Origin of the sequence: Pseudomonas entomophila (assembly GCF_029193575.1) — a bacterium.
In the GTDB taxonomy this organism is placed as follows: Bacteria; Pseudomonadota; Gammaproteobacteria; order Pseudomonadales; family Pseudomonadaceae; genus Aquipseudomonas; species Aquipseudomonas entomophila_G.
In genome coordinates, this window is record NZ_JARGCS010000030.1 from 1 (window position 1) to 57,671 (window position 57,671).

At 66.9% G+C, this 57,671-nt stretch carries 39 protein-coding genes, 3 pseudogenes and 2 riboswitches (1 of these 44 running past the window's edge); of the genes and pseudogenes, 18 read left to right on the plus strand and 24 right to left on the minus strand.

The genetic code is table 11. The features are described from left to right. The 3 genes from P0Y43_RS13345 to P0Y43_RS13355 form a co-directional block, all read left to right on the plus strand. A partial coding sequence (locus tag P0Y43_RS13345; protein WP_275637718.1) for a non-ribosomal peptide synthetase occupies nucleotides 1–7,775 on the plus strand: 7,775 nt, incomplete at its 5' end. Continuing rightward, entirely contained in the window at nucleotides 7,772–10,951 is a 3,180-nt protein-coding gene (locus P0Y43_RS13350) for a non-ribosomal peptide synthetase (protein WP_275637719.1), read from the plus strand. The genes P0Y43_RS13345 and P0Y43_RS13350, both read left to right, overlap by 4 nt. A gap of 345 nt (nucleotides 10,952–11,296) precedes the next feature. Further along, a complete protein-coding gene (locus tag P0Y43_RS13355) occupies nucleotides 11,297–13,837 on the plus strand; it encodes a TonB-dependent siderophore receptor (RefSeq protein WP_430540249.1) in 2,541 nt (846 codons plus the stop codon). Nucleotides 13,838–13,946: 109 nt separating this feature from the next. Here the strand turns inward: P0Y43_RS13355 and P0Y43_RS13360 are convergent, their stop codons facing one another. After that, a complete protein-coding gene (locus P0Y43_RS13360) occupies nucleotides 13,947–14,885 on the minus strand; it encodes a LysR family transcriptional regulator (protein ID WP_275637720.1) in 939 nt (312 codons plus the stop codon). Nucleotides 14,886–15,026: 141 nt separating this feature from the next. Between P0Y43_RS13360 and P0Y43_RS13365 the strand changes: the two genes are divergently transcribed. Then, on the plus strand, nucleotides 15,027–16,259 hold the full coding sequence (locus tag P0Y43_RS13365; RefSeq protein WP_275637721.1) for an acyl-CoA dehydrogenase: 1,233 nt from the start codon (nucleotides 15,027–15,029) through the stop codon (nucleotides 16,257–16,259). Between the two features lie 47 nt (nucleotides 16,260–16,306). Here the strand turns inward: P0Y43_RS13365 and P0Y43_RS13370 are convergent, their stop codons facing one another. The 4 genes from P0Y43_RS13370 to P0Y43_RS13385 form a co-directional block, all read right to left on the minus strand. Next, a complete protein-coding gene (locus P0Y43_RS13370; RefSeq protein ID WP_275637722.1) occupies nucleotides 16,307–16,579 on the minus strand; it encodes a DUF3077 domain-containing protein in 273 nt (90 codons plus the stop codon). 14 nt (nucleotides 16,580–16,593) lie between these two features. Continuing rightward, entirely contained in the window at nucleotides 16,594–16,842 is a 249-nt protein-coding gene (locus tag P0Y43_RS13375) for a hypothetical protein (protein ID WP_275637723.1), read from the minus strand. Between the two features lie 374 nt (nucleotides 16,843–17,216). Further along, nucleotides 17,217–18,569 carry an SPFH domain-containing protein gene (locus P0Y43_RS13380; protein ID WP_275637724.1) on the minus strand — a complete coding sequence of 451 codons (1,353 nt, stop codon included), beginning with the start codon at nucleotides 18,567–18,569 and terminating at the stop codon, nucleotides 17,217–17,219. A 164-nt stretch (nucleotides 18,570–18,733) separates the two neighbouring features. Beyond that, complete coding sequence (locus tag P0Y43_RS13385) at nucleotides 18,734–20,146, minus strand: purine-cytosine permease family protein (protein ID WP_275637725.1); 1,413 nt, start codon at nucleotides 20,144–20,146, stop codon at nucleotides 18,734–18,736. Between the two features lie 395 nt (nucleotides 20,147–20,541). Here P0Y43_RS13385 and P0Y43_RS13390 point away from each other — a divergent pair, with 395 nt between their 5' ends. Then, nucleotides 20,542–21,210, plus strand: a complete 669-nt coding sequence (locus P0Y43_RS13390) for a TetR/AcrR family transcriptional regulator (protein WP_275637726.1) — start codon at nucleotides 20,542–20,544, stop codon at nucleotides 21,208–21,210. 6 nt (nucleotides 21,211–21,216) lie between these two features. Here the strand turns inward: P0Y43_RS13390 and P0Y43_RS13395 are convergent, their stop codons facing one another. The 4 genes from P0Y43_RS13395 to dkgB form a co-directional block, all read right to left on the minus strand. Beyond that, nucleotides 21,217–22,224 carry a GlxA family transcriptional regulator gene (locus tag P0Y43_RS13395; RefSeq protein WP_275637727.1) on the minus strand — a complete coding sequence of 336 codons (1,008 nt, stop codon included), beginning with the start codon at nucleotides 22,222–22,224 and terminating at the stop codon, nucleotides 21,217–21,219. 177 nt (nucleotides 22,225–22,401) lie between these two features. Continuing rightward, complete coding sequence (locus P0Y43_RS13400) at nucleotides 22,402–22,866, minus strand: DUF1348 family protein (RefSeq protein WP_275637728.1); 465 nt, start codon at nucleotides 22,864–22,866, stop codon at nucleotides 22,402–22,404. Nucleotides 22,867–23,025: 159 nt separating this feature from the next. Next, nucleotides 23,026–23,265 (minus strand): hypothetical protein, encoded by a 240-nt coding sequence (locus P0Y43_RS13405; RefSeq protein WP_275637729.1) that lies wholly within the window; start codon nucleotides 23,263–23,265, stop codon nucleotides 23,026–23,028. Nucleotides 23,266–23,402: 137 nt separating this feature from the next. Beyond that, complete coding sequence (dkgB, locus tag P0Y43_RS13410; RefSeq protein WP_275637730.1) at nucleotides 23,403–24,206, minus strand: 2,5-didehydrogluconate reductase DkgB; 804 nt, start codon at nucleotides 24,204–24,206, stop codon at nucleotides 23,403–23,405. 212 nt (nucleotides 24,207–24,418) lie between these two features. Here dkgB and P0Y43_RS13415 point away from each other — a divergent pair, with 212 nt between their 5' ends. Next, the gene (locus P0Y43_RS13415) at nucleotides 24,419–27,403 is read left to right on the plus strand and encodes an autotransporter outer membrane beta-barrel domain-containing protein (RefSeq protein ID WP_275637731.1); all 2,985 of its coding nucleotides are present in this window, start codon (nucleotides 24,419–24,421) and stop codon (nucleotides 27,401–27,403) included. 58 nt (nucleotides 27,404–27,461) lie between these two features. Here the strand turns inward: P0Y43_RS13415 and P0Y43_RS13420 are convergent, their stop codons facing one another. After that, the gene (locus tag P0Y43_RS13420; protein WP_275637732.1) at nucleotides 27,462–28,145 is read right to left on the minus strand and encodes a FadR/GntR family transcriptional regulator; all 684 of its coding nucleotides are present in this window, start codon (nucleotides 28,143–28,145) and stop codon (nucleotides 27,462–27,464) included. A gap of 266 nt (nucleotides 28,146–28,411) precedes the next feature. On the opposite strand from P0Y43_RS13420, the gene P0Y43_RS13425 reads away from it, so the two are divergent. The 4 genes from P0Y43_RS13425 to P0Y43_RS13440 are packed head-to-tail and all read left to right on the plus strand — an operon-like array spanning nucleotide 28,412 to nucleotide 31,253. Next, the gene (locus P0Y43_RS13425; RefSeq protein ID WP_275637733.1) at nucleotides 28,412–29,197 is read left to right on the plus strand and encodes a transporter substrate-binding domain-containing protein; all 786 of its coding nucleotides are present in this window, start codon (nucleotides 28,412–28,414) and stop codon (nucleotides 29,195–29,197) included. Between the two features lie 22 nt (nucleotides 29,198–29,219). Further along, entirely contained in the window at nucleotides 29,220–29,885 is a 666-nt protein-coding gene (locus P0Y43_RS13430; RefSeq protein ID WP_275637734.1) for an amino acid ABC transporter permease, read from the plus strand. After that, a complete protein-coding gene (locus P0Y43_RS13435; protein ID WP_275637735.1) occupies nucleotides 29,882–30,532 on the plus strand; it encodes an amino acid ABC transporter permease in 651 nt (216 codons plus the stop codon). The genes P0Y43_RS13430 and P0Y43_RS13435 overlap by 4 nt, the downstream gene beginning before the upstream one ends. Continuing rightward, a complete protein-coding gene (locus P0Y43_RS13440) occupies nucleotides 30,519–31,253 on the plus strand; it encodes an amino acid ABC transporter ATP-binding protein (RefSeq protein WP_275637736.1) in 735 nt (244 codons plus the stop codon). The genes P0Y43_RS13435 and P0Y43_RS13440 overlap by 14 nt, the downstream gene beginning before the upstream one ends. Before the next feature lie 115 nt (nucleotides 31,254–31,368). On the opposite strand, the gene P0Y43_RS13445 is transcribed toward P0Y43_RS13440, so the two are convergent. The 4 genes from P0Y43_RS13445 to P0Y43_RS13460 all read right to left on the minus strand — a co-directional run bounded on the left by P0Y43_RS13445 (nucleotide 31,369) and on the right by P0Y43_RS13460 (nucleotide 36,773). Further along, complete coding sequence (locus P0Y43_RS13445; protein ID WP_275637737.1) at nucleotides 31,369–33,072, minus strand: amidase; 1,704 nt, start codon at nucleotides 33,070–33,072, stop codon at nucleotides 31,369–31,371. A 196-nt stretch (nucleotides 33,073–33,268) separates the two neighbouring features. Next, complete coding sequence (yghU, locus tag P0Y43_RS13450) at nucleotides 33,269–34,108, minus strand: glutathione-dependent disulfide-bond oxidoreductase (protein ID WP_275637738.1); 840 nt, start codon at nucleotides 34,106–34,108, stop codon at nucleotides 33,269–33,271. A gap of 202 nt (nucleotides 34,109–34,310) precedes the next feature. Beyond that, complete coding sequence (locus tag P0Y43_RS13455) at nucleotides 34,311–35,513, minus strand: NAD(P)/FAD-dependent oxidoreductase (protein WP_275637739.1); 1,203 nt, start codon at nucleotides 35,511–35,513, stop codon at nucleotides 34,311–34,313. Between the two features lie 216 nt (nucleotides 35,514–35,729). Continuing rightward, complete coding sequence (locus P0Y43_RS13460; RefSeq protein ID WP_275637740.1) at nucleotides 35,730–36,773, minus strand: GlxA family transcriptional regulator; 1,044 nt, start codon at nucleotides 36,771–36,773, stop codon at nucleotides 35,730–35,732. Nucleotides 36,774–36,940: 167 nt separating this feature from the next. On the opposite strand from P0Y43_RS13460, the gene P0Y43_RS13465 reads away from it, so the two are divergent. The 3 genes from P0Y43_RS13465 to P0Y43_RS13475 all read left to right on the plus strand — a co-directional run bounded on the left by P0Y43_RS13465 (nucleotide 36,941) and on the right by P0Y43_RS13475 (nucleotide 41,554). Further along, nucleotides 36,941–38,386: a sensor histidine kinase gene (locus P0Y43_RS13465; protein WP_275637741.1), complete on the plus strand. Its 1,446-nt coding sequence runs from the start codon at nucleotides 36,941–36,943 to the stop codon at nucleotides 38,384–38,386. A gap of 281 nt (nucleotides 38,387–38,667) precedes the next feature. Then, the gene (locus P0Y43_RS13470) at nucleotides 38,668–40,140 is read left to right on the plus strand and encodes a sensor histidine kinase (protein WP_275637742.1); all 1,473 of its coding nucleotides are present in this window, start codon (nucleotides 38,668–38,670) and stop codon (nucleotides 40,138–40,140) included. Next, complete coding sequence (locus P0Y43_RS13475; RefSeq protein ID WP_275637743.1) at nucleotides 40,130–41,554, plus strand: sigma-54-dependent transcriptional regulator; 1,425 nt, start codon at nucleotides 40,130–40,132, stop codon at nucleotides 41,552–41,554. The genes P0Y43_RS13470 and P0Y43_RS13475 overlap by 11 nt, the downstream gene beginning before the upstream one ends. 100 nt (nucleotides 41,555–41,654) lie before the next feature. On the opposite strand, the gene P0Y43_RS13480 is transcribed toward P0Y43_RS13475, so the two are convergent. From P0Y43_RS13480 to P0Y43_RS13490, 3 genes are all read right to left on the minus strand, one after another. Next, nucleotides 41,655–41,942 (minus strand): hypothetical protein, encoded by a 288-nt coding sequence (locus P0Y43_RS13480; RefSeq protein ID WP_275637744.1) that lies wholly within the window; start codon nucleotides 41,940–41,942, stop codon nucleotides 41,655–41,657. An 85-nt stretch (nucleotides 41,943–42,027) separates the two neighbouring features. Continuing rightward, nucleotides 42,028–43,380 (minus strand): GntP family permease, encoded by a 1,353-nt coding sequence (locus tag P0Y43_RS13485; protein WP_275637745.1) that lies wholly within the window; start codon nucleotides 43,378–43,380, stop codon nucleotides 42,028–42,030. Nucleotides 43,381–43,491: 111 nt separating this feature from the next. Further along, on the minus strand, nucleotides 43,492–44,031 hold the full coding sequence (locus tag P0Y43_RS13490; protein ID WP_275637746.1) for a gluconokinase: 540 nt from the start codon (nucleotides 44,029–44,031) through the stop codon (nucleotides 43,492–43,494). Between the two features lie 195 nt (nucleotides 44,032–44,226). On the opposite strand from P0Y43_RS13490, the gene P0Y43_RS13495 reads away from it, so the two are divergent. The 3 genes and pseudogenes from P0Y43_RS13495 to P0Y43_RS27075 form a co-directional block, all read left to right on the plus strand. Next, entirely contained in the window at nucleotides 44,227–45,246 is a 1,020-nt protein-coding gene (locus tag P0Y43_RS13495) for a LacI family DNA-binding transcriptional regulator (RefSeq protein WP_275637747.1), read from the plus strand. Between the two features lie 244 nt (nucleotides 45,247–45,490). Next, nucleotides 45,491–46,174, plus strand: a pseudogene (locus P0Y43_RS27070) (PAS domain-containing protein); the annotation flags it as partial. Nucleotides 46,175–46,279: 105 nt separating this feature from the next. Then, nucleotides 46,280–46,711 (plus strand): annotated as a pseudogene (locus P0Y43_RS27075) (methyl-accepting chemotaxis protein); the annotation flags it as partial. Here P0Y43_RS27075 and P0Y43_RS13505 read toward each other — a convergent pair. The 7 genes and pseudogenes from P0Y43_RS13505 to P0Y43_RS13535 all read right to left on the minus strand — a co-directional run bounded on the left by P0Y43_RS13505 (nucleotide 46,686) and on the right by P0Y43_RS13535 (nucleotide 53,182). Then, nucleotides 46,686–49,941 (minus strand): annotated as a pseudogene (locus tag P0Y43_RS13505) (transporter substrate-binding domain-containing protein). The pseudogenes P0Y43_RS27075 and P0Y43_RS13505 overlap by 26 nt on opposite strands. Before the next feature lie 12 nt (nucleotides 49,942–49,953). After that, the gene (locus P0Y43_RS13510; protein ID WP_275637749.1) at nucleotides 49,954–50,568 is read right to left on the minus strand and encodes a response regulator transcription factor; all 615 of its coding nucleotides are present in this window, start codon (nucleotides 50,566–50,568) and stop codon (nucleotides 49,954–49,956) included. A 205-nt stretch (nucleotides 50,569–50,773) separates the two neighbouring features. Beyond that, nucleotides 50,774–51,019 (minus strand): DUF1272 domain-containing protein, encoded by a 246-nt coding sequence (locus P0Y43_RS13515; protein ID WP_275637750.1) that lies wholly within the window; start codon nucleotides 51,017–51,019, stop codon nucleotides 50,774–50,776. A gap of 74 nt (nucleotides 51,020–51,093) precedes the next feature. Further along, nucleotides 51,094–51,843, minus strand: coding sequence for a precorrin-4 C(11)-methyltransferase (cobM, locus tag P0Y43_RS13520; RefSeq protein WP_275637751.1), 750 nt, complete (start codon nucleotides 51,841–51,843; stop codon nucleotides 51,094–51,096). 37 nt (nucleotides 51,844–51,880) lie between these two features. Next, nucleotides 51,881–52,291, minus strand: a complete 411-nt coding sequence (locus tag P0Y43_RS13525) for a cobalamin biosynthesis protein (protein WP_275637752.1) — start codon at nucleotides 52,289–52,291, stop codon at nucleotides 51,881–51,883. Next, a complete protein-coding gene (locus P0Y43_RS13530) occupies nucleotides 52,291–52,986 on the minus strand; it encodes a CbtA family protein (protein ID WP_275637753.1) in 696 nt (231 codons plus the stop codon). Before P0Y43_RS13530 ends, P0Y43_RS13525 begins: the two co-directional genes overlap by 1 nt. A gap of 10 nt (nucleotides 52,987–52,996) precedes the next feature. Then, the gene (locus tag P0Y43_RS13535) at nucleotides 52,997–53,182 is read right to left on the minus strand and encodes a CbtB domain-containing protein (RefSeq protein ID WP_275637754.1); all 186 of its coding nucleotides are present in this window, start codon (nucleotides 53,180–53,182) and stop codon (nucleotides 52,997–52,999) included. Nucleotides 53,183–53,276: 94 nt separating this feature from the next. Beyond that, nucleotides 53,277–53,500, minus strand: a riboswitch (cobalamin riboswitch). Nucleotides 53,501–53,604: 104 nt separating this feature from the next. Then, nucleotides 53,605–53,801, plus strand: a riboswitch (cobalamin riboswitch). Nucleotides 53,802–53,903: 102 nt separating this feature from the next. On the opposite strand from P0Y43_RS13535, the gene cobW reads away from it, so the two are divergent. Then, nucleotides 53,904–54,977, plus strand: a complete 1,074-nt coding sequence (gene cobW, locus P0Y43_RS13540; protein ID WP_275637755.1) for a cobalamin biosynthesis protein CobW — start codon at nucleotides 53,904–53,906, stop codon at nucleotides 54,975–54,977. 3 nt (nucleotides 54,978–54,980) lie between these two features. After that, nucleotides 54,981–57,671: the 5' portion of a cobaltochelatase subunit CobN gene (gene cobN / locus P0Y43_RS13545; protein WP_275637756.1), read on the plus strand. The gene runs 1,071 nt beyond the window's last position; 2,691 of the gene's 3,762 nt are visible here — the first part of the coding sequence; it begins with the start codon at nucleotides 54,981–54,983; its stop codon lies off the right edge, out of view.

Genomic DNA, 57,671 nt, shown 5'->3' on the forward strand with positions numbered 1-57,671 from the left:
TCACCCACTGGACCTGCCGCGACGAAGGCCGCGATGCCGTGCCGATCGGCCAACCGATCGCCAACCTGCAAACCTACGTGCTCGACGCTGAGCTTCAGCCCGTTCCGGCGGGCGTGGTCGGTGAGCTGTACCTGGGCGGCGAAGGCCTCGCCCGGGGCTACCACCGCCGCCCGGCGCTGACCGCCGAGCGCTTCATCACCAGCCCGTTCGGCAGCGGCCAGCGCCTGTACCGCACCGGCGACCTGGCCAGCCAGCGCGCCGATGGCGTGATCGAGTACCGGGGCCGTATCGACCACCAGGTGAAGATTCGCGGCCTGCGGATCGAGCTGGGCGAGATCGAAGCCCGTTTGATGGAGCAGGACGCGGTGCGCGAAGCCGTGGTGCTGGCCATCGATGGCGCCCTGGTGGGTTACGTGGTGCCGAGCGAGTGGCAGCCTGAATCGCAAGAAACCCTGCGCGAAGCCCTCCGCGAACCGCTGCGCCAAGCCCTGCCGGACTATATGGTGCCGGCCCAGTTGCTGTTCATCGAGCGCATGCCGCTGAGCCCCAACGGCAAGCTGGAGCGCAAGGCGCTGCCCAAGCCCGACGCCAGCCACGCGCAGAAAGCCTACGTCGCCCCGCGCAGCGCGCTGGAACAGCGCATCGCCGCGATCTGGCAAGACGTGCTCAAGCTCGACCGCGTGGGCCTGAACGACAACTTCTTCGAGCTGGGCGGCGACTCGATCATCTCGATCCAGGTGGTCAGCCGCGCCCGCCAGACCGGCATCCGCTTCACCCCGAAGGACCTGTTCCAGCACCAGACCGTGCAAAGCCTGGCCACCGTGGCGGTGCTCGGCGTGGCCCCCGTGGTCATCGACCAGGGCCCGGTCACAGGCGAAACCTCGCTGCTGCCGTTCCAGCACTGGTTCTTCGAAACCCTGCGAACCAACCACCACCACTGGAACCAGTCGGTGCTGCTGGCCCCCCGCGAAACCCTGCACGCCGAGCCCCTGGAGCGCGCCCTGCGCACCCTGGTCGAGCATCACGACGCCTTGCGCCTGCGTTTTAAGAACGGTGCCGCCCAGTTCGCCGAACTCGACGCCACGCCCTTGCTCTGGCAGGAAACCGTCGCCGACGACAGCCAGTTGCAAGCCGCCGCCGACCGCGCCCAGCGCAGCCTCGACCTGAGCCAGGGCCCGCTGCTGCGCGCGCTGCTGGCCACCCAGGCCGACGGCAGCCAGCGCCTGCTGCTGGTGATCCACCACCTGGCCGTGGATGGCGTGTCCTGGCGCATCCTGCTCGAAGACCTGCAAGCGGCCTACCGCCAGCAGCGCCTGCCGGCCAAGACCCACTCGGTCAAAGCCTGGGCCGAGCAACTGCAAGCCGATGCCCAAGGCCCGGCCCTGCGAGGCCAACTGGCCTACTGGCAGGCCCAGGCCGTCGAGGCAGGGCTGCCTTGCGCAGCGCCCGCGCAACCACTGCTCACCCGTGACGCGCGCAGCGTGCAGACCCGCCTGGACGCCCAGCTCACCCGCCGCCTGCTGCAAGAGGCGCCCGCCGCCTACCGCACCCAGGTCAACGACCTGTTGCTGACCGCCCTGGCGCGGGTGGTCACGCGCTGGAGCGGCCAGCCCTCGGTGGCCGTGCTGATGGAAGGCCATGGCCGCGAGCCGCTGTCGCGCGAACTCGACCTGACCCGCAGCGTCGGCTGGTTCACCAGCTTCTACCCGGTCAAGCTGACCCCCGCCCAGGGCCTGGGCGAGTCGATCAAGCACATCAAGGAGCAGCTGCGCGCCGTGCCGGACAAAGGCATGGGCTATGGCGCGCTGCGCTACCTGGGCACCGATCAGGCCCGCGCGGCGCTGGCCGCGCAAACCCCGGCGCGCATCACCTTCAACTACCTGGGCCAGCTCGATGGCAGCTTCGACCAGCCCGAGGCGCTGTTCGTGCCGACCGGCCAGCCGCGCGGCCAGGAGCAGGCTGACGACGCGCCGCTGAGCAACTGGCTGACCCTCAACGGCCAGGTCTACGGCGGCGAATTGCGGGTGGACTGGCAGTTCAGCACCGCGCTGTTCGACAGCGCCACGGTGCAGGCCCTGGCCGACGCCTACGCCCAGGCCCTGGGCGAGCTGGTCGAGCACTGCGCCGCCAGCGGCGCGCTGACCCCGTCCGACGTACCGCTGGCCGGCCTCGACCAAGCCGCGCTCGACAGCCTGGGCCTCGACCCGCGCACCGTGCAGGACCTCTACCCGCTGTCGCCGATGCAGCAGGGCATGCTGTTCCACAGCCTCTACCAGCCCGGCGATGGCGCCTACATCAACCAGCTCTCGGTGGCGGTCGAAGGCCTCGACCCCGAGCGCCTGCGCGCCGCCTGGCAGGCCACGGTCGATGCCCACGATGTGCTGCGCAGCGCCTTCCTCGAAGGCGGTCGTCCGTTGCAAGTGGTGTACCGCGAGCGCGCGCTGCCGTTCACCCTGGAAGACTGGCGCGGCCGCGCCGACCAGGCCGAGGCCGTCGCCGCCAAGGCCCGTGACCTGCGCAGCGCCGGCTTCGCCCTCGACCGCGCGCCGCTGCTCGACCTGTGCCTGTTGCGCCTGGACCCACAGCGCTACCAGATGATCTACACCTGCCACCACCTGCTGGTGGACGGCTGGAGCAACGCCCAACTGCTGGGCGAGGTGCTGCAACGCTACAGCGGTGGCGAGGTGGCCCCGCAAGCGGGCCGCTACCGCGACTACATCGCCTGGCTGGCCGGGCAGGACGCGCAAGCCACCGAGCAGTTCTGGCAGGCCCAGTTGCAACGCCTGGACGCGCCGACCCGCCTGGCCGCCGCCTTGCCAGCGGTGGTCGCCGAGCAGGGGGGGCATGGCGAGCACCTGCGCCAGCTCGATGCCGGGCAGACCCAACGTCTGAAAGCCTTCGCCAGCCAGCACAAGGTCACCCTCAACACCGTGCTGCAAGCCGCCTGGGCGCTGCTGCTGCAACGCTACACCGGCCAGCCGGGCGTGGCCTTCGGCGCCACCGTGGCGGGGCGCTCGGCGCCGCTGCCGGGGATCGAGGCGCAGGTGGGGCTGTTCATCAATACCCTGCCGGTGATCGTCAGCCCGCGCGCCGAGCAGGCGCCGGGGCCGTTCCTCGAGCAGTTGCAAGCCCAGAACGTGGCGCTGCGCGAGCACGAGCACACACCGTTGTTCGATATCCAACGTTGGGCCGGGCAGGGCGGTGATGGCCTGTTCGACACCTTGCTGGTGTTCGAGAACTACCCGGTGGCCGAAGCCCTGCAGCAGGGCGCTCCCGCGGGCCTGCGCTTCGGCGCGGTGCACACCCGCGAGCAGACCAGCGTGCCGCTGACCCTGCTGGTGGGCGTGGAAGACAACCTGAGCCTGTTGTTCCAGTTCGACCGCCAGCAGTTCAGCGCGCAGCAGGTCGAACGTATCGGCGCGCACCTGCTGGCGCTGCTGCACGGCCTGCTTGCGGCCCCCGCTGCGCTGGGCGAGCTGGCGATTCTCGGCGGCGAAGAGCGCCAGCGCATGCTGGGCGACTGGAACGCCAGCGCCGTACCCTCGGTGCCGGCGCGCTGCATTCACGAACTGATCGCCGCCCAGGTGCAGGCCGACCCCGGGCACCTGGCACTGATCGATGGCACCCGTCACTTGAGCTACCGCGAACTGGACCAGCGCGCCAACCGCCTGGCCCACCAACTGGTGAGCTTGGGCATCGGCGCCGAAGTGCGCGTGGGCATCGCCCTGCAACGCTCCAGCGAGCTGCTGGTGGCCCTGCTGGCGGTGCTCAAGGCCGGCGGCGCCTATGTGCCGCTGGACCCCGACTACCCCGCCGAGCGCCTGGCCTACATGCTCGAAGACAGCCGCGCCCAGGTGTTGATCACCGAGTCGTCGGTGCTCGAAGGCCTGACGCCGGATGCCACCACTCATGTGGTGCTGGTGCAGCCGGGTGATGCCTGGCTGGCCGGCTACCCGGACAGCGCGCCCGCGGTGGCCGTGACCCCGGACAATCTGGCGTATGTGATCTACACCTCTGGCTCCACTGGCAAACCCAAGGGCGTGGCCATTACCCACCGCAACGTGCAGGCGCTGGTGGACTGGTCGCAGCAGGCCTTCAGCCGCGACGATCTGCAAGGCGTGCTGGCCTCGACCTCGGTGTGCTTCGACCTGTCGGTGTGGGAGCTGTTCGTCACCCTGGCCAGCGGCGGCTTCATCGTGCTGGCGCGCAACGCCCTGGCACTGCCGGACCTGCCGGCGCGCGACCAGGTGCGCCTGGTCAACAGCGTGCCCTCGGCGCTGGCCGCGTTGCTGCGTGCCGGCCAGGTGCCGCCTGGCGTGCGCATCATCAACCTGGCCGGCGAGCCGCTCAAGCAGGGCCTGGTGGATGCGCTGTTCCAGTTGCCGGGCGTGGAGCGGGTCAACGACCTGTACGGCCCGTCGGAAGACACCACCTATTCCACCTGGACCCGCCGCGAGGCCGGTGGCAGCGCCAGCATCGGCCGACCCCTGCCGGGCACCGGCAGCTACCTGCTCGATGCCGACCTGCAACCCGCGCCGCTGGGTGTGGGCGCCGAGCTTTACTTGTCCGGCGCGGGCCTGACGCGTGGCTACCTGGGGCGCGCGGCGCTGACCGCCGAGCGCTTCGTGCCCAACCCGTTCGGCACGGCGGGCGAACGGCTGTACCGTACCAGCGACCTGACCCGCTACCGCGAGGACGGCGTGATCGAGTACCTGGGGCGCGTCGACCACCAAGTGAAGATCCGTGGCTTCCGCGTCGAGCTGGGCGAGATCGAGGCGCGCCTGCTGGCCCTGCCACAGGTGCGCGAGGCGGCGGTGCTGGCGGTCGAATTGCAAGGCGGCCCGCAACTGGTGGCCTACGTCGCAGCCCAGGCGCACCCCCAAGGCGCTGGCGAGCAGGCGACCCTGCGTGTGGCGCTCAAGGCTCGCCTGGCCGAGCAACTGCCGGGCTACATGGTGCCGGCGTTCGTGCTGTTCCTCGCCGGCCTGCCGCTGACCCCCAATGGCAAGCTCGACCGCAAGGCCCTGCCGCTGCCGGAGGCGCAGCCTGCGGGGGCGTCGTTGCGCGCACCGCGAACCGCCTTCGAGCGCCAGGTCGCCGACGTTTGGCAACAGGTCCTGGAAGTCGAGCAGGTCGGCCTGGATGACCAGTTCTTCGAGCTGGGCGGCCATTCGCTGCTGGCCACCCAGGTGGTCGCGCGTCTGCAAGGCCTGCTGGCGGTGCCGGTGAGCCTGCGCGACCTGTTCGAGCACCCGCGCCTGGCCGCGTTCGTCGAGCACCTGCAAGGGCGTGGCGCCCCGGCGCAGGCCCAGGGCCCCGCACTGGTGGCGGCGGGCGAGGGCGCGACGGCCGCGCTGTCGCTGGCCCAGCGCCGCCTGTGGGTGGTCGAGCAACTCTCCGGCGGCAGCGGCGCCTACGGCATGCCGCTGGCCCTGCGCCTGAAAGGCGAACTGCAAGTGCCGCTGCTGCGCGAGGCGCTGGCTGAAGTGATCCGCCGCCACGAGGTGCTGCGCACGGCCTATGTGGCTGACGACGAAGGCGACCCGCTGGCCGTGGTCGCGGCCTCGGTGAGCATGGACCTGCCATTGCTCGACCTGAGCGGCCTGGGCCGCGCCGAGCAGGAGGCCCAGGTGGCCGAGGCAGTGCTGAGCAACGCCAGCACGCCGATCAGCCTGCTCCACGCGCCGCTGCTGCGGGGCCGTGTGTTGCGCCTGGCCGAGCGCGAGCACGTGGTGCTGTACGCCATGCACCACATCATCTCCGACGGTTGGTCGATGTCGCTGCTGGTCAACGAGCTGGTCGAACTCTACGGCCAATTGCAGGCCGGTCAGCCCGCGCGTTTGGAACCGTTGCCGCTGCAGTACAGCGACTACGCCCGCTGGCAGCTGGCGCTGGAGCACAGCGGCGTGCTGGCCGGGCAGGCCGACTACTGGCGCCAGGCCCTGGCGGGCAACACGGGCCTGCTGGCGCTGCCGACCGACCAGCCACGCCCGGCCAGCGCCTCCAACGCCGGCGCCGACCTGCAGCTGCAGCTCGACGGCGAGCTGGTGCACGGCCTCAAGGCCCTCGCCGGGCAGGCCGGCACCACGCTCTACAGCGTGCTGCTGGCGGCCTTCCAGGTGCTGCTGCACCGGGTCAGCCACAGCGACGACCTGCTGGTCGGCGCCGACGTCGCCGGGCGCCAGCGCCCGGAGCTGGAGCGTCTGATCGGCTTCTTCGTCAACATCCTGCCGCTGCGCTCGCGCTACCACGCGCAGCAGACCTTCGGCGACTACCTGGCCGCCACCCGCGACACCGCGCTCGGCGCCTTCGAACACCAGGACCTGCCCTTCGACATGATCGTCGAGGCCAGCGGCGTGGCCCGCCAGCGTGGGGTCAACCCGCTGGTGCAGGTGCTGTTCGTGATGAACAACCTGCCGGTGCGCGACGCCAGCCTCGACGCGCTGAAGGTCGAGGTGCTGCCGGCCACGACCGGTTACTCGAAATTCGACATGGCCCTGTTCCTCGACCAGGACGGCGAAGGCCTGCGCGGCACCTGGCAGTACGCCAGCGAGCTGTTCGGCGCCGAACGCATCCGCGCCCTGGCCACGGACTGGACACGCATTCTGGAGCAGATCCTGCGCGAGCCGGATATCAGACTAGGAGACCTCAAGATGACCACGGACACCGCCGTCGCGGCTGCGCCGGCCGCTGCCGCCAGCCCCAAGGCCGACAAACTCGGCAAGTTCCTGAAAAAGCCCAAGGCCCCGGAGCACAAAGCCGCCGTCGCCGTGCGCGAATCGCTGCTGGCCGCGCCCCAGGTCTTCCCGCTGCTGGTCGAGCCGAACGACCCGGGGCTGGACCTGGTGAGCTGGGTCAAGGCCAACCGCCCCTGGCTCGAGGAAAAGCTCTCGCGCCATGCCGGGTTGCTGTTCCGTGGCTTCGCCATGCACGACATCCACGCCTTCGAGGCGTTTGCCGAGGCGGTGCAGCCGGGGCTGTACGGCAAGTACGGCGACCTGCCGAAGAAGGAGGGCGGCAAGAACACCTACCGTTCGACGCCGTACCCCGAGAACAAGATGATCCTGTTCCATAACGAGAGCTCGCACCAGGACACCTGGCCGCGCAAGCAGTTGTTCTTCTGCGAGCAGCCGTCGCCGGTGGGCGGTGCCACGCCGGTGGTGGACTGCCGGCAGATGTACCAGCGCCTGCCCCAGGCGCTGCGGGAGAAATTCGAGGAAAAGGGCCTGCTCTACGTGCGCACCTTCGCCACCAACCTGGACGTGTCGTGGCAGCACTTCTTCAAGACCGACGAGCGTGCCGAGGTCGAGGCGCGCTGCCGCGCGGCGGGCATCCAGTGGACCTGGTTCGACAACGACGAGCTGCAGATCCGCACGCCATGCCCGGCGATCATCCGTCACCCGGTGACCGGCGAGAAAACCTTCTTCAACCAGGTGCAATTGCACCACATCCACTGCCTCGACCCGGACGTGCGCGAGGACCTGCTGGCGCTGTTCGGCATCGAGCGCATGCCGCGCCACGTGTACTACGGCGATGGCTCGCCGATCGACGACCAGACCATGGCGCTGATCGGTGAGCTGTACGAGGCTTGCGCCGTGCGCTTCGACTGGCGCAAGGGCGATGTGATCCTGCTCGACAACATGCTCGCCGCCCACGCCCGCGACCCGTTCGAGGGGCCGCGCAAGATCGTCGTGGCCATGGGCGAAATGGTCGAGCGCCGCACCCTGGAGGCGCCACAGCGCCCCGCAACCCTCACCCAAGAGGCTGACGCATGAGCGACATCAACCTGGAACAACTCGGCGCCGGCCTGGCCTTGCTCGCCGAACAGCAACACTGGAGCGAGGCCGTGGGCCCGCTGGCGCAGCAGGCCCATGTCGTGAACGTGTGCATCGGCGGTGACCTGGATCTGGCCGCGCTGCACGCCGCGCTGGACGACCTGGCGCTGCGCCAGCAGGTACTGACCAGCGCCATCGGCGCGGTCGCCGGCTACCACGGCCTGCGCCAGTTCCCCGCTGCGCGCCCGGCGCAGGTGGCGGTGACGGTCGAGGAGCCGGCCCAGCCGGAAAGCGCCGCCGCCGCACAGCGCGCCCAGTGGTTGCAGCGCCCGGTGACCCAAGGCCCGCAATTCCAGGCCTTGTTGCAGCGCCTGGAGGGCGGGCAATGGCACCTGACCCTGGCATTGCCACGTGTGCTGGTCGATGCCGGCAGCCTGCCGTTGCTGCTCGATCAACTGGTGCAGGCCTACACCCAGGGGCCGGCTGGCGCCGACGAAGAACTCGGGCAGTTCGAGCAATACCTGGAATGGCGCGCCGAAGTGGTGCTGGACGAAGACGCCGGGCACGCCGCGCAATACTGGCAGGCGCACCTGGGCAACAGCGCGCCGGCGCTGCCGGGCCTGCCCTACCGGCGCAAAGGTGGCCAAGCCGGGGAGGGGGGCGTGGCGCAGGTCGTGGCGTCGCTGCCGGGCGAACTGCGCGAAGCTCTGCAAGCCCTGGCCGCACACCATGGCGTGACCGCCGACACCGTGCTGCAAGCGGCCTGGTGGCTGCTGCTGGCACGCCTGAGCGGGCGCACGGCGTTCATTGCCGGGTGGCGCCACGATGGCCGCGCCGACTATGAATTCTTCGACCAGACCCTGGGCCTGTTCGAGAAGACCCTGCCGCTGCACCTCGCCTTAGACCCGGCGCTGCCGTTCGAGCAGTGCCTGGCGCCCCTGGCCGGGGTGCTCGAACAGCATCGCACCTGGCAGGAATACTGGAGCGCCGAAGGCCGTGGCACGCAGCCCGTCCATGGCTTCGCCGTGCGCCGCCTGGCGGGCGCCGCACAGGCCAAGGGCGCGCAGTGGTCGCCCAGCGTCGCGGCTGGCCTGGCGCCGGGCTTCGAGCTGGCCCTTGAAGTGGGCCTGGATGGCGAAGGTGCGGTGCAGCAACTGAGCCTGGCGTACCTTACCCAGCACTACAGCGCACAGGCCATCGCCGGGCTGTTGGCGCAGTACCAGGTGCTGCTGGGCGGCATCGTCGCCGCGCCGTCGACCGCCGCCTTCGACCTGCCGCTGCTGGGCGAGGCCGAGCGTGCGCGGTTGTTGGCGTTCAACCCGCCAGCCGAGGCCATCGACCCGCGCCTGACCCTGGCCCAGCGCATCACCGAGTGGGCCTCGGTCACCCCGGATGCCCCGGCACTGGTGAGCGCTGCTCAAACCCTGAGCTACGCCGAACTGGAGCGTCGCGTGCAGCACCTGGCGGCGGCCATGGCCGCGCGCGGTGTGGGCGCCGGGCAGCGGGTGGCGCTGGCGTTGCCGCGTTCGGCGCAGTGGCTGGTGGCGGCGCTGGCGGCCTGGCGTCTGGGCGCGGCCTGGCTGCCGCTCGACCCGCAGTGGCCAGCGGCGCGCCTGACGCTGCTGCTGGAGCAGGCCGGTGCGAGTTTGCTGGTGGGCGAGGCTGCGCTGCCGGTCGAGGCCGCGCAGTTGGATCTGGGCGACGTGCGCTTCGACGGTGAGGCGCAGGCGTTGGCTGAGCGCCCTGCGGTCAGCGCGACCGACCTGGCCTATGTGCTGTTCACCTCCGGCTCGACCGGCACGCCCAAGGCGGTAGCGGTCGAGCACGGCGCGCTGTTCAACTACGTGGCCGCTGCCAGCGCGGCGCTGGGCCTGGACGCCTGCCGACGGTTCGCCTTCGGCACCAGCGTGGTTGCCGACCTTGGCCATACCACGCTGTTCGGCGCGCTGTACCACGGCGCCGCGCTGCACCTGGCCGATGAGGCCACGGTGCAGGACGGCCAGGCCTTCGCCGGGTTCATCGAGGGGCAGGGCATCGACTGCCTGAAGATCGTCCCGTCGCACCTGGCGGCCTTGCTGGAAACCCCGACCCCGGTGCTGCCGGCGACCTTGGTCCTGGGGGGCGAGGCGGTAGCCCCCGCCTTGGTCGAACGCATTCTGCGCATCCGCCCGGACGTGCGCCTGTTCAACCACTATGGGCCGAGCGAAACCACGGTCGGCGTGCTGGTGCACCCGATCAGCCAGGCGGACCTCGACAGCAACGCGGTGCCGCTGACCCAGGTGCTGGCCAACAACCAGGTGCTGGTGCTCGATGCCCAGCGCAAGCTGGTGGCGGCGGGTGAGCTGGGCGAGCTGTACATCGCGGGCGCGCAACTGGCCCGCGGCTACCTGAATGCCCCGCAGCAACAGGCCGAGGCGTTCGTCGAGCACCCACTGCAGCCGGGCGCGCGGCTGTACCGCACGGGCGACCTCGCCCGCTATCGCCCCGAAGGCGGCATCGTCCTGCAAGGGCGTGCCGACCAGCAGGTGAAGCTGCGCGGTTTCCGTGTCGAGCTGGCAGAGATCGAGGCCGAGCTGGCGGCGCTGGCCGGTGTCAGCGAAGCGGCGGTGGTGCTGGACGCTCAGCACGAACCGCTGGCCTTCGTCACCGCCGTGGGCGAGCCGGGGGAGGGCTGGGCCAGCGTGCTCAAGGCCCAACTGGCGCAGCGCCTGCCGGCGGTGATGGTGCCGCGTCAGGTGCATGGGCTGGCGCGCATGCCGCGCCTGGGCAATGGCAAGATCGACCGCCAGGCCCTGGCCACGCTCGATGTGGGGGCTGCGCAGCAGGCCTACGTGGCGCCGCGCGATGCCCTGGAGCAGGTGCTGGCCGAGCGCATGGCGCAGTTGCTGGGCAGCGAGCGCTTGAGCGTGGAGCAGGACTTCTTCGCTGCGGGCGGGCATTCGTTGCTGGTGATCAAGCTGGTGGCGGGCATTCGCAAGCTGTTGCAGTGCGAGGTGCACCCTGGGGTGGTGTTCGACAACCCCAGCCCCGCGGCGCTGGCCCGGGCGTTGCGCTTGCAGGAAGGCGCGCCGGGGCAGTTGGAGAAGCTCGCCCAGGCGCGCCTGCGCCTGGACGCCATGAGCCCGGAAGACAAGGCCCGCCTGCTGGAGAAGGCGCGGCAGTTGCAGGGTAGCTGACACCGCGCCCGCAGGGCTGGCCCTATCGCGGGGCAAGCCCGCGCCTACAAGGGACAACGCATCCCCTGTAGGCGCGGGCTCGCCCCGCGATAGGGCCTTTGCAGACCCACTCCTTTCCCAAACGCCCCGCTGTCAATCCCGCCAATCGCAACTCGTGATCAAGCGCAAAAGATAAATATTCCTAATTTCGCTCAAGTGGCCTTCGTCTAGTCAGCGAGCAGGTGCGACTCGCGTCGCCAGCCCGCCCGCTGGGAGGGGGTTTTGCCAGGGACATCAGGCATTTCGATCAGCCGGCCCAAGAGTCGGTGGCAGTCCAACACAAGAGCGTACGGAGTGATTCACAACATGAAATCTGAACAGGCAAGGCTTGCGCGCCGTCCTTCCTTCTGGGAAGCGTCACGCTGGCGCACCTCGGCATCGGTCATGGTTCTGGGCCTGGCCCTGGGCATGGCCAATATCGCCCAGGCCGAAATCAAGCAGGTCGACATCCCCTCGGCACCGCTGAGCGAAGCACTGACCCAGCTCGGCCACCAGACCGGCCTGCAACTGCTGTTCGAGCCTGGCCTGGTCAGCGGCAAGCGTTCCACCGCCGTGTCCGGCAAGATGGAACCCAGCGCGGCACTGGACGTGATGCTGCGCGGCGCCAACCTGTCGTACCGCATCGAGAACGACACGGTCATCATCAGCAGTACCGCCGGCAGCGGCGCGGCGCTGGAGCTGGGCGCGACCACCATCGTCGGCCAGGGCATGGGCCAGTCCACCGAGAACACCGGCTCCTACACCACCGGTTTCGTCTCGGTCGGCTCCAAGACCCCGACCAGCCTCAAGGAAACCCCGCAGACCGTGTCGATCATCAGCCAGCAGATGATCGAGGACCAGCGCATCACCACCTTGCCCGAAGCGATGAAGCGCACCCCGGGCATCACCGTGCGCAACAACAACTACCACTCCCAGCAGTTCTACTCGCGCGGTTTCGGCATCGACAACGTGCAGATCGACGGCGCCTCGCCGATGGACATCGGCACCGGCGTCGGCACCTTCTACAGTGACCGCCAGTACGACATGGCCGCCTACGACCACGTCGAAGTGCTGCGCGGCGCCAGTGGCCTGCTGGGCGGCACCGGCGACCCCGGCGGCATCGTCAACCTGGTGCGCAAGCGCCCGCTGGACCACTACCAGCTGAATCTCAACACCTCGGCCGGCTCCTGGGACAACTACCGCACCGAAGTCGACCTGACCGGCCCGCTGGCCTTCGATGGCAAGCTGCGCGGGCGCATGGTCGCGGCCTACACCGACCGCCAGTACTTCATGGACAACCGCAGCACCGAGAAGCCGTTTCTCTACGGCGTGCTGGAAGCCGACCTGACCGACGACACCATGGTCACCCTGGGCGGCAGCTACGACAAACTCAAGGAGAACGGCACCGGCGACGGCCTGCCGCGCTACAGCACCGGTGGCGACCTGGGCCTGCCACGGCACACCTGGTACACCACCAACCACGCCTGGTCCGATAGCTACAGCCGCGAGTGGTTCGCCAAGCTCGACCACTATTTCAACGAGGACTGGAAGCTCAACACCTCGTACACCTACTCCTACAACCACTCCACCACCGAGGGCGTGATCCCCTACGGCTCGGTGGACGAGACCACCAACACCGGCCCGTACTGGTGGGGCAGCTACGTCTCCAGCTGGAGCAAGCAGTCGGTGTTCGACGTCAACCTGTCGGGCAACTTCGACGCCTTCGACCGTCGCCACGAGTTCCTGCTCGGCGCCGACTACCAGAAGGTCACCAGCCGCTGGCGCGCCGCCCAGGGCAAGACCGCACTGGGTAGCCTGATCAACCTGTGGGACCCGCAGTCCTCGCCGCTGGCCAGCGAGGCGTCGAACCACAACTTCTACCGCGACTACTACCCGAACACCCGCGAGCAGTACGGCGTGTACTCGACCCTGCGCCTGCAACTGACCGACCCGCTGAAGCTGGTGGTCGGTGCCCGTGCCCAGCGCTACAAGTTCGAGCAGGCCTACGCCACCCGCCCACGTTCTGGCGTTGGCGCCTGGGTGCCGCAGGACAACGTGTCCGATCGCGAGCCGACCACCCTGGTCCCTTACGGCGGCCTGATCTACGCGCTCAACGACGAATGGTCGACCTACGTCAGCTACTCGGAAGTGTTCAAGCCCCAGGCGCAGAAGCTCAAGGGCCCGCAGGGTTCGTCCAGCTCGCTGGACCCGATGACAGGCAAGACCTACGAGACCGGCATCAAGGGCGAGTTGTTCGGTGGCGCGCTGAACGTCAGCGCCGCGCTGTTCTACACCAAGCGTGAAGACCAGGCGGCGAAGGACCCGGCCTACCCGAACCCGCTGTTCAGCTACAGCGCCTCGTGCTGCTACCTGAACCAGGACAAGATCATCAGCAAGGGTATCGACCTGGAAGCCACCGGCGAGATCGCGCCGGGCTGGGACATCATGGCGGGGTACACCTACAACCAGGTGCACAACGACACCGAAGAGACCCTGTACAGCACCGTCACGCCCAAGCACCTGTTCAAACTGTGGACCATGTACACCCTGCCGGGCGTGCTGTCCGACGTGCGTGTGGGCGGCGGCGTGACCGCGCAGAGCGCCACCTACGTGGCGGGCCAGGCGTACCGCTTCGACCCGGTCAGCGGCGACATCATCGACAGCCAGGACTACAAGTTCAGCCAGGCGGGCTACGCGGTGTATGACGCGATGGTCGAGTACAAGATCGACGACAACTGGACCGTGGCGCTGAACGGCAACAACCTGTTCGACCGCAAGTACTATGCGTCGGTGGGCACCTCCGAGTACGGCAACTACTACGGCGAGCCGCGCAACTTCATGCTGACGCTGCGTGGGCACTTCGAGTGATCGAGGGGGCTGACTAGCTAGACGCACAACACCCCGGCTTGCCGGGGTGTTGTGTTTTGGGCGGGGTGTCAGTGCCGGCCCTATCGCGGGGCGCAGGCACATACCCCTTTCAGCCCGGCACCGCCTCTGCGGCGATCTCCCGCTGGTCCTGCGCCACCACCTGCTGGCACAACTCGATGATCTGCTCGCGCATCCAGCGGTTGGCCGGGTCCTGGTCGGTGCTTTCATGCCAGTACAGGTGGGTTTCCAGCGCCGGCACCTCCACCGGCAGCGGTTGGTAGCGCAACTGGTGGCGGCGGGCGAAGCGCTCGGGCACGGTCATCACCATGTCGGTTTGCTGCAGCACCTGCGAGGCCATCAGGTAGTGCTGCGAGCGCAGGGCGATCTTGCGTTGCACGCCCATCTTGCCCAGGGCCAGGTCGACGTAGCCCAGGCCGTTGCGGCGGCTGGAGATATGGATGTGGGTCATGCCCAGGTAGGCGTCCAGGGTCAATTTCGCCTCGCCCAGCGGGTGGCCCTGGCGCAGGGCGCAGACGTAGCGGTCCTGCATCAACTTCACGTGGCGTACCTGCGGGTCGGTGTTCAACGGCGCATCGACGGCGAAGTCCAGGCGCCCGGCGGCCAGCTCCTTGGTGGTCTCGCGGCGCTTGCACAGGAAGCTCTCGATCACCACCCCCGGCGCCAGGCGGCGCAGGCGCTGGAACAACAGCGGCAGGATCACCGCCTCGGTGAGGTCGGTCATGCTGATGCGGAAGGTCTTGTTGGCCTGTTGCGGGTTGAAGATGCGGCTTTCCTGCACCGAGGTGCGCAGCAGCGCCAGGGCGTTGCGCACCGGGCCGATGATGTTCTGCGCCATCGGCGTGGGCACCATGCCCTGGGCGGTGCGCACGAACAGCGGGTCGTTGAAGGTCTCGCGCAGGCGCGACAGGGCGTTGGACACCGCCGGCTGGGTGATGCCGACGATCTGCCCGGCGCGGGTCAGGTTGGCTTCGGTGTAGATGGCGTCGAAGACGATGAACAGGTTGAGGTCGACCTTGCTGAGGTTCATGGCGCCGCTCTTCTTGTGAATGTTATTGGCCGATCATATATCGGTTATGAATGTTAATACACGCCGAAAATAGACTAGGTGGATTGGCGCTGGCTGCTCTAGGCTCTGCTGCATGTTCTTCATCCCGTGAAGGTAGCCCCGATGGATTTCGCCTATACGCCCAAGGTCCAGGCACTGCGCGAGCGCGTCACCGCGTTCATGGACGCCTACGTTTACCCGGCGGAAGCCGTGTTCGAGCGCCAGGTCGCCGAGGGCGACCGCTGGCAGCCCACCGCGATCATGGAAGAGCTCAAGGCCAAGGCCCGCGCCGAGGGCCTGTGGAACCTGTTCCTGCCGGAGTCCGAATACGGCGCCGGGCTGACCAACCTAGAATACGCGCCGCTGGCCGAAATCATGGGCCGCTCGCTGCTCGGCCCCGAGCCGTTCAACTGCTCGGCGCCGGACACCGGCAACATGGAAGTGCTGGTGCGCTATGGCAGCGAGGCGCAGAAGCAGCAGTGGCTGGAGCCCTTGCTGCGCGGTGAGATCCGCTCGGCGTTCGCCATGACCGAGCCGGACGTGGCCTCGTCGGACGCCACCAACATGGCCGCCACCGCCGTGCGCGACGGTGACCAGTGGGTGATCAACGGCCGCAAGTGGTGGACCTCCGGCGCCTGCGACCCACGCTGCAGGGTGATGATCTTCATGGGCCTGTCCAACCCGGACGGCCCGCGTCACCAGCAGCATTCGATGATTCTGGTGCCGACCGACGCGCCCGGCGTGAAGATCGTCCGCCCGCTGCCGGTGTTCGGCTACGACGACGCGCCCCACGGCCACGCCGAGGTGCTGTTCGAGAACGTGCGGGTGCCTTACGAGAACGTGTTGCTCGGCGAAGGCCGCGGCTTCGAGATCGCCCAGGGGCGTCTGGGCCCAGGCCGTATCCATCACTGCATGCGCTCGATCGGCATGGCCGAGCGTGCGCTCGAACTGATGTGCAAGCGCGCGGTCAGTCGCACCGCCTTCGGCCGGCCGCTGGCGCGGCTGGGTGGCAACGTCGACAAGGTCGCTGACTCGCGCATGGAAATCGACATGGCGCGCCTGCTGACCTTGAAGGCGGCGTACATGATGGACACCGTCGGCAACAAGGTGGCGCGCAGCGAGATCGCGCAGATCAAGGTGGTGGCGCCGAACGTGGCGTTGCAGGTGATCGACCGGGCGATCCAGATGCATGGCGGGGCAGGGGTGAGCGGGGACTTCCCGTTGGCCTATATGTACGCCATGCAGCGTACCCTGCGCCTGGCCGACGGGCCGGACGAGGTGCACCGGGCGGCGATCGGCAAGTACGAGATTGGCAAGTACGTGCCCAAGGAGATGCTGCGTAGCAGTCATTCCTGAGCCGGGCCGGGCTTGCCGCAAGACGCTTCTTGCGGCAAGCCTGCGGGTCAGTGCAGCTTGTTCCGGGCGATCTCGATGTCATCCATGATCGCCTTGGCGAACGCGCTCAGGTAGTCCGCGGCGCCCAGCAATCGGTGGTCATCCTCCATATCCCCCTCGCGTACCAGGTGCTTGATGTACCCCAGCAGCACTGACACCTGCTCGTAGGCATCGTCGAACGGCACGCCGGGCATGACCCGGAACAGGTGCAGCGGCGTTTCACCGGCCTCGCAGAAGGTCTCGACGCCTACCGTTACACCGGGTTTCATCTTATCGTTCATGCTTCACTCCCTGGCTACAGTCGCGCCAGCGCGTGCTCGATCAGCGTGTGGGCGGTATCGGCCGAATGGCCGGCATTGGTCAGCCGGTTCAGGCCCGGCAGGCCAGCGTTGGCGCGGCAGTATTCATCGAGGGTTTCGGCGATGCCCAGCAGTAGCTCGTTGGCGACGGCGAGGGCGTCGGGTGGGCTGAGGTCGGGGTGGAGGGAGGAATAGAGGGTGTTGATCAGTTGGAGGCGGGGTGGGTCGGGGACGATTTTTTTCATGGCAGCTCTCATGGGATAAAAGCGCACCCGTCCGTTTCCACACGTAAAGGGTGGCAGTTGTACACGGGGTGGAAAACCAGGCCCATGAAAACCCGGCAGGCCTTGCGGCCTCCCGCGCACAACTGCCGTAACGACAGCATCATGGGATTGAACAGGTTTCCACACCCGGTCGCGGAACCATTCAGCGACCCGGAGAGCCTAGAGGGCGGGGTTTCCCTGGACAATCAGACGGTGTTCGACAGGTTGCGTAGGGTATTTCGTCGGGAATAACGCAAGGAGTAGGACGCGGCCTAGGCCGGAGTAGGACATTTCCTGGATGTAGGTTTTTAGGGCCCTATCGCGGGGCAAGGCTCGCGATAGGGCCCTCCGGCCACTCAGGGTGTCTTGAGATCCACCAGCAGATCCTTCGCCGCCTTGGTCGCCAATACACTCATCAGCTTGCTCATTTCATCCTGGCGCCCGATGCCGGCCTCCGAGCCCCCCATCATCACGTTGGGCACTGGAGCCCGTGCCGCAGCGTCGGCCCAGGCGCGGTTGATCTGCACCAGCGCATCGAGCTTGGTTTGCAGGGCGCCGTCTGCCTTGAGCGATGCCTCGCGAGCATACGCCTCGGCATCGGCGGTGATCTTGGTGGATTCAGCATTGACCCTGGCTTTGTCACGCAGCAGTTCGGCGGTCTGCTTGTCGATTTCAGCGCGCCGATGCTCGCGCTCGGCGTTGATCAAGGTGAGCTGTTTCTCCGTTTCGGCTTCGGTGGTGCGCTCTATCTGCTGGCGCAGACTTTCCTGGCGCTTGGCTTCGACGTCCTTGGCACCTCGCGCGGAAACCAGCTCTTTCTCTTCCTCCTCCTTCAACCGGTTCTGGCGCGCCACGGCCAGTTCCGCCAACGCCTTTTGCACCAGTACCATCCGTTGCTGGTACTGCGGGTTGGGGTCGATGTGCGTCACCCGAGCATCGACGACCTCGACCCCAAACAGGCGGAATTGCTGCTGTTTACGCAGTTCCTGGCCGTCCTTGTCGAGCTTCTTCTCGATGATGAAACGGGTCGAGGTATTGTCGCCGAAGCTGCCCTGATCGGTGCCGGACTGCAAGATCGCGGTCTGTGCCGGGAAGTTCTCCCGCTGTACGCGGATTTCCTTGCGCGTGGTCAGGTACAGGCCATTGCGCAGTTGGTTTTCGAACTCGGCGCCGAAGTGGCTGCGGTTCCCCGCGTAGTAATCATCGGCACTCATCAACGAGGCCGTGGCCTGCAGGGTTTCCTTGACCGCAGGCAGCAGCGCGCGCTGGAGGAAGTTATCGGGCGTACGGTATTCCTGGGCGATTTTCAGGAACGCATCGCCCGTGGGCAAGCGGAACTGAGTGCTGAACTCGGCCTTGGCGTCGACGTTGCCGAGGAACACGATTGGCAGGTTGTCCAGAACCACGGAGGGGTGGCCGTTGCGCCGATCGTCCTGGCTGTCCACCTGCAAGGAGGACTGTACGCCAATGGTGCGGCGCCAAACCGTGCTGCGGCCGAACCATTTGGTTGAGTAACCGACTTCCTCGACTACTTTCTCCTCGCCGAATATCGTGCGCACATGGGTCATCTGACCCGCTTCGTTATAGAAGAACACCTCGTTGAACAGCGTTGCGGCGATGGCGATCACGGCGACGGGGATACCAATGGCGGCGATGATCTTGCCGTTTATACGAGGTAGGTTGAAGTTGGCCAGTGGAAGCTTTTGCATGGGACACTCCTTGTACGTGGAGCGGCATGCTGACTATGCGAGTGCGTCGTCAAAAGCGGGCGTTTCTATTAAGGCTGTACGAATGTTCTCAAAATAAAGCAGCCTCCAGACGGCAGAAGACCCGCAATAAGCGGGTCTTCCTTTTGCCTCTCAGCCAAGCGACTTCAAACCCCAGCCGCCAACTTACCCCCCATCTGCCGACGACGGTACGCGCTATCCCGGCTGGCCAGCCACCAGTACAGCGGCGTGGTCACCGCCAGCCCCACCAGCCACGACAGGTCCGCGCCATTGATGTGCTCGGACACCGGCCCCACGTACAGCGGCGTGTTCATGAACGGAATCTGCACCACGATGCCCACCGCGTAGGCGATCAGCGCCTGCGGGTTGTAGCGCCCGTAGAGGCCGCCATCGACCTTGAAGATCGACTCGATGTCGTAGTCGCCCTTGTGGATCACGTAGAAGTCGATCAGGTTGATCGCCGTCCACGGCACCAGCACCACCAGCAGCACCAGCACCATGTCGACGAAATGGCCGATGAAGTCCGCCGAGGCGAACACCGCCACCACGCAGCAGGCGGCCAGCACCACCAGCGACAGCACGGCGCGGGTCTTGGCAGTGGGGATCCAGCGGTAGGCGAAGGTCTGGATCAAGGTGATGATCGACAGCACCGCGCCATACAGGTTGAGGGCGTTGTGGCTGATCACGCTGAGCAGGAACAGCACCAGCATCAGCGGGCCGAGGGCGCCGGTGGCGAGCTTGACCGCGTCCATGGTGTCCATGCCGGCGGGAATCGCCAGCACCGCCACGGCGCCGAAGATGAACGACAGGCTCGAACCCAGCGCCGAACCGAGGTAGGTGGTCCAGAAGGTCGAGGAAACCTTCACGTCCGCCGGCAGGTAGCGCGAGTAGTCCGACACGTAGGGAGCGAAGGCGATCTGCCACAGCGCCGCCAGTGACACGGTAGCCAGCCAGCCGGCCAGGTTGAAGCCGCCGCGGGTGAGGAAGTCGTCGCTTTGCACGTGGGTGAAGATGTAGCCGAAGCCCACCACGATGCCAATGCCCAGCACCCAGGTGCCGATGCGGTTGAGCACGTGGATGAAGCGGTAGCCGATGATGCCGATGATCCCCGAGCCCAATGCCCCGATGACGATGCCCACCGGCACCGGCACGCTCTCGACCACGCCGTGCAGCGACTTGCCGGCCAGGACGATGTTGGAGGCGAAGAAGCCGACGTACATCACCCCGGCGATCACCACCACCAGCAAGGCGCCAAGCGAGCCGAACTGGGCGCGGCTCTGGATCATCTGCGGGATGCCCATCTGCGGGCCCTGGGCCGAGTGCAGCGCCATCAGCACGCCGCCGACCAGGTGGCCGACGAGGATGGCGACGATGCCCCAGATCAGGTTCAGGTGGAACAACTGCACGCCCAGGGCGCCGGTGACGATGGGCAGCGGCGCGATATTGCCGCCGAACCACAGGGTGAACAAATCCCTTACCTTTCCATGGCGATCTTGCGGGGGCACGTATCCGATCGTGTGTTTTTCTATGAGAGGTGCCGATGTGGCTGCGCTGGTCATGACGGACTCCAAGGCAAGGATGGGCACTTCACAGGTGCCCGGGGCGCGTCGGCAGAGAACGACGCTTTCTTGTTGGAAGCGATCATGGGGCGTGGGCGGGGATCGATAAAATATTAAATATGTGCCCATAAACGTTAAAAAAACTAAGGCTGGAAAACGCCCGAGGGTCAGCCCTAGCAGGGGCTGTGCCAGGTGCGGCGAGGCCTTGTGGCGCCTGGGCATGGGCAGCGCGGCGGCATCGATGGCGAGCCAGCTTGGTGCGGGGTGCGCGATAAAGGGGCGGTGAAAAAGCGGGCCATGGCCGGCGCCACGCGCCCCTGGCAAAACCTTGCTTCCCTGCATCGTCCCGCTCACGGATAATCCCGGCCATTCCCCATTACAGCCTGTGAGTCGGTATGAGTGATCCGCAAGTCAGCCTCGGCCAGCCAGAAAGCGGGGCGCGCAAGCCGCGCAAGAACAACCCCGAGAAAACGCGCGAGAACATCCTCCAGGCTGCCATCACCGAGTTCGTCCAGCAGGGCCTGGCCGGGGCGCGGGTCGATGCCATCGCCGAGCGCACCGCCACCTCCAAGCGCATGATCTACTACTACTTCGGTAGCAAGGAGCAGCTCTACGTCGAGTGCCTGGTCAAGCTCTACGGCGACATCCGCAAGACCGAGCACAGCCTCGACCTGGGCGCCTTGCCGGCCGAGCAGGCGATCCGCCGCCTGGTGGAGTTCACCTTCGACCACCACGACCGCAACGTCGATTTCGTGCGCATCGTCTGCACCGAGAACATCCACTACGGCGAGTACGTCAAGCAGTCGCCGGTGATCCGCGAAATGAGCAGCCTGGTGCTCGACGCCCTGCGCCAGACCCTCGAGCGTGGCGTGCGCGAAGGGGTGTTCCGCCCTGGCATCGAGGTCATCGACCTGCACATGCTGATGAGCTCGTTCTGTTTCTACCGGGTTTCCAACCGCCACACGTTCGGCGACATCTTCCAGATAGACCTGGCGGATGAAACGATCAAGCAACGCCACAAGCAGATGATCTGCGACGCGGTGATGGGCTACATCCGCGCCTGAACCGCGTCACTCGCCCAGCCGTTGCTCGCGTGACGGCGGGTAGCCGAAATACGCCGCGTAGCACTTGCTGAAGTGCGACACCGAGACGAACCCGCAGGCCACCGCCACTTCCATCACCGACAGGTCGGAGTACTGCAGCAGGCGACGGCTCTTGGTGATGCGCAGCTCCATGTAGTAGCGCCGTGGCGAGGTGCCCAGCTGGGCCTGGAACAGGCGGTCGATCTGGCGCCGCGAGCGCCCGCTGTAGGCGGCCAGTTGGTCGAGGCTCAGGGTTTCTTCCAGGTTGCTCTCCATCAGCTCGACGATGGTGCGCAACTGCAGGCTCATGGATTTCTTCGCCCCCGGCCCGACCTGGCGGTAGCGCGCGCCAGAGAACGAGAGGATTTCCTCCACGCCCTCGGCCAGCACGTCGCTGTGCAGGCGGCGTACCAGGCCGAGCATCAGTTCCATGGCGCCGTTGGGGCTGGCGGCGGTGAGGCGGTCGCGGTCGAGGGTGAAGCTGGCCGGGGTGATGCGTGTTTGCGGGCTGCGCTCGGCGAGGCTGGCGCGCTGCTCGGGGTGGATGCTGCAGCCGTAGTCGCCGAGCACCCCGGCGCGGCCGAGGAACCAGGCGCCGTTCCACAGCCCGCCCAGGGCCAGGCCGTGGGCGGCGCAGTCGGCCAGCAGGCGGTCGAGCTCGGGGTATTTGAGCGGGGTGCGCAGGCCGCCGCAAATCACCAGCAGGTCGGCCTCGTGCAGCGTGGCGGGGTTCAGCGCGCTGGCCACCAGTTCCAGGCCCAGGTCGCTGAGCACCCGGTCGCCGGACAGCGACAGCGGGGTGAAGGCAAAGCTCTCGGCGCGCAGCAGGTTGGCGGTCACCAGCACGTCCATGGCCACGGTGAAGCTGGCCATGGAGAAATGTTCGAGCAGGACGAAGTCGACGCGGTAGGGCACCTGCGTGTCGCTGGCACCGGGTTTGAGCCGCAGCATGTTGCTGGTGCTGGTCTTCTTGCTGAACTGGCGTGGCGTGGGCACTGCGGACTCCGTTTCCTGCGCTGGGCGCTCGGGAGTGTGCTGGGAGTCGGCGGGAAACACAATCTGTCGCGGCCCTTTCGCGGGTAGACCCACTCCTACAAATACACCGCAGTATTTGGGTTCAGCAGTGTACTTGTGGGGTGGGCTTGCACCGCGAGAGGGCCGGCACTGATTCATTCAAAACCCGAAATCACTCAAGCCCGGGTGGTCATCCGGCCGGCGCCCCAATGGCCAGCGGAACTTGCGCTCCTCTTCCTTGATCGGCATCTCGTTGATGCTCGCATGGCGGTGCTTCATCAACCCGTCCTCGGCGAACTCCCAGTTCTCGTTGCCGTAAGCGCGGTACCACTGGCCACTGTCATCGTGGTACTCGTAGGCATAGCGCACCGCGATACGGTTGTCGGTGAACGCCCACAGTTCCTTGATCAGCCGGTATTCCAGCTCACGGTTCCACTTGCGGGTCAGGAAGGCCTGGGCTTCGTCGCGGTTGGTGGCGAAGTCCACGCGGTTGCGCCAGCGGGTGTCGAGGGTATAGGCCAACGCGACCTTCGCCGCATCACGGCTGTTCCAGCCATCCTCGGCGAGGCGGACTTTCTCGATGGCGGTTTCGCGGGTGAAAGGGGGCAGGGGGGGACGCGACATGCTGGGTTCTCCTCGGTAAGGCCCGGAAAGCGGACTGGGATCGTCGTGGGCACCGGGCCCGGCGCGACCCGTGAGGTGAACACTACTCCCAAGCCCAGGGCGCTGAGAATGGGTGTGGGCGGCATTTCATAATTGCGGGAAGTGGAATGATGCGGCGCATTACAGGCTATGGCTCGACTTCGTCGACATAAGCCTCACCGCACGTTCGCCGGGGTGGTCGAAAATATAGGCATGGCGGCTCGCGGCGATGGCCTTGGGCAGCAGGCCGAGGGCGCGCGCGTTGCGGCTGCGCGCCAGGTCGGGTCGAACGGGGTGGCCCCCCTCGCGCACACGGATCGCCACCCGGTCGATGGAGGCATCATCGCGTCGGGTGCACGAAAAAACATCAACGGAGGGCATTGGCGCGATCCTGTGAAGGGCTCGCGGCAGAGTCTGGCAGAGGACAGGGTTCAGCGTTTCCCCGTCAGTTGTAGTCTGCTTCCAATATCCGGCAATCAGGGCCCCGCCCTCGCCAGGGCGGGGCCCTCAACGGGCGCTCAGTCCCACTCAGGCGCCAGGCCGTCCGGGCTGACTTCGCGGCCATTGCGCTCCAGGGTGGCGATCAGCGCCATGTCCTCGTCGTCCAGGCGCAGGTCGCGGGCGAGCAGGTTGCTGGCCAGGTTCTCGCGCTTGGTGGAGGATGGGATCACCGCGTAGCCCAGCTGCATGGCCCACGCCAGGGCGACCTGGGCCACGGTGGCCTTGTGCTTGGCGGCGACCTTGGCCAGCACCGGGTCCTTCAGCACCTTGCCGTAGGCCAGGGTCATGTAGGAGGTGACGGTGATGCCCTGTTCCTTGAGGAAGGCGGTCAGCTTGCGGTTCTGCAGGTATGGGCTGAGCTCGATCTGGTTGGTGGAGATCTCGCCCTGGCCGACCACGTCGATGGCCTGGCGGGTCAGTTCGATGTTGAAGTTGGAGATACCGATCTGGCGGGTCAGGCCGAGCTGCTTGGCTTCGGCCAGCGCGGTCATGTATTCGCGCAGCTCGACACCGTTGCCGGGGGCCGGCCAGTGGATCAGGGTCAGGTCGACATGCTCGGTGCCCAGCTTGGCCAGGCTGTCGCGCAGGCTCGGGACGAGCTTGTCGGCGGCGTAGTTGTCGGTCCAGATCTTGGTGGTGATGAACAGCTCGCTGCGCGGCACGCCACTTTCGGCGATGGCCTGGCCGACGTCGGCTTCGTTCTTGTAGATCTGTGCGGTGTCGATGACGCGGTAGCCCAGCGCCAGCGCGGACTTCACCGAATCGATGACGGCCTGGCCGGTGAGGCGGAAGGTGCCAAGGCCGAATTGGGGAATGCTCATGGGGTACTCCTGGTGCGGGAAAAAATGTGAGATGGAGAATTCGAGTGGTTGGCAGTGTGAAGGTTGCAACTGAATTGATTAAGGCGTGGGGCAAGCAAGGTCTTTTGACTTGATGTCATGAATAGCCATGCATTCTGCCGAGGTCGATCAATCAAACCGTAATATCCAATAGCCATATTGGGCGACTTTGAATAATCACAATGGTCGCCCTCATGCACTTCACGCCGCACCGCCTGGCCCTGTGTGTCGCCTTGGCCAGCGCCTCCCTCGCCACCGCCGCCCAAGCCACCGACTACCTGATCGGGACCCCAACCACTAGCACCTTGGAGCTGAAAAAAGGTGACACCCTGCAGGTCAGCAGCGGCGGCAGCATCGTCTCCGGCACCGACGATGGCGTGATCCTGCCCAAGCAGACCACCGGCACCACGGTGAGCGTGGATAACGCCGGGATCATCCGCTCCACCGTGGCCCGCGGCATCGACACCAAGGACGGTGGCACCGACCAGAGCTTCTTCGTCATCACCAACCGCGCCGGGGCACTGATCCAGGGCACCAACGATGGCCTGCGTTTCCAGACCAACCCCACGGCCGGCGGCTCGCTGAAGATCGTCAACGCCGGCACTATCGAATCCACCGTCGACGGCCAGGCCATCGACCTGGAAACCCTCAACAACCCGGCCTTCACCACCACCGTGGTGAACGAGGCCACGGGGGTGATCCACGCGGTGGGCAACGATGCGCTGAAGACCGGCTCCAATGCCACCGTCACCAACTACGGGCTGATCTACACCGACACCGCCCCGCAGGACGGCAACGGCCTGGACCAGAAGTACGACGGCATCAAGATCGGCACCTCCACCGGCGTGACCGTGCACAACTACGGCACCATCAGCGCCGACCGCCATGGCGTCGACCTGAAGACCGATGCGACCCTCTACAACTACGCAGGCGCCAGCCTCACCGGGCGCAACGGCTCGGGCTTCGGCTCCGATGGCAGCGGCACGGTGTACAACTGGGGCACCATCACGGGCGCCATCGCCGACGGCAAGCTCAACGGCGACGGCGACGGTGTGGACATCGACCTGATCGGTCACGTGTACAACGCCGGCACCATCCAGGGTCTGGGCGCCAAGGGCGTGGACAGCGGCGGGCGGCCGAACAACAGCGAAGGTATCGCCATGGGCGGCGGCACCATCACCAACACCGCCAGCGGCCTGATCCGCAGCGTCGACAATGGCATCCTGGTGGACGATGGCGCCGAGGGTTCCGGGGTGGCCGCCACCACGATCGACAACGCCGGCACCATTCGCGGCGAGCGCGGGTTCGGCATCAAGTTGATCGGTGAGTTCGCCGACACCGTGGTCAACAGTGGCACCATCAGCGGCGGCAACGGCCTGGCGCTGAGCATGGGGGGCGGCGACGACCGCCTGGTGGTGAACACCGGCGGTGTGTTCAACGGCCTGGTCGATGGCGGAGCGGGGGTGGACACCGTGTTCCTCGACGGCAGCGGGCATTTCGGCAACAGCGCCAACTTCGAGAAACTGCTGGTTTCCGGCGGCACCTGGACGCTGACCAGCAACAACGACTTCAGCCAGGGTGGCGAGATTCTCGGCGGTGCCACCCTGGTCAACCAGGGCAGCGTGCTGGGTGCCCTGCGGGTGGACCCGGGCGCGACTTACGCCGGCGGAGGTTCGGTCGGTGGCCTGGACGTTCGCGGCACGTTGCTGACCAACACCGGCCTGGGCGTGGCCACGGTCAAGGGCGACCTCGACTTCGCCAGTGGCTCGACCCTGGTGTATGGCGTCAATGCCGATGGCAGCAGTGCGCCGATCAACGTCAGCGGCACCGCCAACCTGGGTGGCGCGACGCTGCGCATCCAGCCGACGCCGGGTGAATACCCCTGGCAGCGCCAGTACACGGTGCTGACTGCCGAGGCGATCAACGGCACGTTCGGCCAAGTCACCAGCGACTATGCATTCCTCACGCCGACGCTGAGCTACGCCAGTACCTCGGTCGGCCTGACCTACACCCGCAACGACGTGGCGTTCGAGCAGTACGCCCAAAGCGCCAACGGCGGCGCCGTGGCCCGCAGCCTCGACAGCCTGGGTAGCGACAGCGCGCTCTACCAGGCGCTGCTCAACACCACCAACGCGTCGGCTGGTGGCGCCATCGAGCAACTGTCGGGCAGCAACACTGCCAACCTCGCGGCCGCGACCCTGGCCGGCAGCGCCCAGGTCGGTGGCACGATGCTCAGCGCCATGCAGTCGATGGGCAGCAATGCCGGCCTGCTGGTCGGCCTCGACCCGCAGGACACCCCGGTGCTCGCCGCCACCGGCCTGCCCCAGGGCGTGCGCGACCTCAACGACCCGAATGCCCTGGGGCGCGTCTGGGGCCAGGCCCTGGGCAGCTACGGCAAGGTCGAGGGCAGCCACGGCGCCAGCAGCCTGGAGCAGCGCACCGGCGGCGCGGTGCTCGGTGCCGACTGGGCAGTGGCGGGCGACTGGCGCCTGGGCCTGCTGGGCGGCTACTCACGCACCCGTCTGGACGCCAGCGGCCTCGACGGCCGTGTGCGCAGTTGGCACGCTGGCGTGTATGCGCAACGTCAGCGCGGCCCGCTGGCCCTGCGCCTGGGCGCGGCGTACAGCAGCCACGACGGCGACAGCAAGCGCAGCGTGCGCTTCGACGGCTTCGATGAACGCCTGAAGGGCGACTACGACGCCGACAGCCAGCAGGCCTTCGCCGAGCTGGGCTATGCGTTGGGCAGCGGGCGTCTGAGCGCCGAGCCTTTTGCCAACCTTGGCTACCAGCGTTACCACCGCGACGGCTACCGCGAGCAAGGCGGTGACGCTGCGTTGGCGGTCGAGGCCGAGACCCAGGACAACTTCACCAGTACCTTCGGTGTACGTGTGGCGCATCTGGGTCAACTGGCCAATGGCATGAGCCTCACCCCACGCGCGAGCCTGGGTTGGCGTCACACCTACGGCAGCCTTGACACCCGCACGCGCCAGGCGTTCTTGGCGGGCGGCGATGCCTTCAGCGTCGAGGGCAGCGCCCTGGACCGCGACAGCCTGTTGCTCGAGGTCGGCCTGGACCTGGGGCTGAGTGCCCGACAGACGGTGGGGGTGGGGTATAGCGGGGAGATGGGCAGCAATGCGCGCAACCATGCGTTGATCGGGCAGTGGCAGCTTAAGTTCTGATGTCTGAACCGGCCCTATCGCGCCTACACCCGCGATAGGGCCGGCACTGACGAAACACTCACACCGCGAACACCACCCCGGTGCGCGAGGCCGCATTGCGGATGTGCTCCTGCATCGCCCGCTGTGCCGCCGCTTGCGAGCGCCGCTCCAACGCGCGCAGGATCTTGCGGTGTTCCTGCCAGGTCTCCATGGCCCGCTCCGGGCGAATGAACGGCAGCTTCTGGCTTTCCAGGAAGATGTCCTGGCTGGCGGTGATCACCTGCAGCATCGCGTGGTTGCCACAGGCCTGCAGCAGCGCCTGGTGAAATTCGAAATCCAGCCGTGCCGCCGCTTCGAAGCGTCCCGCCTGCAACTCCCGGCGCATGGCCTCGACATTCGCCGTCAGGCGGTCGAGGTCGTCGGCGGTCAGCGCCAGGGCCGCCTGCCCGGCAGCGAAGCCTTCCAAGGCATAGCGCAGTTGAAAGGTGTCGGCGGCCGAGACCTGCTCGGCATACGGCCAGGAGAACCCCACGGGTGCCGGAGCCTGGACGAACACGCCCTTGCCCGGTTGCACGCTGACCAGCCCCAAGGCGCTCAATGACGACAGCGCCTCGCGCAGGGAGGCACGGCTCACCCCCAGGCGCTCGGCCAGGTCACGCTGCGAGGGCAGGGCGTCGCCCGGCTGGTAGCCACCTTCGTCGATCAGCTTGCGAATGCCTTGCAGGGCCATTTCCGGCACGGCGCGGGGGAGAGTGTCGAGCATCTGTTCAGACCAGTCGGAGGGCTATGACGCTGACGTTTTACGGGCATTGCGCGGCGCTGGCAAGCGTTGCCCCGTGCTGGCGCAGGGCTGGCGGCGCGTGCACGAAAGCGGGGCGGTGTGGGGCGCCGTGCAGGTGCACGCGGGGCAACTGTTCAGACCAGTAAGACCGTGAGTTCAAGGCCTTCGCGCAGCATTTGACGCAGGCTGGCATGGCCCGTGCAAAGGCCCGTGGTAACCCATCCATTGGATTCCTGCGAGGCCTTTCCATGAAGCTGTTCCGCTCCCTGTTCCTGGCGACCCTGTTCTGCGGTACTTCCCTGGCCTTGCCTCTGGCCCAGGCCGATGCCTTGGCCGATATCAGTGCCCGTGGCGTACTCAAGGTCGCCGTGCCCCAGGACTTCCCGCCGTTCGGCTCGGTCGGCCCCGACCTCAAGCCGCGCGGTCTGGACATCGACACCGCGCAACTACTGGCCGACAAGCTCGGCGTCAAGCTGGCGCTGACCCCGGTCAACAGCACCAACCGCATTCCGTTCCTCACCACCGGCAAGGTCGACCTGGTGATCTCGAGCCTGGGCAAGAACCCTGAGCGCGCCGCGGTGATCGATTTCTCCCGCCCCTACGCGCCGTTCTACCTGGCGGTGTTCGGCCCGGCCGAAGCGAAGATCGATGGCATCGAGGCGGTGGCCGGCAAGACCATCAGCGTCACCCGTGGCTCGATCGAAGACATGGAGCTGAGCGCCGTGGCGCCCAAGGACGCGGTGATCAAGCGCTTCGAAGACAACAACTCGACCATCGTCGCCTACCTCTCCGGCCAGGTCGAGCTGATCGCCAGCGGCAGCGTGGTGATGGCCGCCATCGCCGAGAAGAACCCCGCCAAGGTGCCGGTGGTCAAGGTCAAGCTCAAGGACTCGCCGGTCTACGTGGGCCTGGCCAAGAACGAGCCGGCGTTGCTGGAAAAGGTCAACGCCACCCTGGAAGCCGCCAAGGCTGACGGCAGCCTCAACCGCAACGCCGAGAAATGGCTGAAGCAGCCACTGCCGGCCGACCTGTGAGCGGCTGTCGGAACCCGTAGCCATGGCTTATCAATTCGATTTCGCGCCCGTGCTGGCCCAGGGTGACCTGTTGCTCAAGGGCGCTGCGTTCACCCTGCAGCTGACCGTGATCGGCACCGTGCTGGGCCTGGCCATCGGCGTGCTCGGCGCCGGTGTGCGGGCCTGGCGCCTGCGGCCGTTCGACGCGCTGTTCGGCCTGTACGTGGAGCTGATCCGCAACACGCCGTTCATCGTCCAGCTGTTCTTCATCTTCTTCGGCCTGCCGGCGCTGGGCATTCGCCTGAGCGAGTGGCAGGCGGCGGTGTTGGCGATGGTGGTCAACCTCGGCGCTTATTCCACCGAGATCATCCGCGCCGGTATCCAGGCGATTCCACGTGGGCAGCTCGAGGCTGCCGCAGCCCTGGCCATGAGCCGCTTCGAGGCATTCCGCCACGTGGTGTTGCAACCGGCCCTGGCCAAGGTGTGGCCGGCGCTGTCGAGCCAGATCGTGATCGTCATGCTGGGCTCGGCGGTGTGTTCGCAGATCGCCACTGAAGAGCTGTCGTTCGCCGCCAACTTCATCCAGTCGCGCAACTTCCGCGCCTTCGAGACCTACCTGCTGACCACCGGCCTGTACCTGGTGATGGCCATCCTGCTGCGCCAGCTGCTGGCCTGGTTGGGCCAGCGCCTGTTGATGGGGAGACGTTGATGGACTTCACCTTCTGGGACATCGTGCGCAACCTGCTCATGGGCCTGCAATGGACCGTGGCGTTGTCGCTGGTGGCCTTCGTCTGCGGTGGCCTGGCCGGGCTGTTGGTACTGCTCGGGCGCATTTCCGAACGCCGCTTCCCGCGTGCCTTGGCGCGTGGCTACATCGAGCTGTTCCAGGGCACGCCGCTGCTGATGCAGTTGTTCATGGTGTTCTTCGGCATCGCCTTGTTCGGCCTCGACGTCTCGGCGTGGATGGCCGCGGCCATCGCCCTGACCCTGTTCACCAGTGCCTTTCTCGCCGAGATCTGGCGCGGTTGCGTGGAGTCGATTCCGCGCGGCCAGTGGGAGGCTTCCGGGAGCCTGGCGCTGAGCCGGCTGGAGCAGTTGCGCCATGTGATCCTGCCGCAGGCCCTGCGCATCGCCGTCGCGCCGACCGTGGGCTTTTCGGTGCAGGTGGTCAAGGGCACCGCGGTGACCTCGATCATCGGCTTCACCGAACTGACCAAGACCGGCGGCATGCTGGCCAACGCCACCTTCGAGCCGTTCATGGTCTATGGGCTGGTCGCCCTGGGCTATTTCATCCTTTGCTATCCGCTCTCGCTGAGCGCCCGTTACCTGGAAAGGAGGCTGCATGCCCCTGCTTAGAGTGTCCGCGTTGCACAAGTACTACGGCGATAACCACGTGCTCAAGGGCATCGACCTGAGCATCGAGGAGGGCGAAGTGGTCGCCATCATCGGCCGCAGCGGCTCGGGCAAGAGCACCTTTTTGCGCACCCTCAATGGCCTGGAGTCGATCAACGACGGGGTGATCGAGGTTGATGGCGAATACCTCGACGCCAGCCGCGCCGATTTGCGTGCACTGCGCCAGAAGGTCGGCATGGTGTTCCAGCAGTTCAACCTGTTCCCGCACCTGAGCGTGGGCGAGAACGTGATGCTCGCCCCGCAGGTGGTGAAGAAGGCCGGCAAGGCCGAGGCGCGCGAGCTGGCCGAGCGCATGTTGGCGCGGGTGGGGCTGGCAGAGAAGTTCGATGCCTACCCGGACCGGCTGTCCGGCGGGCAGCAGCAGCGCGTGGCCATCGCCCGGGCGCTGGCGATGTCGCCCAAGGTGCTGCTGTGCGACGAGATCACCTCGGCGCTGGACCCAGAGCTGGTCAACGAGGTGCTGGGGGTGGTGCGCCAGTTGGCGAGCGAGGGCATGACGCTGATCATGGTCACCCACGAGATGCGCTTTGCCCGCGAGGTGGGCGACAAGCTGGTGTTCATGCACCAGGGCAAGGTGCATGAGGTGGGGCACCCGGGTGCGTTGTTCGCAGCGCCGCAAACCGCGGAGTTGGCGAATTTCATTGGCATGGCGGCGCAGGGCTGAGCCTGCCCGGTGCCGGGTTTGTGATCGCGGGGGCAAGCCCCACAGGTACAGCAGCGTTATTTAAGACGCTGGAGTACCTGTGGGGCTTGCCCCCGTGATAAGGCCCGTGGGCCAATCAACCCAGGGCCGGCGTACGCGGCGGGATCATGCGCCGCGAACCGGTCGCCTCGAACGCGGCCGCGAAGCCCAGCAGCGCATTGTCGTCATACGCCCGGCCAGCGAAGGTCAGCCCCACGGGCATGCCGATGTCGGCCATCACGCCCATCGGCACGGTGACGGTCGGCACGCCCAGGTGGCGAATCGCCAGGTTACCGTTGGCCACCCAGATACCGTTGCTCCAGGCGATGTCCGCCGACGCGGGGTTGACGTCCGCGTCCGCCGGGCCGACGTCGGCCACGGTGGGGAACAGCACCGCGTCCAGGCCCTGGGCGTCCATCCAGTCTTCCAGGTCGAGCTTGCGGGTCTTTTCCAGGCCGCGCAGGCCATCCGGCACGGTGGCGATCTGGTCCCAGCTCTTCAGGCCGCGCTTGGCCATGTTGACGTATTCGTCCATGCCCGCAGCCAGGTCGTCCTCACGGTTGGGCAGGGTGCCTGGGTCGTGGGGGAAGATCTGCGGACCATCGACGTCGGCCAGGCGGTTGAGCTTGGGGTCGTCGTTGGCGCGCAGGAAGTCGTCGAAGGCCCAGCCGGACAGCTCCCACAGCTCGTCATGCAGGAATTCCTTGCTGACGATGCCGCGGTTGAACACGGTCGGCGCGCCTGGGCGATCGCCCTCGCAGTTGGAGACCAGCGGGAAGTCCACTTCGAGCACCTCGGCGCCGGCGGCTTCCAGGGCCTGGCGCGCCTGCTGCCACAGGTCGATGACGCTGGCGCGGGTGTGGATGCGCTGGCCGGTCGGGCCGCCGATGCCGGGTTTTTCCGACGTGCCGGCCTCAGCGTCGGCATTGATGTACATGCGTGGCACGCCGAAGCGCTTGCCTTTGAGCGCGCCGACATCGAGCGCCAGGTCCAGGTACGAGGCCGGGCGCACGCTGGACGCCGCGGGGATCGGCACCCAGGGTTGCAGGCGCCACAGGTCGCCGCGCGTGTCGGCGTCGTCGGCGACCACAACGTCGAGGATTTCCAGCAGGTCGGCCATGGTGCGCGCGTAGGGCACCACCACGTCCATGGTCGGGGTCAGCGGCCAGTTGCCGCGCACCGAGATCACCCCGCGCGACGGGGTGTAGGCGCACAGGCCGTTGTTGGAGGCCGGGCCGCGGCCACTGGACCAGGTTTCCTCGGCCAGGCCGAAGGCGCTGTAGCTGGCGGCAGTGGCGGTGCCGGCGCCGTTGGACGAGCCGGAGGCGAACGGCGCGGTCAGGTAGGCGGCGTTGTACGGGCTTTCGGCGCGGCCGTAGACGCCACGCTGCATGCCACCGTTGGCCATGGGTGGCATGTTGGTCTTGCCCAGGCAGATGGCGCCGCCGGCGCGCAGGCGCTCGACGGTAAAGGCGTCACGCTGGGCTACCAGGTTCTTGAAGGCCGGGCTGCCGGAGGCGGCGGTCAGGCCCTTGACCAGGTAGCTGTCCTTGGCGGTGTAGGGGATGCCGTCCAGCGGGCCGAGCGTTTCGCCACGGGCGCGACGGGCGTCGGAGGCCTCGGCCTCCTTGAGTGCCTCAGGGTTGCGCACCACCACGGCGTTGAGCGCGGTGGGGGTGTCGGCGCCATCGTAGGCGTCGATCCGGGCCAGGTAGGCCTTGACCAGTTCGACCGCAGTCGTGCGGCCAGACGCGAGCGCGTCGCGCAGCTCGGCAATGGAAACCTCGGTTACCTCGATCATGCTGTCACCAACTCGTGCAGGTGGAAAATCATGGCGCGAGTGTAGCAAGAAGGCCTTGTGGGACGCAGGCTTGCAGCAGGGAAATGGTTGGTTGCAGCGGGGCACGGATGGGGTGTTCGCGAGGGGCCTGTCGCGGGGCCGGCCCGCCCCTGCAGGAGGTTGCGCGATTCCTGCAGGCGCGGGCCCCGCGCTGGCGTCAGTCCAGGTCGGCTGCCGAATGACGCTCCGCCACCTGGCTTGCCTCATCGCCCCAGGTGCGGTTGACCCGGGTGCCACGTTGCACCGCCGGCCGCTGGGCGATTTCCTCGGCCCAGCGCTGCACATGCGTGTACTCATGCGCCGAGAGGAACTCCGCCGCGCCGTACAGGTTGCCGCGCACCAGTTGCCCGTACCACGGCCACACGGCGATGTCGGCGATGCTGTACGCGTCGCCGCCCAGGTAACGGCTTTCGGCCAGGCGACGGTCGAGCACGTCGAGTTGGCGCTTGGCCTCCATGGTGAAGCGGTTGATGGCGTACTCGATCTTTTCCGGCGCATACACGTAGAAGTGGCCGAAACCACCCCCCAGGTATGGCGCCGAGCCCATCTGCCAGAACAGCCAGTTCAGGCTTTCGGTGCGCGCGGCGGGGGCCTCGGGCAGGAAGGCGCCGAACTTTTCCGCCAGGTACAGCAGGATCGAGGCGGACTCGAATACCCGCACCGGCGGCTCGACGCTGTTGTCGAGCAGGGCGGGGATCTTCGAGTTGGGGTTGACCTCGACGAAGCCGCTGGAGAACTGTTCACCCTCGCCGATGCGGACCAGCCAGGCGTCGTACTCGGCGCCGCCGTGGCCGAGGGCCAGCAGTTCTTCGAGGAGGATGGTGACCTTGACGCCATTAGGCGTGGCCAGCGAGTACAGCTGCAGCGGGTGCTTGCCGACCGGCAGGGCCTTGTCGTGGGTGGGGCCGGCGATGGGGCGGTTGATGCTGGCGAACTGGCCGCCCGAGGCTGCTTCGTGGGTCCAGACCTTCGGGGGGACGTAGGGGGGCTTGCTCATGCAACGAATCTCCTGATGGCTCGACGTGGTCACGTAGAGGCGTTGACCTGCATCTATGCCATGGGTTCGGCGGCAAGGGCAAATGAATTGGCCGGCGGCGAGGGCCCTATCGCGGGGCAAGCCCGCGCCTACAGGTTCACCGCTGGCCATGATAACGGCGCGGCACCTGTGGGAACGGGCTTGCCCCGCAATGAGGCCTATGTCACGCCACCGGAATCAGCGGGTCGGCTGCGGCCAGGGCGCTGGCACGCTCGGGCGCCGGCGGGTAGATCCACACGCTGTTGATCTGTTGCTTGAGCGCCTTGGCCTCGGTCTTGTCCTCCGGCGGCGAGACCGTACGCTCCCAGCCCTCGGTGTACACCGCGCCCCAGGCACCGAGGTCCAGACAGGTCACGTACTTGGGCTGGCTGTAGGTCATCGGCGCCACGCCGATCAGCTCGGCGGCGGCATTGTTGCCGGCATAACGGCCCAGCGGGATGGCGTGCTGGCAGGACATCACGGCGAAGTTGCCGAGCGTGTCGCAGGCAGCGTAGGCCACGTCGCCCGCAGCGTACACCGCATCGTTGCCCTTGACCTTGAGGTGCCCGTCGACATGCAGACGGCCCTGGCGGTCACGCTCGCCCTTGACCTGCGCGGTCAGCGCGTTGGCCATGAAGCCCACCGTCCAGATCACTGTGCTGGCTTCGATGCGCAGGCCGTTGCACAGCACCACGCCGTTGTCGTCCAGCGAATCCACGGTGGCGCCGCACACCCACTCGATTCCCAGCGCCTCGGACGCTTGCTCGATGGCCGGACGGATACCGTCGCCCAGCGCCGCGCCGATCCTCGCGCCGCGGTCGACCACCAGCACACGCGGGGTGACGTGCTCGCCGAGGATCGCCCGCAGGCGAGCCGGCAGCTCGGTGGCGGTTTCGATACCGGTGAAGCCGCCTCCGGCCACTACCACGGTGTTGCGCGCCGGACTGTCGGGTCGCTGGGCGAGGGCCTTGAGGTGCGCTTCCAGACGACCGGCCGACTCGAGGGTATCGACATCGAAGGCCCGTTCAAGGCCAGGTACGGCAGGGCGATTGAGCTGGCTGCCGCAGGCCAGGATCAGGCGGTCATAGCGCAGGCTGGCGGCCAGCCCCTTGGTGTCGCGGTAGTGCACGGTATGCGCGGCTTCGTCGACCTGCTCGGCAGTCCCTTGCACGAAATGCACGTTCACCGCTTCGAACAACCCGAGCAAGGGGGCGGCCATGGTGTGCACTTCAGGTTCGTAGAAGCGTGGGCGGATACGCAGTTCCGCCTGTGGGGCGAGCACCGTGATCTCAACGTCGTCGCGCCCTTGCAAATCAAGCTGGCGCGCGGCGCCCAGGGCGCTCCACAGGCCGGCGAAGCCTGCGCCGATTATCAGGATCTGTTTCATCTTCGTTGCTCCTGGAGCTTTCTTGGAGGTCTCGGCTCGGGCGCGGCAGACGAAGGCGCTTGGGGACGGCCACGCTTGACGCGAACCGTCGGCGCCCATGCCGGTTGGCGGGGCAGGGAAAATGATACGCCTCGGTTGCTGTGCCACGCCGTGGCCCGACGGATGCACATGAGTTGCAACCGCAACGCAGATGCTAAGCGTGGCGGCGAAACCGCCCTAGGCCAAAGAACCCTGGATTTCGGCCAGCGGCACGCTGCGGGCGAAGCGCGCGCGGTAGTCGCGTGGGGTCACCGCCAGGTGACGCTGGAACGCCAGGCGCATGCGCTCCTCGCTGCCGAAGCCGCAATGCCGGGCGATGCGCTCAATCTGCCAGTCGCTGTTCTCCAGGTGGCGGCGCGCCGCTTCCAGGCGAAACACCTCAATGGCCTTGGCGGGGGTGCGGCCGGTCTTGGCCTTGTACACCCGGGTGAAGTTGCGCAGGCTCATGTGCGCCTGCTCGGCCAGGCGCTCGACGGTCAACTGCGGGTCGCCGAGGTGATCGTTGAGCCACAGGTGCAAGGCTTCGAACAGTGCGTTGTCCTCACCCTGGGCCTTGAGCAGTTCGCTGAATTGCGCCTGGCCGCCGGGGCGCTTGAGGAACACCACCAGCTCGCGGGCCACCTGCATGGCCACGTCACGGCCACAGTCGCTTTCCACCAGCGCCAGGGCCAGGTCGATGCCGGCACTCACGCCGGCCGAGGTCCAGACTGTGTCCTGTTGCACGAAGATCGACTCGGGGTCGACCTGTACCCTGGGAAAGCGTTGGCGCAGGGCGTCGCACATGGCCCAGTGGGTGGCGGCACGGCGCCCGTCGAGCAGCCCGGCGGCGGCCAGCAGGAACGTGCCGCTGCACACCGAGGCGGTGCGGCGGGCCTTGGCGGCGGCCAGGCGCAGCCAACCCACCAGCTCGCCGTGCTCGGGCAGGGTGCGCGCGATTTCCGGCGCGCCGGGCACCACCAGGGTATCGATGGGCTGGTGCAGCAGCGGCTGCAGTGGCTCGGTGCCGACCGGCAGGCCTTCGGCGGTGGCCACCAGGCCGCCGTCGAGGCTTGCGGTGCGTACGCTGTAGCCGGGTAAGCCGCGGGCGATGCAGGCTTTGGTGGCCGCCCAGAAAACGGTCTGCGCGCCAGTGAGGTCGAGCAGGCCCATTTGTGGGTAGGCGAGGAACAGTACCTGGCGTGCATGGGGCGCAAGCACAGGCGCAGAGCTGGCGACGGTCATGAGCAAAGGCCGCAGAAGGAAGGAACGTTCATGGTACTCCGTCGGCGCGCATCGTGGACCAAGCCCAGGTTTACAGGGGGGCAACGGTGTTTCCGGGGCGATCGACCCCATGGGTTCCCCAACTCTGGGCTATAACCTTCAGAAGGTACCCAGCCGCGGAGCCCGCCATGGACCTCGCCCCCCGTTCCGATACCGCCGAGCCGAGCGACGCCGCCCCGGAGCGCAGGCCTTTCGACCTGTTGCGCTGGTATGCCTGGGTGAGCCTCGCGGTCATTCTCTCGGTGGCCGCCGGCCTGGGCCTGATCTCCAGCCGCTTCATCATTGACGAAAGCGTCGAGCGCGATGCCCTGCTGACCGCCCAGTTCATCACCTCCATCGCCGATGCCGAAGTACGCCACGTGTCGATCCCCAACGTGCGCACCATGGGCGAGTTGCTCGACCCGCGCCTGGACCACGCCATGCCCGACGTCGACCCCGAGGCCCGGCGCAAGGCGCGTGGCGAGTTCCTCGACCATGTCGCGCACTTGCCGGACATGCTCCTGGCCAACATCTACGCCCCCGACCGCACCGTGATCTGGTCGAGCAACCCGGCGCTGACCGGCAAGATGATCGAGGCCGACGAAGACCTGGAGCACGCGTTCGAGTACAAGATGCGCGTCTCGGCCAGCTACCACAGCTTTGACGATGCGCGCAGCGAGCAGAAGTTCGTGACGCCGCCGCAGCAGTTGGTCATCGAGAACTACATCCCGCTGTTCGACGCTGACGGCGAGCGGGTCACGGCGATGGTGGAGATCTACAAGGAGCCCCATGACCTGATCGTGCGCATCGAGCATGGGCTGATGCTTATCTGGCTGGCCACCATCGTGGGGGCCGGGCTGGTCTATGTCGGCCTGTACGGCATCATGCGCCGCGCCGTGGGGTTGATGGCCGTGCAGCAGAAACGCTTGATCAGCAACGAAACCTTCGTCGCCCTCGGCGAGATGTCTTCGGCGGTGGCCCACAGCCTGCGCAACCCCCTGGCCAGTATTCGCTCTAGCGCCGAGTTGGCCCAAGCCTTTGACGAGGGGCCGGCGCAGCGCAACATCAACGACATCATCAACCAGGTCGACCGCATGTCGCACTGGGTGCGCCAGCTGTTGCAGTCGCTGCGTCCGCTGGGGGACGAGGCGGTGCCGGTGGACCTGCCCCAGGCCGTGCGCGAGAGCCTGCTGGCGTTCGACGTGCCGTTGCAGCGCGGCGGTGTGCAGTTGCAGCTCCAGCCGTTGCCCGCCGTGCAGGTGCTGGGCCAGCCGGAACTGCTCGGGCAGATTTTCAGCAGCCTGATCGCCAATGCCCTGGAGTCGATGGAGCAGGGAGGGGCGTTGCGTGTGGAGGTGGTGCGCCAAGACCGCCGCAGCCTGACTTTGCGCCTGTCGGACACCGGTCGCGGCATGAGCGAACAACAACAGCGCTTGGCATTCAGGCCATTCTTCACCACCAAGCAAGGCGGGCTGGGAGTGGGGTTGGTGCTGGTCAAGCGGACCATGGAGCGCTTCGGCGGCTCGGTGCGCTTGAACAGCAAAGAGGGGATGGGGACCTGTGTCTCGTTGAATTTCCGCGTGGCTAAGACCTGAGTTTATTTCTCATCTTTCAAGCGTAATTTATTGATATTTATATGTTTTATATTTTTTAAGCATTTCCCCGATTGTGGGGAATTTTTCTCGATTACAGGTTATGTATATCGTTTAAGTTGTTGATTTATATTGCTTAAACGCCGTTGGCTGAGTTTTTGCTGGATTCCCCATGCGACAAATGGCGGCTGCGGCTTCCATGGCGAAATGCTATCAACTTGCGATGGATGGCCAAGCAAGGCGTGATGGGTTTCAGGACCGGCATCCCAGGCGGGAGCGACGCGATGCAGACGCTGCAAGACGATGTCTCCGACAAGGCTCCTCTACCGTCCAGTGGGCAGGCCGCGCCGTTGCGCGATTTCAACCTGCTGCGCTGGTTCTCGTTGATCAGCCTGCTGATCATCGCCTCGGTAGCTGGCGGCCTGGGCTACGTGTCGACGCGCTTCGTGGTGCGTGACAGTGTCGAACGCGACGCCATGCTCACTGCCCAGTTCATCCAGGCCATGGCCCAGGCCGAGGTGCGCCACTCGCAACTGCCGCCGGGCACGACGATGGGCGAACTGCTCGACCCGCGCCTGGACGGCCAGCACTTGCAGGTGCCTGCGGCACTTGCCGAATCGACCCGGGTGGAGTTTCTCGACCACGTCGAGCACTTGCCCGACACCCTGTTGGCCAATGTCTATGCCCGCGACCACACCATCGTCTGGTCGACCAACCCGCAACTGATCGGCAAGCGCATCGACGCCGACGGCGACCTGGCCCACGCCTTCCGTTCGCGCAAGCCGGTCTCGGCCAGCTATCACAAGGCCGACGAAGACCGCGAGGAACAGAGGTTCAAGCGCGAGCCGCGCTACCTGTTCATCGAGAACTACATCCCGTTGTTCGACAGCCAGGGTGAGCAGGTGCTGTCGATGGTGGAGATCTACAAGGAGCCGCAGGACCTGATCCGGCGTATCCAGCGTGGCTACGTGCTGATCTGGACCTCGACCCTGGTGGGCGGCGCGCTGATCTACTTCGGCCTGTTCTGGATCGTGCGCCGTGCCGCGCGCCTGCTGCATCACCAACAGGAGCGCCTGGTGGCCAGCGAGACCTACGTGGCGCTGGGCGAGATGTCCTCGGCGGTGGCCCACAGCCTGCGCAACCCGCTGGCCAACATCCGCTCCAGCGCCGAGCTGGCCCAGGAGATCGCCAGCCCGGCGGCGCAGAAGAACATCACCGACATCATCAGCCAGGTAGACCGCATGTCGCGCTGGGTGCGCGATCTGCTGGTGTCGCTGCGCCCGGCCAGTGACGAGGCCGAGGCGGTGGACCTGGTGGCGGCGCTGGAAGACACCCGCCTGGCCTTCGCCCAGCAGATCGAACGCCACGGCGTGCGTTTCAGTCAGCAGGGGCCGGCGACGCAATGGGTGACCAGCCAGCCGCTGCAGCTCACGCAGATCCTCAACAGCTTGTTCGCCAACGCCCTGGAGGCCATGCCCAAGGGCGGGGAGTTGCGCGCCGAGGTCGACGTGCTGGAGGGCCAGCGCGTGCGGCTGTTGCTCAGCGATACCGGCAAGGGCATGACCCAGCAGCAGGAACGGATGGTGTTCAAGCCGTTCTTCACCACCAAGCAGGGTGGCTTGGGCGTGGGCCTGGCCCTGGTCAAGCGGATCATGGAACGGTTTGGCGGCTCGGTCAGCCTGAGCAGCCGTGAGGAGGAAGGAACCCGTGTCAGCCTGATCTTCAACATTGCAGCGGGAGGGGACCATGGGGCCTAGCATTCTGGTGGTCGAGGACGACGAAGTCCTGGCCGACAACATCCGCACCTACCTGAACCTCAAGGGTTTCGAAGCGACCGTGTGCCACAGCGCGGAGCTGGCCCTGGAGCAGATCGCCCGGGCCTTGCCCGACGCGGTGCTGACCGACAACTCTCTGCCAGGCATGAGTGGCCATGACCTGCTGCGTACCCTGGTGGCCCAGGCGCCGGAACTGAAGGTGATCATGATGACCGGCTACGGCAACGTCGAGGACGCCGTACTGGCCATGAAAGAGGGCGCCTTTCATTACTTGACCAAGCCGGTGGTGCTGGCCGAGCTCAAGTTGATGCTGGACAAGGCGCTGGCCGCCGAGCGCCTGGAGCGTACGTTGTCGTTCTACCAGGAACGCGAGGCGCAGAAGTCCGGGTTGCAGGCGCTGATTGGCGAGTCCCCGGCGATGCATGGGCTCAAGCACACCTTGCGCCAGTTGCTCGACGCCGAGCGGCGCATGGCCAGCGACGACCTGCCGCCGGTGCTTATCGAAGGCGAGACCGGCACGGGTAAGGAACTGGTGGCCCGGGCCCTGCATTTCGATGGTAGGCGGGCCAAGGGGCCGTTCATCGAATTCAATTGCGCATCGATTCCCGCCAACCTGCTGGAGGCCGAGCTGTTCGGCCACGAGAAGGGCGCTTTCACCGATGCCAAGGAGCGTCGCGTGGGGTTGGTGGAAGCGGCCGATGGCGGCACGCTGTTCCTCGACGAGATCGGCGAGATGGACCTGGTGCTGCAGGCCAAGCTGCTCAAACTGCTGGAAGACCGCAGCATCCGCCGGATCGGCGCGGTGAAGGAGCGCAAGGTCGACCTGCGGGTGATCAGCGCCACCAACTGTAACCTGGAACAGATGGTGCAGCAGGGCAAGTTTCGCCGCGACCTGTTCTTCCGGTTGCGCATCATCGCCCTGAAGGTGCCCAGGCTGTATGCCCGTGGCCAGGACATCCTGCTGCTGGCGCGGCATTTCCTGGCGCACCACGGGCGTCGCTACGGCAAGCCGAAGCTACGGTTCTCGGCCGAGGCCGAGGCGTTGATGCTGGGTTATAGCTGGCCAGGGAATGTACGCGAGCTGCGCAACATGCTCGAGCAGACGGTGCTGTTGGCGCCGGGCGAGGTGATTGGCGCGCACCAGTTGAACCTGTGCCTGACCTTGGTGGACGAGCCCCAGGCGCCGCCAGTGGTCGCCCCTTATGAAGCGCCGCGCCACGAGCCCGAGGGGGGCGCCAGCCTGCCGGACATGGAACGCGACATGGTCTGCCGCACCTTGGACCGCACCGATTGGAACGTCACCAAGTCGGCGCGCCTATTGGGGCTGTCGCGCGACATGCTGCGCTACAAGATCGAGAAACTGGGCCTGACGCGGCCCGACAAACGACTGTGGTGATACGCCGGGCCTCATTGCGGGGCAGGCCCGCTCCAGGTACCGCGCAGTTTCTAGGGGCAGCGGTGAACCTGAAGGCGCGGGTTTGCCCCGCGCTGGGGCCTCAAGGCTTGCCACCATTCCCTTGGCCACCCGTCCCTTCCGAACCACTGCCCTCCATGCCCGGCAAATCCCGGTTGTCATCCATCTTCGCCGGCGGGCTCTCGGGGTCATTACCCTGGATGCGCGGGTCGGTATCCCGTGGCATGGGCTTCTCGATCGGGTTCAAGGTACTGTCGACCCCCGGTTGCGGCGCCGGGTTGTGCGGGTCGTCCGGGTAGGTGGTGCCGGTGCCCACCGCCAAGGCCAGCGGTGAGCAGAGCAGGGCGGCGAGCAGCAGGAATCGTTTCATGGTTCAGGCTCCTTGCGACGGTGGGCAACGGGTTAACCGTTTGGCCCCACCGCTATCAGCAAGGTGCCATCATCCCGACCAGCGGTCACACCACCAGTGAAAGCAGCATGATGAAGATGATCCCAACCACCGACAGGATGGTCTCCATCATGCTCCAGGTCTTGAAGGTCTCGGCCACGGTCATGTTGAAGTACTGCTTGACCAGCCAGAAGCCCGCGTCGTTGACGTGCGACAGGATCAGCGAGCCGGCCCCGGTGGCCAGCACCAGCAGTTCACGGTTCACCCCCGGCACCAGGTCGATGACCGGCGCGACGATGCCGGCGCCCGTGATGGTGGCGACCGTCGCCGAGCCGGTGGCGATGCGGATCACCGCCGCCACCAGCCAGGCCAGCAGAATCGGCGAGATCTCGGCCTGCACCGCCATCTGCCCGATCACGTTGCCGACGCCGGTGTCCACCAGCATCTGCTTGAAGCCACCGCCGGCGCCGACGATCAGCACGATCGCGGCGGTGGGTGCCAGGCTCTGGTCGAGCATCTTCATGATTTGCTGGCGCGAGAAGCCACGGGCCGCGCCGAAGGTGTAGAAGGCCAGCAGCAGGGCGGCGAGCAGGGCGGTGATGGGGTGGCCGATCAGGTCCATCCATTGGCGCACGAGATGCTCGGCCGGCAACACCACGTCGGCGAAGGTCTTGAGCAGCATCAGCGCCACCGGCAGCAGTACGGTGACCAGGGTGATGGTGAAGCTCGGCAGGTTCTTCTGGTCGGACTCGCGGGCGATCTGGTCCATCAACTCCTGGGACGGGTTGCCGGGGATGTAGCGCGAGATGAAATTACCGAACAGCGGGCCGGCGATCACCGCGGTGGGCAATGCCACCAGCAGGCCGTAGAAAATGGTCTTGCCGATGTCGGCGTGGAAGATGCCGATCGCCAGCAGCGGCCCCGGATGGGGCGGGACCAGGCCGTGGACGACGGACAGCCCGGCCAGCAGCGGGATGCCGATCTTCACCAGCGACACGCCCGAGCGTCGGGCGACGATGAACACCAGCGGGATCAGCAGCACGAAGCCGATCTCGAAGAACAGCGGGATGCCCACCAGGAAGGCGGCGAACATCATCGCCCAGTGCACTTTCGCTTTGCCAAAGGCGTGGATCAGCGTCTGCGCGATCTGGTCGGCGCCGCCGGAGTCGGCCATCAGCTTGCCGAGCATGGTGCCCAGGGCCAGGACGATGCCGACGAAGCCCAGCACCCCGCCGAAGCCGTCCTGGAACGACTTCATGACCTTGGCCACCGGCATGCCGGAAGTCAGGCCCAGGAAGCCTGCGGCCAGGGTCAGTGCGACGAAGGGGTGGACCTTGAAATGGGTGATCAGCAGGATCAGCCCGACGATGGTTACCAGGGCGTCGAGCAACAGGAAGGTATCGGTAGCCAGTCCGAACATGGTTCGTATGCCTCGGTCTTGTCGTTGTTGTAGTGGCGAAACGTTGTGGAGCTTGCGACGGGTTCAAGCGTCGAGACAGCGCTGTCTTTGGTGAGCCGGAAAACCGCCCGCTCAGGCGATCCGCGCCAGCGCCTGCTCACCGTGGGGCTTTAGCCAGGCGTGCACACGCTCGGCGAGCGTGTCGATGGATTGGCTGGCGTCCAGTGCCAGGGTCAGGGGTTCGCCGTGCGGCGCTTCGAGGGCGGCGAACTGGCTGTCGATCAGGCTGGCCGGCATGAAGTGGCCGGGGCGGGCGAGCACGCGCTTCTCGGCTTCGGCCGGGGTCAGTTCGAGGAACACGAAGCCCAGGCCCGGTACGGCAGCGCGCAAGGTCTCGCGGTAACGGCGCTTGAGTGCCGAGCAGGTCAGGATGGGGCGCTCGCCGGCCTGGATGCTGGCTTGCAGCTCCTGGCCCAGACGCACCAGCCAGCCCGCGCGGTCGTTATCGTCCAGCGGGGTGCCAGCGCTCATCTTCTGGATGTTTTCGGCAGGGTGGAAGGCATCGCCTTCGATCAGGCGACCGCCGCTGCGGGCCGCGATGGCCGAACCGACCACGCTCTTGCCGCAACCGGCCACGCCCATTACCACGAGTGCGGACAGGGAAGGGTTCATCAGTACCTCCTGCGGGGTGAGATAGCGCTGTCTCAAGCTCGAAGAGCGATGGTGCGGGCGCCACCCTCCCGGGTGTTATTGGTTTTGTCAGACGCAGTATGGACGCCAGGCCGAAGATTACGTTGCCTGTGTCCTGAGACAGCGCTACCTTAGAGGCCGTTCCCCTTCCTGGCAAGTAGTAAAATTACAACACCCATGTCCCGTACAGGCTCCCGTACCACCGGTCGCCCCACCCTGGCCGAAGTCGCCAGGCTCTCCGGCGTTTCCCCGATCACCGCTTCGCGTGCCCTGCGCGGCGTCAGCACGGTGGCCCCACCCTTGGTGGAAAAAGTGATGGCCGCCGCCGCCAGCTTGGGTTACGTGGCCAACCCCGCAGCCCGCGCCCTGGCTTCGGCGCGCAGCCAGTCGGTGGTGGTGCTGATTCCGTCGTTGTCCAACCAACTGTTCATCGACACCCTCGAGGCCATCCACGAGGTCATGCGCCCGCGCGGCCTTGAAGTGCTGATCGGCAACTATCACTACGATATCGCCGAAGAAGAAAACCTCATTCGCAACTACCTGGCCTACCAGCCGTGCGGCATGCTGCTCACCGGCTTCGAGCGCAGCGATGCCGCGCGGCAGATGCTTGCGGCCAGCGCTGTGCCCTGCGTGCACATGATGGAGCTGGGCGGTGCGCCGGAGGCGCTTTCGGTAGGGTTTTCCCAGCAGCAGGCGGGGGCCGCTGCCGCGCGTCACTTGCTCGAGCGTGGTCGTCGGCGCCTGGCCTTCATCGCCGCACAGCTCGACCCGCGGGTGATGCAACGCGCCGAGGGGTTCCGCCAGGCCCTGGCCGAGGCTGGGCTGCCGGCGCCGGAATTGGAGATGCTGGACCCGCAACCATCGTCCATCGGCCTGGGCGGCACGCTGTTCAGTCGTCTGCTGGCGAAGGCGCCGGATGTCGACGGGATCTTCTTCTGCAACGACGACCTGGCCCAAGGCGCGGTGCTCCAGGCACTGCGCGAGGGTATCGAGGTGCCGAAGCGGGTGGCGATGGTGGGCTTCAACGACCTGCCGGCGTCGGCGCACATGGTGCCTAGGCTGACCTCGATCCGCACGCCTAGGGCGGCGGTGGGGCGCAGCGCGGCGCAGGCGCTGCTGAGCCTGCTGGACGGCAAGCGGGTGGCGGTGGCGCAGCAGGACCTGGGGTTCGAGTTGATGGTGCGGGAGAGTTCCTGAGGGCCGCGGTGCCTGAGCGGGCTAGGGCCGGCACCCCAGCCCATAACGCCCCCCCGGCATAATCCCTAGGTGATATCAGAACGCTTGCATGGCAGCGGCGCCCATCTATGCTCAGGAAACCCCGCGCATAAAGGAATCCGGTCTCATGTTCGAGTATCACCGCAAGTCCGACCTGGTCGAGATCCAGCGCTGCCGGCAGGCGCTGGTGGGCATGGATGCCAAGCTGGCGGCGATCAGCCGTTCGATGGCGATGATCGAGTTCGCGCCCGATGGCACCATCCTGGATGCCAACGACAACTTTTGCGCGACGATGGGTTACAGCGCCGACGAGATCCATGGCAAGCACCATCGGCTGTTCTGCACCCCGACCTACGCCAAAAGCGCCGAATACCAGCAATTGTGGCGCGAGCTGGGCCAGGGCAAGGCGATCAGCGGCACCTTCGAGCGTGTCGACAAGGGCGGTCGCGAGGTTTGGCTCGAGGCCAGCTACATGCCCGTGCTCGACGAGCGCCAGCAGGTCACCAGCGTGATCAAGGTGGCGTCGGACATCACCCGGCGGGTCAACGACGAGCACGAGAGTGAAAGCCTGCTCAAGGCCATTGGCCGCTCCATGGCGGTGATCGAGTTCACCCCCGAAGGGCGGGTCATCACCGCCAACCAGAATTTCCTCGACACCATGGGTTACCGCCTGGAAGAAGTGGTGGGGCGCCATCACGGCCTGTTCTGCCTGCCCCATGAGCGCGAGTCGGCGCAGTACCGAGAGTTCTGGGCCTCGCTCAACCGCGGCGAGTACCACTCGCACCGCTTCGAGCGCATCAACAAGCACGGCCAGACCGTGTACCTGGAAGCCTCCTACAACCCGATCTTCGACAACAAGGGCCGCCTGTACAAGGTGGTGAAGTTCGCCAGCGACATCACACACCAGGTCAGCACCCAGCAGAGTGCCGCCGATGCCGCCCACGCCAGCTCCGTGCAGACCGACGCCTGCGCGCGCAAAGGCACCCAGGTGGTGCAGCAGGCGGTGCAGGTGATCGAGCAGATTTCCGTCGAGCTCAACGACGCGGCGCGCAGCATCGATGCGGTGAGCAAGCAGTCGGAGCAGATTGGGCAGATCGTGTTGACCATCCGTGGCATTGCCGACCAGACCAACCTGCTGGCGCTCAACGCCGCCATCGAGGCCGCCCGCGCTGGCGAGCACGGGCGCGGTTTCGCGGTGGTGGCGGACGAAGTACGCAGCCTGGCGGCACGCACCAGCAAGGCGACCCTGGAGATCGTCGAGGTGGTGCGGCAGAACCATGACTTGTCATTGACCGCGGTGGCCAGCATGCAGTCGAGCTTGTCGCGCACCGACCTGGGCGTGGAGCTGGCCAACGAGGCCGGCACGGTGATCATGGAGATCCAGCAGGGCTCACGCCACGTGGTCGACGCCATCAGCCAGATCAGTTCGACCCTGCAATTGCACTGAGGCCTTCGCGCAACTGCCGTTGCAGCCCCTGAAGGTTGGCCTCCAGGCGTTGCAGCGGCGCAGTGCTTGGCTCACCCCGTGCGAGGCTCTGCTCCACGGCCTCGCAGTCGCGCACTACACCCCGCACCTTGAGCATGCGCGCGCCGCCCTTGATGCGATGCACCAGGGGCGGTAGGCGTTCGTCGTCGGGGGTGTCGACCAATGCGCTCAGGTCCAGGAGATCTTCGGCGGTGCTCTGGGCCAGCTGTTCGAGCAAACGCCGGGTCAGTTGCGCGTCGCCCTGGGTCAGGTGGTTGAGCTGCGCCAGGTCGAAGCCGCTGCTCGGGGCGGGCGGGGTGGTCGCGGCGGGGCTGGGGCCAAGGGGTAGGTGGCGGCGCAGCGCTTGCAAGCCGATCGGCTTGAACAGGCATTCATCCATGCCCGCGGCCAGGCAGCGTTCGCGTTCCTCGGCCTGGGCGTTGGCCGTCACACCCAGCACCCTGCATGGCGCCAGGCCGCGCTGGCGCTCGTCGGCGCGAATGTGCCGGGTCAGTGTGTAGCCGTCCATCACCGGCATGCTGCAATCGGTGATCACCAGGTCGAAGCGCGCGCTGCGCCAGAGGGCCAGGGCTCGCTCGCCATTTTCAGCCAGGGTCACGCGATGGCCCAGGCTGTGCAGCTGCTTCTCCAGCAGCATCAGGTTGGCGGGGTAGTCATCGGCGACCAGCACCTGCAGCGTGCCGCCCTCGAGCGGCGCCTGCGGCGGTGTTGGCGTGTCGTTCGCCGCGGGTGTCGCGCGGGTCAGCAGCAGTTGCACATCGATCCGCGTGCCTACGCCCTGCACACTGTGCAAGCGCAACTCACCGCCCATGAGCTGGCACAGCGTGCGGCTGATCACCAGGCCCAGGCCGGCGCCCTGGCGGGCATGGTTGCCGTCGAGTTGGGCGAAGCTCTGGAACAACCGGGCCTGGTCGGTTGGGCTGATGCCGACGCCGCTGTCCTGGACGTGCAGGGCTATCTGCAGTCGTGGCCGGCGTTACGGCAAGGCTGACGTCCACCTGGCCTTGGTCGGTGAACTTGATAGCGTTGCTCAACAGGTTGGACAGCACCTGGCGAACCCGTACCGGGTCGGCGTTCACCCACAGCGGTGCCTCGGGCAGTTCGGCACGCAGCGCCAGGCCCTTGATCCGTGCGTTGCCGTCGAATGCCCGCAAGCTCGCACGCACCAACTCGACCAGGTCGATGGCCGCCGGGTGCAGGGTCATGTGGCCGGCCTCGATACGCGAGATGTCGAGGATATCGCCGATCAGCTCCAGCAGCCCCAGCGCCGAGTCATGCGCGGTCTTCAGCGCCAGAGGATCGCTGCGGCCCTGGCGGCTGTCTTCCAGGGCCAGTTCCAGCAGGCCGATCACGGCGTTCATCGGGGTGCGGATCTCGTGGCTCATGATCGCCAGGAAGCTGCTCTTGGCCTGGCTGGCCTGTTCGGCGTCTTCCTTGGCCTGGCGCAACTGGTCGAGCAGGCCGCGGCTGAGGTTGAGCTGGGCCTGCAATGCCCGCTGGGCTTCGCCACGTTGGTTGATCAGCTTGCGCAGGTAGCTGTTCCAGAACACCACGCCGGCCAGCAGCAGCGAGGACAGCACCAGCAATTGCAGCGCGAGGGTGCGGTAGTTGCGCCATGGGCTGTCGCTGGCCACGACACGGGTACGCCAGCGGTTGATCAACTGGTCCAGCTCTTCGGGGGGGATGCTGATCAGCGCCTTGTCCAGGATCGATTGCAACTGCGGCAGGTTCGGCGCCACGGCGAAGGCGGCGATGGTTGGTGCATCGTCCTGCAGCCCGGCGATGCGCAACTGGTCCCTGAATACCTGGCCGATGTAATAGGTGGCGGTAAGGTGGCCGATCAGCGCGACGTCGGCATTGCCATTGGCCACCGCTTCCAGCAGGGCCAAGGCGTTGCCGACCTCCACCACCTGGGCATGCGGGTAGCGTGCCAGCAATGCGGCATGCTGTGAGGCGTCGCGTACCAGCGCCACGCGCTGGCCATCCAGTGTCGCAGGGGGGTGGGCATTGCTGCGCACTACCACGGCCCGGGGGGTGATCAGGTAGGGGCGGGTGTAGAGCAGGCGGGTCAGGCGCTGCGGGCCATAGTCCAGCGCACCGATCATGTCGGCCTCGCCGCGTGCCACCTCATCGACCATGGCCGGCACCGAGTCGCGCTCGATCGTCTCGAACCGCAGCCCTGTACGCAGGCCGATCTGCTTGAGCAGGTCGAGGGTGATGCCATGGGCGGCTTGCTGCTGGTCATTGAAGGTGAGGGGCGCAAGGGCCGTATTGATCAGCACGCGGACGGTGGGGTGGCGAGCGATCCAGGCCTGGTCGTCAGGTGTCAGGCTGGCCAGCTGGCGTTGCAGCAACAGCCGGGTATTGCCGCTGGTCCAGCGGCGCAGGATGTTCAGGCGTTCGCTGTCAGTGACCCGCGCCAGCGCCTGGTTGACCAGCCGCAGCAAGATCGGATTGTCGTTGGCCAGGGCGAAGGCGAAGGTGCCCACGGGCGTGGGCGCGAAATGGTCGATGCGCATCATGCCGGGGTAGGTGCCGCCGATGAGGAAGTCCGAGCTGATGGCATCGCCGATATAGGCGTCGGCCTCACCCTGGGCCACCGCGTTGAAGCCCGCCAGGGTGGAGCGATAGAGGCGCAGTTGGGCCGTTGGGTAGAGCGCCTGGATACTCGCCAGTGGCAGGTAGTGGTCGACCATCGCCAGGCGCTGCCCGGCCAGGCTGGCGTCGCTGCGCAGCGCATGGTCGGTGCGGGTGACGATCACGGGCAGGTCGTCGGCATAGGGTTGGCTCAAGGCGAGCTGGGCATCGTTGGCCTCGAAACCGTTGGAGCTGCCGAGCAGGTCGATCTGCCCGCGAACCAAGGCGTCGATGGCCGCCTGGCGGCTGGGGAAGCGTCGTACATCGAGGCGGATACCGAGCTGTTCGCCCACCAGGCCGGCGAAGTCGGCGCTCAGGCCCTCGTAGTCATGCAGGCTGACGTTGATGTCGAAGGGCGGGTAATCCGGGCTGGAACTGCCCAGTATCAGCACCTTGCGTTGCGCCAGCCATTGGCGGTCGGCGGCTGGCAATGGCAAGGGGGGCGCGACACTCTGTGAGCGGGCCAGCAACTGGCGTGGCTCGCTATTGGCCAGGGCGTGAGTTGGCAGCACCAGCAGCAGCGCCAGCAGCACACCCGGCAATGAGGCGCTCATCGGGCCGCGCGGTCAGTGGACCTGGTTACGCTTGGCGAGATCGACCATCTCCACCAGCGACTCGGTCTTGAGTTTTTCCATGATGCGCCCACGGTAGGTGCTGATGGTCTTGGCGCTGAGGTTCATCCTCTCGCCGATGTACTTGTTGTTCTCACCGCGTGATAGCCGCCGCAGTACTTCCATTTCGCGGTTGGACAAGCTGCCCAGGCGTACCGATTCGCTTTCGAGGTTGTTGCTGTTGACCGACATCTGCGGAAAGGTCGAATAGCCCTTGACCAGTGCCTTGAGAGCGAACACAACGGCCTCGAGGTCTTCGTCCTTGTTGACGAAGGCGGCGATCCCGGCATCCAGGCAGCGGCGCACGTAAAGGTCGGCGGGTTGGCCGGTGAGCACCATGATCTTCGGTGCAGGTTCGAGCAGTTGCAGGCGCTTGATGACCTCCATGCCATCCAGGCCCGGCAGGCCGATGTCGAGCACGACCACCTTGGGGTTGAGTTTGCGCGCCATGTGTACCGCTTGGATGCCATCGCCGCATTCGCCGACGATGGTGAAGCGTTCACGTTCGAGCAGCATGCGCACAGCGAGCCTGACGGTGGGGTGGTCATCGACCATCAGCACGGTTGTCATCGAGGAACTCCTGTAGGAAATGTGATGCGCATCCTGAAGCAGCAGGCGTGCGTCTGTAGGGCCAATCTGGCTGCGCGCACGATACGTAGATTCGCGATGTTTAGTAATGGCGAGTATAGGAGTGTTGAAAATGCCTGTTGGCTTTGTTGAAAAGCCCTACAAGAACTATGGGCGTGTGCGAGAGACCAACACGCCGCGAGGGAGGTTAGGCGGTGCAGCCTGGGTGTGGCTTGTGCACACGTTGGCGCGATGCCGGGTTGTTATGCAATGCGCTGCCTACGCGGGTTGGGCGCTGCACCAGTTGGCCGGCGCAGTTCGGGCAACGGCCTTGCAGGTGCTGTTCGGCGCAGGTTCGGCAGAAGGTGCATTCGAACGAGCAGATCAGCGCGTCCGCGCTGTCGCCGGGTAGGTCGATGTCGCAGCATTCGCAGTTGGGGCGCAGCTCCAGCATGGCAGGGCTCCGGTGAGCGGGAGGTCCTGCAGTGTGGGCCGCGCCTGGGGCTTGCGCAACCCCAGTGCGTGCTTTCAGCCGGGGCGGTACAGGTGCGCATGCCCGGCACGGTAAAGCGCAGATTCGGCGAAGGGGGCATCGCCGAGCACATGGCCGACCAAAATCAGAGCGGTACGCCGGAAACCCTTGGCCGTGACACGTTCGACGATATCCCCCAGGGTCGCCTTGACCCAATCCTGGTCGGGCCAGGTGGCACGGTGCACCACCGCCACCGGGCATTCAGCGCCGTAGTGCGGTAGCAGTTCCTCGACGATGCGCGGCAGGTGGCGTACCCCCAGGTGGATCGCCAGGGTGCTGCGGTGTCGAGCCAGGTCGGCCAGCTGTTCGCCAGCGGGCATCGGTGAGCTGTCGCCGTAACGGGTGAGGATCACGGTCTGCGCCACCTCCGGCAGGGTCAGCTCGCACCCGAGCAGCGCGGCGCTGGCAGCGGTGGCGGTGACGCCAGGGATGATCTGGTAGTCGATACCCAGTGCGCGCAGGTGCCGGATCTGCTCGCCGATGGCGCCGTACAGGCTGGGGTCGCCGCTGTGCACGCGGGCCACGTCCTGGCCGTTGGCATGCGCGACGCGGATCGCCTCGATGATCTGCTCCAGGTGCAATTCGGCGCTGTTGATCACGGTGTCGGCCTGGTGCCCTTCGAGCACGGCGGGCGGCACCAGGGAGCCGGCGTAGATGATCACTGGGCATTGGCGGATTAGGCGCTGGCCCTTGACCGTGATCAGCTCAGGGTCGCCGGGGCCGGCGCCGATGAAATAGACCGTCATGGCACGTCCTTGGAGGTTGCGGGAAAAGATGGGGCGATTATCCGCCGATGGCCAGCGCCAGGGTAGCCGGGCCGAGCACTTGGCGGGGCACGCGCAAGCGTGCCTGGGAGTGACTGCGCTGGGCCAAGGCCAGCGCCGTGCTCTCGGCCACGCCCCAGCAGCCGCTGTGGGCGAATGCGGCGGGGGAATGGTGGCTGAGCTGCGCGGCGAATGGCTGCACACTGGCGGCGTCGAACAGCACCAGCGGCAGCTCGAGACGCTCGGCCAGGCACTGCAACCCTGGCTCGTCGGCCTTCAGGGCAAGGCTGGCGATACCCTGTACGGCCGCCAGGGGCAGGCCGTAGGCGTGGAGGGTGGAGTGCAGCAGGGCGTGCAGGGTCTCGACCGGGCAGCCCTTGCGACAGCCGAAACCGGCATACAGCGCCGGTGTTTCGGCGAGCGGCGTCATCAGGCCTGGCTGGCGCGGCGGTAGAACCAGGCGCTGAGCAGGCCCAGGGCAACCCAGAAGGCGGCGTTGGTCAGCCACGAAGCGAGCTTGAACTGTGCTTCGAGGGCTTCCGGAGCCAGGCTTTCATGGACTTCCGGCTGTGGCGCGCCGATCAGGTGCGGAACCACCAGCAGGGCCACGCCCAGCACCTTGAGCAGCCAGTGCTGGGCGAACACCAGCAGCGCCAGGCCGGCGGCCGTGGCGGCGGCGGTGCCGATCCACCAGGTCTGGCGCTGACCGAGGTCGGCGGCGGCGGTACCCGGCAGTTCCGGCGGCAGGCCCAGGGTCGGTGCCAGGCAGAACACCGCGAAGCCGGCCAGCCCCCACAGTGCGCCGATGCCGACACGGCTCGGCTCGCGCAGGCTGTACAGGGCGGCGAGAATCAGCGCGAAGCCGACCGCGACCACCAGGTTGCCCCCGGTGGTCGACAGCACGCGCTGCCAGCCGTCTTCCGGCGACCAGGCTTCCTCGCTGTGCTCGTGGGCAGCCACGGCTTCGCCTGCGGCGTGCTCATGGTGCTCGGCGGCGGGAGCGGCGTTCTCGTAGGTTTCGGCCTTGAGGATCAACGGGGCGACCCAGAAGCTTTGCAGCAGGGTCAGCAGCAGGGCGGCGAGCAGGCCACTGAAGCCCGCGGTACGGGCGATACGCTTGATCATGGGTGGCTACTCAGTGGCAGGGGAAGGCGGCGCTGTGGCGGGTGTCGTGGGCGGCGTTGTGCACCGCTTCGATGTGCGAGAAGCCGGCGAAGTAGATCAGGCACAGGCCCAGCAGGCTGGCACCGACGGCCACGACGAGGCGCTGGCTGAGGCTGACGGGGGTGGCGATGCTGTGTTTGGCGCTGGTGATGGGCATGACGCTTTCCTCTGCTTGTTTTGGCAATGGGCAAGCGCGGCGACCCCGGGCACGACTCGTCCAGGGAAATGCGACAGCGCCCGCCCACCGCGGGGTAATCATTCGACGTCGGGCCGGTCTCCGGGCTTGCGAGGAGGAGCCTGGCGACTCCTGGGGCGCGTCGCCTTCCCATGCCATATGACGGGCACAGTGGCATTGACGCTTCACTCGCTTACCGTTGCGGGGGCAGCGCCGGCCTTGTCGGGGCCTTGGAAGGCCTGCGACGCACCGGTTTCCCGTTTCACCCCGGTCTGGGGCACCCGAACGTAATACGTTAGAAGATCATGTGGAAATGTTTCAGTCAATTGCAAAACCGTCGTTCGTGCCTGCCCTGGCGCGGGGCCGGCGAGCAGCCAACAGTTGACCACCCGCCAGCCACTGCGTAGCCTTTGCCCCTTCGAGGTTCTCCGGCGCCAGCCGGAGCTAAGACGGGAACGCGGTACAAGCCGCGGCTGCCCCCGCAACTGTAAGCATCCACAGGACCGACACAGCCACTGCGCCGCGCGCGGGAAGGCGTCGTCCGACCGGCCCGCGCCGGTGGGCTGCGAGCCAGGAGACCTGCCTCGATACGTCTTCGACTTTCAACCGGGCGGGGTGATCCGGTGGCGAACAGGCCCGGCCGGCACGGCCCGCAGCTGTCGTCCCGCATGCCCGCGCCCCTATCCGCCAAGGGCACCGCGACATGAAAACACTGGCCAAGCTCCCCGTCACCATCGTCACTGGCTTCCTCGGCTCGGGCAAGACCACCTTGCTGCGCCACATGCTCGACAATGCCCAGGGCCGCCGCATCGCGGTGATCGTCAACGAATTCGGCGAACTGGGCATCGACGGCGAAATCCTCAAGCAATGCAGCATCGGCTGCACCGAGGAAGAAGCCAACGGCCGCGTCTACGAACTGGCCAACGGTTGCCTGTGCTGCACCGTGCAGGAAGAGTTCTTCCCGGTGATGCGCGAGCTGGTGGCGCGTCGCGCCGACCTCGACCACATCCTCATCGAAACCAGTGGCCTGGCCCTGCCCAAGCCGCTGGTGCAAGCCTTCCAGTGGCCGGAAATCCGCAACGCCTGCACCGTCGACGCGGTGATCACCGTGGTCGACAGCCCGGCCGTGGCCGCCGGCACCTTCGCCGCCTACCCCGACCAGGTCGATGCCCAGCGCAAGCTTGACCCGAACCTGGACCACGAATCCCCGCTGCATGAACTGTTCGCCGACCAACTGGCCAGCGCCGACCTGGTGGTGCTGAACAAGGCCGACCTGATCGACGCCGACGGCCTGGCCAAGGTTCGCGCGGAAGTCGCCGAGGAACTGCCACCGGCGGTCAAGGTGATCGAAGCCAGCAGCGGCCGCCTGCCATTGGAGGTGCTGCTGGGCGTGGGCGCGGAATCCGAGGCGCACATCGATGGCCGTCGCACCCATCACGATTCGCACCATCATGAAGACGGCGACGACCACGACGACCATGACCACGATGCCTTCGACTCGATCTCCCTCGACCTGCCCGAAGCCGATGAAAGCCTGCTGCTCGACGCCCTGACCCAACTGGTCACCGAATACGGCATCCTGCGCGCCAAGGGCTTCGCCGCCATCCCCGGCAAGCCGATGCGCTTGTTGATCCAGGGCGTGGGCACGCGCTTCGACAAGCACTTCGACCGCGCCTGGCGCAGCGACGAACCGCGCATCACCCGCCTGGTGCTGATCGGCCAGGACCTCGACGCCGCCCTGTTGGAGGCGCGCCTGCGCCAGGCCCTGGGCGCCTGACCGATGCACCTGCTGCGGACCCAGCCCGGCGGCTTCGTGCCGGACGACAGCATCGCCGACCTCGGCCAAACCCCCGCCGACCTGGTGATCCTCTGCAGCGGCGACTCCCACCTGGCACTGCTCGCTGAAACCGCCGAGCAGTTGCCGGACGACTTCCCCAGCCTGCGCCTGGCCAACCCGATGCAGGTGCAGAACCACGCCTCGGTCGACCTGTATGTCGACGAGGTGCTGCGCCATGCCAAGGTGATCCTGGTGTCGCTGCACGGCGGCGTCGGCTACTGGCGCTACGGCGTCGAGCAACTGGTCGAGCTGGCCGCGCGTGGCGTGCAACTGATCCTGGTGCCCGGCGACGACCGCCCCGACCCGGAATTGACCGGCCTGGGCAGCGTCACCGGCGAGCAGGCCGAACGCCTCTGGCACTACCTGCGCCAAGGCGGCAAGGCCAATGCGCTGAGCCTGTTCAACTGCCTGGCCAGCCAGTGGCTGGGGCGTGACTATGAGTGGCACGAGCCGCAGCCGCTGCCGCGCACCACGGTCTACCATCCAGCCAAGGCCAGCGCTGTGCTGGAGGACTGGTACGGGCAATGGCACCCCGAGCAGCCGGTGGCGCCGGTGCTGTTCTATCGCTCGCACCTGCAGGCGGCCAACACTGCCTTTATCGATGTGTTCTGCCAGCGCTTGCAGGCGGCCGGGCTCAACCCGTTGCCGATCGCCGTGGCCAGTCTCAAGGAAAGCGCCTGCCTGGCCCAGGTCGAGGCCTGGCTCGACGAGGTCGGTGCCGAGGTGATCATCAACACCACCGGTTTCGCCCTGTCCAGCCCCGAACAAGCCAGTCTGCGCCCGTTGCGCCGCGACGTTCCGGTGTTGCAGGCGATCTGCGCGCAGGACAACCAACCTGCCTGGGAAGCCAGCGAGCAGGGCCTGGGGGCGCGTGACCTGGCCATGCACATCGCCTTGCCGGAACTGGACGGGCGCATCATCACCCGCCCGGTGAGCTTCAAGGACCTGGCCTGGCGCAGCGAGCGCAGCCAGTCCGACGTGGTCTGCTACCGAGCCCACCCCGAGCGCATGGACTTCGTTGCCGAGCTGGCCCGGCGCTGGGTCGAGCTGGCGCGTCTGCCCAACGCGCAGAAACGCGTGGCCCTGGTGCTGGCCAACTACCCGACCCGCGATGGGCGCATCGGCAACGGCGTCGGCCTCGACACTCCGGGCGCCGCGCTGAACATCCTGCACGCCTTGCAGGCCGAGGGTTACCCGGTGGCTGGGCTGCCAGGCAGCGGCACCGCGCTGATCCATGAGCTGCTCGGCGGTGTGACCAACGACCTCGACCACCTCGACCAGCGCCCCTGCGCGCAGAGCCTGAGCCTGGACGACTACCACGCCGCCTTCGCCCAACTGCCCGATGCCAACCAGCGTGCGGTGCTGGAGCGCTGGGGCGCGCCCGAGCAAGACCCGATGTTCCGTGCCGGGCGTCTGATGGTCGCCGGCCTGCGCTATGGCCTCACCTTCGTCGGCATCCAGCCGGCGCGCGGCTACCAGGTCGACCCCAGCGCGGTCTACCACGACCCCGACCTGGTGCCGCCGCACGGCTACCTGGCGTTTCATTTCTGGCTGCGCAACGGCTTTGCCGCCGACGCGGTCATCCACGTCGGCAAGCACGGCAACCTGGAGTGGCTGCCCGGCAAGGGCGTGGGCCTGTCCCGCGAATGCTGGCCGGATGCGCTGCTCGGCCCGTTGCCGAACATCTACCCGTTCATCGTCAACGACCCGGGCGAGGGTGCCCAGGCCAAGCGCCGCACCCAGGCGGTGATCATCGACCACCTGATGCCGCCACTGACCCGCGCCGAAACCTACGGCCCACTGCGCCACCTGGAGCAGTTGGCCGACGAGTACTACGAGGCGCAACTGCTCGACCCGCGCCGCGCCCGCGAGTTGCAACGGGACATCCTCGAGCTGGTCAAGGCCAACCACATCGACCGCGAGCTTGAGCTGGAAGGGCAGTTGGAGGATGCGGCCGTGTGGCTGCCGCGCCTGGACACCTATCTGTGCGACCTTAAGGAGTCGCAGATCCGTGATGGCCTGCATGTGTTCGGCCAGTCCCCCGAAGGGCGCCTGCGCCGCGACACGCTGTTGGCCCTGCTGCGCGTCGACCGTGGCGACGGCCGGGGTGCCAACGCCAGCCTGATCCGCACCCTGGCCCGGGCGCTGGCGTTGGGCTTTGACCCGCTCGACTGCGACCTCGGCGCCCCTTGGCAGGGGCCGCGCCCCGAAGCCCTGCAAGCCCTGGACCCGGCCCTGTGGCGAACCCACGGCGACACCCGCGAACGCCTAGAGCTGTTGGCCCTGGAACTGATCGACCAGGCCCTGGCGCAGCGCCTGCAATTGCCCGACGAAGCCGCCTGGGCAGGCGTGCGCGAGGTGCTGCAAGGCCTGCTCGAGCACGTCGCGCCACGCCTGGACGGCTGCGGCGACGCCGAGCTGGGCGGTCTGTTGGCGGCCCTGGCCGGGCGCTTCGTGCCCGCTGGCCCCAGTGGCGCGCCCAGCCGTGGTCGCCTGGACGTGCTGCCCACCGGGCGCAACTTCTACACCGTTGACGTGCGCAACCTGCCCACCACCACCGCCTGGCGCCTGGGCTTCGCCTCGGCCAACCTGATTCTCGAACGCCACCTGCAAGACCATGGCGACCACCTGCGC

Excerpts from the sequence above, each read along its gene's own strand:
- P0Y43_RS13440 (WP_275637736.1), top strand. The coding sequence starts at position 30,519 with ATGCCCCTGCTTAGAGTGTCCGCGTTGCACAAGTACTACGGCGATAAC.
- P0Y43_RS13535 (WP_275637754.1), bottom strand. The coding sequence starts at position 53,182 with ATGCCCATCACCAGCGCCAAACACAGCATCGCCACCCCCGTCAGCCTC.
- P0Y43_RS13495 (WP_275637747.1), top strand. The coding sequence starts at position 44,227 with ATGTCCCGTACAGGCTCCCGTACCACCGGTCGCCCCACCCTGGCCGAA.
- P0Y43_RS13375 (WP_275637723.1), bottom strand. The coding sequence starts at position 16,842 with ATGAAAAAAATCGTCCCCGACCCACCCCGCCTCCAACTGATCAACACC.
- P0Y43_RS13475 (WP_275637743.1), top strand. The coding sequence starts at position 40,130 with ATGGGGCCTAGCATTCTGGTGGTCGAGGACGACGAAGTCCTGGCCGAC.
- P0Y43_RS13360 (WP_275637720.1), bottom strand. The coding sequence starts at position 14,885 with ATGAACCTCAGCAAGGTCGACCTCAACCTGTTCATCGTCTTCGACGCC.
- dkgB (WP_275637730.1), bottom strand. The coding sequence starts at position 24,206 with ATGAGCATTCCCCAATTCGGCCTTGGCACCTTCCGCCTCACCGGCCAG.
- cobM (WP_275637751.1), bottom strand. The coding sequence starts at position 51,843 with ATGACGGTCTATTTCATCGGCGCCGGCCCCGGCGACCCTGAGCTGATC.
- yghU (WP_275637738.1), bottom strand. The coding sequence starts at position 34,108 with ATGAGCAAGCCCCCCTACGTCCCCCCGAAGGTCTGGACCCACGAAGCA.
- P0Y43_RS13400 (WP_275637728.1), bottom strand. The coding sequence starts at position 22,866 with ATGTCGCGTCCCCCCCTGCCCCCTTTCACCCGCGAAACCGCCATCGAG.
- P0Y43_RS13405 (WP_275637729.1), bottom strand. The coding sequence starts at position 23,265 with ATGCCCTCCGTTGATGTTTTTTCGTGCACCCGACGCGATGATGCCTCC.
- P0Y43_RS13480 (WP_275637744.1), bottom strand. The coding sequence starts at position 41,942 with ATGAAACGATTCCTGCTGCTCGCCGCCCTGCTCTGCTCACCGCTGGCC.
- P0Y43_RS13415 (WP_275637731.1), top strand. The coding sequence starts at position 24,419 with ATGCACTTCACGCCGCACCGCCTGGCCCTGTGTGTCGCCTTGGCCAGC.
- P0Y43_RS13365 (WP_275637721.1), top strand. The coding sequence starts at position 15,027 with ATGGATTTCGCCTATACGCCCAAGGTCCAGGCACTGCGCGAGCGCGTC.
- P0Y43_RS13390 (WP_275637726.1), top strand. The coding sequence starts at position 20,542 with ATGAGTGATCCGCAAGTCAGCCTCGGCCAGCCAGAAAGCGGGGCGCGC.
- P0Y43_RS13380 (WP_275637724.1), bottom strand. The coding sequence starts at position 18,569 with ATGCAAAAGCTTCCACTGGCCAACTTCAACCTACCTCGTATAAACGGC.
- cobW (WP_275637755.1), top strand. The coding sequence starts at position 53,904 with ATGAAAACACTGGCCAAGCTCCCCGTCACCATCGTCACTGGCTTCCTC.
- P0Y43_RS13430 (WP_275637734.1), top strand. The coding sequence starts at position 29,220 with ATGGCTTATCAATTCGATTTCGCGCCCGTGCTGGCCCAGGGTGACCTG.
- P0Y43_RS13515 (WP_275637750.1), bottom strand. The coding sequence starts at position 51,019 with ATGCTGGAGCTGCGCCCCAACTGCGAATGCTGCGACATCGACCTACCC.
- P0Y43_RS13425 (WP_275637733.1), top strand. The coding sequence starts at position 28,412 with ATGAAGCTGTTCCGCTCCCTGTTCCTGGCGACCCTGTTCTGCGGTACT.
- P0Y43_RS13350 (WP_275637719.1), top strand. The coding sequence starts at position 7,772 with ATGAGCGACATCAACCTGGAACAACTCGGCGCCGGCCTGGCCTTGCTC.
- P0Y43_RS13420 (WP_275637732.1), bottom strand. The coding sequence starts at position 28,145 with ATGCTCGACACTCTCCCCCGCGCCGTGCCGGAAATGGCCCTGCAAGGC.
- P0Y43_RS13355 (WP_430540249.1), top strand. The coding sequence starts at position 11,297 with ATGAAATCTGAACAGGCAAGGCTTGCGCGCCGTCCTTCCTTCTGGGAA.
- P0Y43_RS13530 (WP_275637753.1), bottom strand. The coding sequence starts at position 52,986 with ATGATCAAGCGTATCGCCCGTACCGCGGGCTTCAGTGGCCTGCTCGCC.
- P0Y43_RS13460 (WP_275637740.1), bottom strand. The coding sequence starts at position 36,773 with ATGACCGTCGCCAGCTCTGCGCCTGTGCTTGCGCCCCATGCACGCCAG.
- P0Y43_RS13445 (WP_275637737.1), bottom strand. The coding sequence starts at position 33,072 with ATGATCGAGGTAACCGAGGTTTCCATTGCCGAGCTGCGCGACGCGCTC.
- P0Y43_RS13455 (WP_275637739.1), bottom strand. The coding sequence starts at position 35,513 with ATGAAACAGATCCTGATAATCGGCGCAGGCTTCGCCGGCCTGTGGAGC.
- P0Y43_RS13370 (WP_275637722.1), bottom strand. The coding sequence starts at position 16,579 with ATGAACGATAAGATGAAACCCGGTGTAACGGTAGGCGTCGAGACCTTC.
- P0Y43_RS13525 (WP_275637752.1), bottom strand. The coding sequence starts at position 52,291 with ATGACGCCGCTCGCCGAAACACCGGCGCTGTATGCCGGTTTCGGCTGT.
- P0Y43_RS13470 (WP_275637742.1), top strand. The coding sequence starts at position 38,668 with ATGCAGACGCTGCAAGACGATGTCTCCGACAAGGCTCCTCTACCGTCC.
- P0Y43_RS13510 (WP_275637749.1), bottom strand. The coding sequence starts at position 50,568 with ATGACAACCGTGCTGATGGTCGATGACCACCCCACCGTCAGGCTCGCT.
- P0Y43_RS13490 (WP_275637746.1), bottom strand. The coding sequence starts at position 44,031 with ATGAACCCTTCCCTGTCCGCACTCGTGGTAATGGGCGTGGCCGGTTGC.
- P0Y43_RS13465 (WP_275637741.1), top strand. The coding sequence starts at position 36,941 with ATGGACCTCGCCCCCCGTTCCGATACCGCCGAGCCGAGCGACGCCGCC.
- P0Y43_RS13385 (WP_275637725.1), bottom strand. The coding sequence starts at position 20,146 with ATGACCAGCGCAGCCACATCGGCACCTCTCATAGAAAAACACACGATC.
- P0Y43_RS13485 (WP_275637745.1), bottom strand. The coding sequence starts at position 43,380 with ATGTTCGGACTGGCTACCGATACCTTCCTGTTGCTCGACGCCCTGGTA.